Annotated in this window: 54 protein-coding genes and 1 pseudogene (1 of these 55 running past the window's edge); 21 read left to right on the forward strand and 34 right to left on the reverse strand. The window is 49.1% G+C overall.

Annotation, left to right across the window (positions count from 1 at the left end; genetic code table 11):
* Nucleotides 1-94: 94 nt before the first annotated feature.
* Nucleotides 95-970 carry a sporulation peptidase YabG gene (yabG, locus tag GT1_RS14895; RefSeq protein WP_188399409.1) on the reverse strand — a complete coding sequence of 292 codons (876 nt, stop codon included), beginning with the start codon at nucleotides 968-970 and terminating at the stop codon, nucleotides 95-97.
* A gap of 479 nt (nucleotides 971-1,449) precedes the next feature.
* Here yabG and GT1_RS14900 point away from each other — a divergent pair, with 479 nt between their 5' ends.
* Nucleotides 1,450-2,250: a glycosyltransferase gene (locus GT1_RS14900; RefSeq protein WP_075752338.1), complete on the forward strand. Its 801-nt coding sequence runs from the start codon at nucleotides 1,450-1,452 to the stop codon at nucleotides 2,248-2,250.
* A 158-nt stretch (nucleotides 2,251-2,408) separates the two neighbouring features.
* Here the strand turns inward: GT1_RS14900 and rsmA are convergent, their stop codons facing one another.
* The 6 genes from rsmA to metG all read right to left on the reverse strand — a co-directional run bounded on the left by rsmA (nucleotide 2,409) and on the right by metG (nucleotide 9,980).
* Nucleotides 2,409-3,278, reverse strand: coding sequence for a 16S rRNA (adenine(1518)-N(6)/adenine(1519)-N(6))-dimethyltransferase RsmA (gene rsmA, locus GT1_RS14905; protein ID WP_075752336.1), 870 nt, complete (start codon nucleotides 3,276-3,278; stop codon nucleotides 2,409-2,411).
* Nucleotides 3,268-3,849, reverse strand: a complete 582-nt coding sequence (gene rnmV, locus GT1_RS14910) for a ribonuclease M5 (protein ID WP_188399410.1) — start codon at nucleotides 3,847-3,849, stop codon at nucleotides 3,268-3,270. Before rnmV ends, rsmA begins: the two co-directional genes overlap by 11 nt.
* Nucleotides 3,850-4,072: 223 nt before the next feature.
* Nucleotides 4,073-5,800 (reverse strand): ABC transporter ATP-binding protein/permease, encoded by a 1,728-nt coding sequence (locus tag GT1_RS14915; RefSeq protein WP_188399411.1) that lies wholly within the window; start codon nucleotides 5,798-5,800, stop codon nucleotides 4,073-4,075.
* A 266-nt stretch (nucleotides 5,801-6,066) separates the two neighbouring features.
* On the reverse strand, nucleotides 6,067-7,056 hold the full coding sequence (locus tag GT1_RS14920) for a 3D domain-containing protein (protein ID WP_188399412.1): 990 nt from the start codon (nucleotides 7,054-7,056) through the stop codon (nucleotides 6,067-6,069).
* 223 nt (nucleotides 7,057-7,279) lie between these two features.
* Nucleotides 7,280-8,047 (reverse strand): TatD family hydrolase, encoded by a 768-nt coding sequence (locus GT1_RS14925; RefSeq protein ID WP_075752328.1) that lies wholly within the window; start codon nucleotides 8,045-8,047, stop codon nucleotides 7,280-7,282.
* A 1-nt stretch (nucleotide 8,048) separates the two neighbouring features.
* Nucleotides 8,049-9,980: a methionine--tRNA ligase gene (gene metG, locus GT1_RS14930; protein ID WP_188399413.1), complete on the reverse strand. Its 1,932-nt coding sequence runs from the start codon at nucleotides 9,978-9,980 to the stop codon at nucleotides 8,049-8,051.
* Nucleotides 9,981-10,284: 304 nt separating this feature from the next.
* Here metG and GT1_RS14935 point away from each other — a divergent pair, with 304 nt between their 5' ends.
* The gene (locus GT1_RS14935) at nucleotides 10,285-10,533 is read left to right on the forward strand and encodes an AbrB/MazE/SpoVT family DNA-binding domain-containing protein (protein WP_075752324.1); all 249 of its coding nucleotides are present in this window, start codon (nucleotides 10,285-10,287) and stop codon (nucleotides 10,531-10,533) included.
* 7 nt (nucleotides 10,534-10,540) lie between these two features.
* Here GT1_RS14935 and rsmI read toward each other — a convergent pair whose 3' ends face one another.
* The 14 genes from rsmI to GT1_RS15005 all read right to left on the reverse strand — a co-directional run bounded on the left by rsmI (nucleotide 10,541) and on the right by GT1_RS15005 (nucleotide 24,812).
* Entirely contained in the window at nucleotides 10,541-11,341 is an 801-nt protein-coding gene (rsmI, locus tag GT1_RS14940; RefSeq protein WP_083945492.1) for a 16S rRNA (cytidine(1402)-2'-O)-methyltransferase, read from the reverse strand.
* 62 nt (nucleotides 11,342-11,403) lie between these two features.
* On the reverse strand, nucleotides 11,404-12,156 hold the full coding sequence (locus GT1_RS14945) for a tRNA1(Val) (adenine(37)-N6)-methyltransferase (RefSeq protein ID WP_075752320.1): 753 nt from the start codon (nucleotides 12,154-12,156) through the stop codon (nucleotides 11,404-11,406).
* Complete coding sequence (locus tag GT1_RS14950; protein ID WP_075752318.1) at nucleotides 12,156-12,965, reverse strand: stage 0 sporulation family protein; 810 nt, start codon at nucleotides 12,963-12,965, stop codon at nucleotides 12,156-12,158. The genes GT1_RS14945 and GT1_RS14950 overlap by 1 nt, the downstream gene beginning before the upstream one ends.
* A complete protein-coding gene (gene holB / locus GT1_RS14955; RefSeq protein WP_188399414.1) occupies nucleotides 12,937-13,959 on the reverse strand; it encodes a DNA polymerase III subunit delta' in 1,023 nt (340 codons plus the stop codon). Before holB ends, GT1_RS14950 begins: the two co-directional genes overlap by 29 nt.
* Nucleotides 13,960-13,964: 5 nt before the next feature.
* Complete coding sequence (locus GT1_RS14960; RefSeq protein ID WP_083945491.1) at nucleotides 13,965-14,411, reverse strand: YaaR family protein; 447 nt, start codon at nucleotides 14,409-14,411, stop codon at nucleotides 13,965-13,967.
* 135 nt (nucleotides 14,412-14,546) lie between these two features.
* Nucleotides 14,547-15,224: a thymidylate kinase gene (locus GT1_RS14965; protein WP_188399415.1), complete on the reverse strand. Its 678-nt coding sequence runs from the start codon at nucleotides 15,222-15,224 to the stop codon at nucleotides 14,547-14,549.
* 10 nt (nucleotides 15,225-15,234) lie between these two features.
* Nucleotides 15,235-16,668, reverse strand: a complete 1,434-nt coding sequence (locus tag GT1_RS14970) for an aminotransferase class I/II-fold pyridoxal phosphate-dependent enzyme (protein WP_188399462.1) — start codon at nucleotides 16,666-16,668, stop codon at nucleotides 15,235-15,237.
* A gap of 234 nt (nucleotides 16,669-16,902) precedes the next feature.
* A complete protein-coding gene (locus tag GT1_RS14975) occupies nucleotides 16,903-18,090 on the reverse strand; it encodes an anaerobic nitric oxide reductase flavorubredoxin (protein ID WP_188399416.1) in 1,188 nt (395 codons plus the stop codon).
* A 295-nt stretch (nucleotides 18,091-18,385) separates the two neighbouring features.
* Complete coding sequence (locus GT1_RS14980) at nucleotides 18,386-18,856, reverse strand: universal stress protein (RefSeq protein ID WP_075752309.1); 471 nt, start codon at nucleotides 18,854-18,856, stop codon at nucleotides 18,386-18,388.
* A 112-nt stretch (nucleotides 18,857-18,968) separates the two neighbouring features.
* A complete protein-coding gene (locus GT1_RS14985; RefSeq protein WP_075752307.1) occupies nucleotides 18,969-20,102 on the reverse strand; it encodes a sensor histidine kinase in 1,134 nt (377 codons plus the stop codon).
* Between the two features lie 289 nt (nucleotides 20,103-20,391).
* A complete protein-coding gene (gene corA, locus GT1_RS14990; RefSeq protein ID WP_188399417.1) occupies nucleotides 20,392-21,462 on the reverse strand; it encodes a magnesium/cobalt transporter CorA in 1,071 nt (356 codons plus the stop codon).
* Between the two features lie 189 nt (nucleotides 21,463-21,651).
* Nucleotides 21,652-23,418 carry a sigma-54-dependent Fis family transcriptional regulator gene (locus tag GT1_RS14995; RefSeq protein WP_188399418.1) on the reverse strand — a complete coding sequence of 589 codons (1,767 nt, stop codon included), beginning with the start codon at nucleotides 23,416-23,418 and terminating at the stop codon, nucleotides 21,652-21,654.
* 356 nt (nucleotides 23,419-23,774) lie between these two features.
* Nucleotides 23,775-24,515, reverse strand: coding sequence for a beta-ketoacyl-ACP reductase (locus GT1_RS15000; protein WP_075752303.1), 741 nt, complete (start codon nucleotides 24,513-24,515; stop codon nucleotides 23,775-23,777).
* 90 nt (nucleotides 24,516-24,605) lie between these two features.
* Nucleotides 24,606-24,812, reverse strand: a complete 207-nt coding sequence (locus GT1_RS15005) for a hypothetical protein (protein WP_188399419.1) — start codon at nucleotides 24,810-24,812, stop codon at nucleotides 24,606-24,608.
* Nucleotides 24,813-25,025: 213 nt separating this feature from the next.
* Between GT1_RS15005 and GT1_RS15010 the strand changes: the two genes are divergently transcribed.
* The 9 genes from GT1_RS15010 to GT1_RS15050 all read left to right on the forward strand — a co-directional run bounded on the left by GT1_RS15010 (nucleotide 25,026) and on the right by GT1_RS15050 (nucleotide 35,200).
* On the forward strand, nucleotides 25,026-26,426 hold the full coding sequence (locus GT1_RS15010) for a GntP family permease (RefSeq protein WP_075752299.1): 1,401 nt from the start codon (nucleotides 25,026-25,028) through the stop codon (nucleotides 26,424-26,426).
* Nucleotides 26,427-26,550: 124 nt separating this feature from the next.
* On the forward strand, nucleotides 26,551-27,384 hold the full coding sequence (locus GT1_RS15015) for a methyl-accepting chemotaxis protein (RefSeq protein ID WP_188399420.1): 834 nt from the start codon (nucleotides 26,551-26,553) through the stop codon (nucleotides 27,382-27,384).
* Nucleotides 27,385-27,582: 198 nt separating this feature from the next.
* On the forward strand, nucleotides 27,583-29,133 hold the full coding sequence (locus tag GT1_RS15020) for an acyl CoA:acetate/3-ketoacid CoA transferase (protein ID WP_188399421.1): 1,551 nt from the start codon (nucleotides 27,583-27,585) through the stop codon (nucleotides 29,131-29,133).
* 36 nt (nucleotides 29,134-29,169) lie between these two features.
* On the forward strand, nucleotides 29,170-30,351 hold the full coding sequence (locus GT1_RS15025; RefSeq protein ID WP_188399422.1) for an acetyl-CoA C-acetyltransferase: 1,182 nt from the start codon (nucleotides 29,170-29,172) through the stop codon (nucleotides 30,349-30,351).
* A 174-nt stretch (nucleotides 30,352-30,525) separates the two neighbouring features.
* On the forward strand, nucleotides 30,526-31,665 hold the full coding sequence (locus GT1_RS15030) for an acyl-CoA dehydrogenase (RefSeq protein ID WP_188399423.1): 1,140 nt from the start codon (nucleotides 30,526-30,528) through the stop codon (nucleotides 31,663-31,665).
* A gap of 115 nt (nucleotides 31,666-31,780) precedes the next feature.
* Nucleotides 31,781-32,566, forward strand: coding sequence for an electron transfer flavoprotein subunit beta/FixA family protein (locus GT1_RS15035; protein ID WP_075752289.1), 786 nt, complete (start codon nucleotides 31,781-31,783; stop codon nucleotides 32,564-32,566).
* Nucleotides 32,567-32,579: 13 nt separating this feature from the next.
* On the forward strand, nucleotides 32,580-33,779 hold the full coding sequence (locus tag GT1_RS15040) for an electron transfer flavoprotein subunit alpha (RefSeq protein WP_075752287.1): 1,200 nt from the start codon (nucleotides 32,580-32,582) through the stop codon (nucleotides 33,777-33,779).
* Between the two features lie 63 nt (nucleotides 33,780-33,842).
* Nucleotides 33,843-34,262 carry a MaoC family dehydratase gene (locus tag GT1_RS15045; protein WP_075752285.1) on the forward strand — a complete coding sequence of 140 codons (420 nt, stop codon included), beginning with the start codon at nucleotides 33,843-33,845 and terminating at the stop codon, nucleotides 34,260-34,262.
* Between the two features lie 80 nt (nucleotides 34,263-34,342).
* On the forward strand, nucleotides 34,343-35,200 hold the full coding sequence (locus GT1_RS15050; RefSeq protein ID WP_075752283.1) for a 3-hydroxybutyryl-CoA dehydrogenase: 858 nt from the start codon (nucleotides 34,343-34,345) through the stop codon (nucleotides 35,198-35,200).
* 136 nt (nucleotides 35,201-35,336) lie between these two features.
* Here GT1_RS15050 and GT1_RS15055 read toward each other — a convergent pair whose 3' ends face one another.
* The gene (locus GT1_RS15055) at nucleotides 35,337-36,500 is read right to left on the reverse strand and encodes a type III PLP-dependent enzyme (RefSeq protein ID WP_188399424.1); all 1,164 of its coding nucleotides are present in this window, start codon (nucleotides 36,498-36,500) and stop codon (nucleotides 35,337-35,339) included.
* Between the two features lie 152 nt (nucleotides 36,501-36,652).
* The gene (locus tag GT1_RS15060) at nucleotides 36,653-37,294 is read right to left on the reverse strand and encodes a DUF3793 family protein (RefSeq protein ID WP_188399425.1); all 642 of its coding nucleotides are present in this window, start codon (nucleotides 37,292-37,294) and stop codon (nucleotides 36,653-36,655) included.
* A 224-nt stretch (nucleotides 37,295-37,518) separates the two neighbouring features.
* Here GT1_RS15060 and larA point away from each other — a divergent pair, with 224 nt between their 5' ends.
* Both larA and GT1_RS15070 read left to right on the forward strand, forming a co-directional pair.
* Nucleotides 37,519-38,778: a nickel-dependent lactate racemase gene (gene larA, locus GT1_RS15065; protein WP_188399426.1), complete on the forward strand. Its 1,260-nt coding sequence runs from the start codon at nucleotides 37,519-37,521 to the stop codon at nucleotides 38,776-38,778.
* Nucleotides 38,779-38,837: 59 nt separating this feature from the next.
* The gene (locus tag GT1_RS15070; protein WP_188399427.1) at nucleotides 38,838-39,338 is read left to right on the forward strand and encodes a flavin reductase family protein; all 501 of its coding nucleotides are present in this window, start codon (nucleotides 38,838-38,840) and stop codon (nucleotides 39,336-39,338) included.
* 157 nt (nucleotides 39,339-39,495) lie between these two features.
* Here the strand turns inward: GT1_RS15070 and GT1_RS15075 are convergent, their stop codons facing one another.
* Nucleotides 39,496-42,828 (reverse strand): hypothetical protein, encoded by a 3,333-nt coding sequence (locus GT1_RS15075; RefSeq protein ID WP_188399428.1) that lies wholly within the window; start codon nucleotides 42,826-42,828, stop codon nucleotides 39,496-39,498.
* A gap of 257 nt (nucleotides 42,829-43,085) precedes the next feature.
* Between GT1_RS15075 and GT1_RS15080 the strand changes: the two genes are divergently transcribed.
* From GT1_RS15080 to GT1_RS15110, 7 genes are all read left to right on the forward strand, one after another.
* Entirely contained in the window at nucleotides 43,086-43,406 is a 321-nt protein-coding gene (locus GT1_RS15080) for a helix-turn-helix domain-containing protein (protein ID WP_188399429.1), read from the forward strand.
* Nucleotides 43,407-43,440: 34 nt separating this feature from the next.
* Complete coding sequence (locus GT1_RS15085) at nucleotides 43,441-44,274, forward strand: PhzF family phenazine biosynthesis protein (protein ID WP_188399430.1); 834 nt, start codon at nucleotides 43,441-43,443, stop codon at nucleotides 44,272-44,274.
* Nucleotides 44,275-44,364: 90 nt separating this feature from the next.
* Nucleotides 44,365-44,952, forward strand: coding sequence for a GNAT family N-acetyltransferase (locus GT1_RS15090; RefSeq protein WP_223226286.1), 588 nt, complete (start codon nucleotides 44,365-44,367; stop codon nucleotides 44,950-44,952).
* Nucleotides 44,953-45,035: 83 nt separating this feature from the next.
* Nucleotides 45,036-45,230: an H-type small acid-soluble spore protein gene (locus GT1_RS15095; protein ID WP_075752262.1), complete on the forward strand. Its 195-nt coding sequence runs from the start codon at nucleotides 45,036-45,038 to the stop codon at nucleotides 45,228-45,230.
* Nucleotides 45,231-45,408: 178 nt separating this feature from the next.
* Nucleotides 45,409-47,211 carry a thiol reductant ABC exporter subunit CydD gene (gene cydD / locus GT1_RS15100; protein ID WP_223226287.1) on the forward strand — a complete coding sequence of 601 codons (1,803 nt, stop codon included), beginning with the start codon at nucleotides 45,409-45,411 and terminating at the stop codon, nucleotides 47,209-47,211.
* The gene (cydC, locus tag GT1_RS15105) at nucleotides 47,201-48,931 is read left to right on the forward strand and encodes a thiol reductant ABC exporter subunit CydC (RefSeq protein WP_188399432.1); all 1,731 of its coding nucleotides are present in this window, start codon (nucleotides 47,201-47,203) and stop codon (nucleotides 48,929-48,931) included. The genes cydD and cydC overlap by 11 nt, the downstream gene beginning before the upstream one ends.
* Nucleotides 48,932-48,975: 44 nt before the next feature.
* Nucleotides 48,976-49,674, forward strand: coding sequence for a DUF2225 domain-containing protein (locus tag GT1_RS15110; RefSeq protein WP_075752256.1), 699 nt, complete (start codon nucleotides 48,976-48,978; stop codon nucleotides 49,672-49,674).
* 63 nt (nucleotides 49,675-49,737) lie between these two features.
* Here GT1_RS15110 and GT1_RS15115 read toward each other — a convergent pair whose 3' ends face one another.
* Complete coding sequence (locus GT1_RS15115) at nucleotides 49,738-50,925, reverse strand: MFS transporter (RefSeq protein ID WP_223226288.1); 1,188 nt, start codon at nucleotides 50,923-50,925, stop codon at nucleotides 49,738-49,740.
* Between the two features lie 165 nt (nucleotides 50,926-51,090).
* Between GT1_RS15115 and GT1_RS15120 the strand changes: the two genes are divergently transcribed.
* Nucleotides 51,091-51,963, forward strand: coding sequence for an AraC family transcriptional regulator (locus GT1_RS15120; protein WP_188399434.1), 873 nt, complete (start codon nucleotides 51,091-51,093; stop codon nucleotides 51,961-51,963).
* Between the two features lie 161 nt (nucleotides 51,964-52,124).
* Here the strand turns inward: GT1_RS15120 and yaaA are convergent, their stop codons facing one another.
* The 9 genes and pseudogenes from yaaA to GT1_RS15165 form a co-directional block, all read right to left on the reverse strand.
* On the reverse strand, nucleotides 52,125-52,877 hold the full coding sequence (yaaA, locus tag GT1_RS15125) for a peroxide stress protein YaaA (RefSeq protein ID WP_250729205.1): 753 nt from the start codon (nucleotides 52,875-52,877) through the stop codon (nucleotides 52,125-52,127).
* A 111-nt stretch (nucleotides 52,878-52,988) separates the two neighbouring features.
* Nucleotides 52,989-53,357: a type II toxin-antitoxin system RelE/ParE family toxin gene (locus GT1_RS22775; RefSeq protein ID WP_188399436.1), complete on the reverse strand. Its 369-nt coding sequence runs from the start codon at nucleotides 53,355-53,357 to the stop codon at nucleotides 52,989-52,991.
* The gene (locus GT1_RS15135) at nucleotides 53,320-53,649 is read right to left on the reverse strand and encodes a hypothetical protein (RefSeq protein WP_075752249.1); all 330 of its coding nucleotides are present in this window, start codon (nucleotides 53,647-53,649) and stop codon (nucleotides 53,320-53,322) included. Before GT1_RS15135 ends, GT1_RS22775 begins: the two co-directional genes overlap by 38 nt.
* Nucleotides 53,650-53,709: 60 nt before the next feature.
* Nucleotides 53,710-54,075, reverse strand: a complete 366-nt coding sequence (locus GT1_RS15140) for a 5'-methylthioadenosine/S-adenosylhomocysteine nucleosidase (protein WP_223226289.1) — start codon at nucleotides 54,073-54,075, stop codon at nucleotides 53,710-53,712.
* Nucleotides 54,076-54,088: 13 nt separating this feature from the next.
* Nucleotides 54,089-54,897, reverse strand: a pseudogene (gene pgeF, locus GT1_RS22780) (peptidoglycan editing factor PgeF).
* A gap of 50 nt (nucleotides 54,898-54,947) precedes the next feature.
* On the reverse strand, nucleotides 54,948-56,000 hold the full coding sequence (locus GT1_RS15150; protein WP_373325899.1) for a PocR ligand-binding domain-containing protein: 1,053 nt from the start codon (nucleotides 55,998-56,000) through the stop codon (nucleotides 54,948-54,950).
* A 327-nt stretch (nucleotides 56,001-56,327) separates the two neighbouring features.
* The gene (locus GT1_RS15155) at nucleotides 56,328-56,909 is read right to left on the reverse strand and encodes a 4Fe-4S single cluster domain-containing protein (RefSeq protein ID WP_188399439.1); all 582 of its coding nucleotides are present in this window, start codon (nucleotides 56,907-56,909) and stop codon (nucleotides 56,328-56,330) included.
* Nucleotides 56,906-57,106 carry a DUF2997 domain-containing protein gene (locus GT1_RS15160; protein WP_188399440.1) on the reverse strand — a complete coding sequence of 67 codons (201 nt, stop codon included), beginning with the start codon at nucleotides 57,104-57,106 and terminating at the stop codon, nucleotides 56,906-56,908. Before GT1_RS15160 ends, GT1_RS15155 begins: the two co-directional genes overlap by 4 nt.
* Before the next feature lie 31 nt (nucleotides 57,107-57,137).
* Nucleotides 57,138-57,671: the 3' portion of an AAA family ATPase gene (locus GT1_RS15165; RefSeq protein ID WP_188399441.1), read on the reverse strand. It continues 1,014 nt past the right edge of the window; the window shows 534 of its 1,548 coding nt (coding positions 1,015-1,548); its start codon lies beyond the right edge, outside the window — the gene reads right to left on this strand; the stop codon is at nucleotides 57,138-57,140.

The following is a 57,671-nucleotide window of genomic DNA, read 5'->3' on the forward strand; positions in this document are numbered from 1 at the left end:
CTCCAGGTGACAAGGTCTAGTCCCATTATATCAAATGGGGCTTTTTTTACTTTGTCTACCTAAAGGGGATAATACCAGCCATAGGGCGTTTTCTTTATTTTATAGGAGTCTTAGGCATACCCAGCCGGAATTTACCTCTGGTCTCAAGACCGCCCACGCCATCCACGCCGGTCACCGAAGCCGTAATGGCATCACTCACGTCGACGGTTTTATTAATCGGAGTAAAGGCTACCTTTTCGGCAATGAATACCGGATCATAAGCATGAATGAAAATCCGATTAGGCGAGCTGGCAAAATTTGCACCGGAGGATAAAATAGCCTCAAAATGCGACTGGCAAGCCCCGGCAAATATCACTAAATCATCGCGGGAGGGTTCAAATATCCGGGCCTTTTTTACTGCTGCGACAAAATGCTTGGAATTTCGGTAATTATTAATATCGCTTATATCTTTTTTACCATTCCCGGCTAAGGCATCATGTCCGGTAAGTACAAGAATATCAGGCCGGACTTCCGCTAACAAATCAATGACGGTATCCGCCTGTTTGGTTTCCTCCACCCAGTGTCCCACAGCCTGGATGTTAAGCTGGCTGTATGTTTTTAAACACATCTTGAGATACTCTTCATCACCGTCAAGATGCAGAACTCGTCCGGGTAAATCAAAAAAACTAAACTTTTTGGTAGCCTCCGAACGCCGTAGATCAGCCTGTTCCCGTTCCCGGCTGCGGCGTACCATAACCCGCCGCAATGTATCATTATGCATACTTTCCATACGAACAATTTCATTACGCAAATGCTCAGCTTCAATGCGCTGCAAGTCATCTATCGGCGAGTCAGCCATTAACCTGAGGTGCAGGCCTTTTAGAACACAGTGAGTTTGCGCAGCATCGTCAACAAACATATCTGCGACCTTGAAGACAATGTCGCCGCCATGAGACTTCCTGACAACTAGGTCGCCTACTTGAATGTCCACTCACATTCCCTCCCTTAGCTGGTAGCCCGCCAAGCCCAAATCCACAGTGTTCTTGCTGCGATATTTCCCGCCCAGCTTCGTTGGCCCGCGCGGGCATAAGGGCAACATCGGTTTCTGCTGTCGCTATCGCTCGGCACAAACCGTGTTTACTTTATCGTCGCCTTACATATGTCCGATATGCGCGGCTCCTCCGCCTTGCTGGACGAAAAATCTCGCGCAATTCATCCTATGGCTTTAGACTTGCGGGCTACTTACCTATTCCATCTTATGTATGGCTTAGCTAAAGTGCCACAAAAATACCGGCTGAGGCGGGTGGCAAACGCCTTATCCCCACTATATACTATAGTGAGCCCCATGAGGCCGCTTTCTCTGCAGACCAGTCATACTAAGACTCCAAATTCCGCAGGAGTTTTGGCACGACTAAATCTTTCTTTATCTTCATACCAGCTTACACGCATTCTTACTCCGAGGTGATGGATGTGATTTGCGTGGTCGTTCCGGCCAAAAATGAGGGGGGGCGCATTACTACTGTATTGCAAAATTTGGGAACATTGCCGATTGATCATATCATTCTAGTGGCTAACGGTTCCAAGGACAGCACAATGCGCGAGGCCTTAGCCATGCGTCTCCCCAAACTGCAAATTATCTATTTTCATGAATGTCTGGGAATTGACACTCCCCGCGCCATTGGCGCTAAAGTGGCTTTGTCACTGGGCAGCGACGTCGTCGCTTTTGTTGACGGCGACATGGTAGGCACTTTTAACGAGAATTTGATGGAGCTGATCGACGGTGTATTGCTTAAACACTTAGACATGGCACTCACTAATTGTTATCCTTCCCCGCCGCGTCATATTGAGCGACATAACCCGACTTTTCAGTGGCGGCTTAATCTTAATAAAGAATTAGGGCTTGATAAAAAAATCAACCTGGCCAGCCCGGCCCATGGTCCGCATGCGGTATCCCGCCGCCTGCTGGAAACCATTCCGTTGCGCGAGCTGGCTATTCCTCCAGTTACTATGGCTCTTGCCCGCACGCATAAACTGAAAATAGATGTGGCTACCACCATTCCCCACTACCGTCTGGGTTCATCGGTGAAAAATCAAATTCATACCAACAAAATCATTGATACCATTGTCGGCGACTGCCTTGAAGCCATTGCTGCATTCCATGACCAAAACCGCAACCGCCAATGGCAAACCAAAACCTACTTGGGTTATCATGTTGACCGGCGTTTTGATTTGCTGGACCTGTTTTTGAACGAAAAGCCCTGCTCAAAATGAGCAGGGCTTTCTCTATAACCGACAGAATATATAGTTTCACACGCCGCAAGGCCCGGCGGATACAGCCGTCATACAACACTGCGCCGCTGGCGCTATCTAATCCAAATAGTTAGGTGACGCAAGGTACTGGTATAACGACCGCCCCCGCCTCAGAGCACCTATATTGCCTGAGCCTCCAACAGGCCTGTCCAGGCATTGGCGATAGCTGCAAATTCGTCAAGCGACAGCTGCTCCCCGCGCCGCGTACCGTCAATACCAGCCTGAGCAAGCACCTTTTCCACCGCTGCTTTATCCAGCCCGTTAGCCTTCAGCCCGTTGGCCAGCGTTTTCCGGCGCTGGGCAAAGGCAGCCTTAACTACCCGGAAAAACATCTTCTCACTGGCAACCTGCACCGGCGGCACGGTGCGCACAGTGCACCGGATAACGGCTGATTCCACTGCCGGAGCCGGAATAAAGGCTTTTGGCGGCACAATAAACATAATTTCCGGTTCGGTATAGTACTGAACAGCAACCGACAACGCTCCGTAGTCCTTACCACCAGGCTTGGCCACCATGCGCTGCGCCACTTCTTTTTGCACCATGGTTACCAGCAATTCGACAGGTAACCGTTCCTCCAAAAATTTCATAATAATAGGGGTCGTAATATAATATGGCAGATTGGCGACAAGCTTGTACTTTTCTTTGTTTATTTCCCGGGAAATGTCAATTTTTAAAATATCACCATGGATGACTTTGACATTATCATACCCCTCCAGGGTCTTGGCAAGCACATCCAGCAAACGCCGGTCCAGTTCCACCGCGGTTACCTCGGCTCCTGCTTCGGCTAACCCCTGGGTTAGGGTGCCAATTCCCGGACCAACTTCCAGCACGGTATCACCGGCTTTAACCTGGGCGGCCGCTACAATGCCGTCAACAACATTCCCGTCAATGAGGAAATTCTGTCCGAGTTTTTTAGACATATGAATGCCAAAAGTCTTCACGATATGTAAGGTTACTTCTTTTTGGGCAATACGCGGCTTAATTGCCATAGTTAGGTTCCTCCACAGCACTGTCTTGCCAAGTCTTTGCAGCCAAGGAGTTCAGTGCTTCATTAAATTCGCTGCGGGTAACGCCATAGTGATTTAAGCGGTATAAAAAGCCTTTGGCATTGGCATACCCGATGCCCAGCTTTTCCCCCGCAACCGCCCGGCGAACGGCAGCATCAGGCACCCCGCTTAAGCCGGCAGTCATAATATCCTGCCAGCTAAATTCATTTGAGGGCTGCCATTCATGCAGCCGTACCTTGCCCAGCGCATCCCGGATAGCTGCCGGCGATGCCTGTTCAATACCAATATCATTGTTGGCATCAGCCTGCTCCCGTGGCACAAAAGCATGCCTGGCTTCGGGAAACCGTTCGGCCAGATATTTTCGAATCCGTTCGCCGGCACTGTCCGGATCAGTCAAAATGATAATTCCCCGCTTTTTATAAGCATCATCAATCCGGCTAATAGTGCGTGGCAACAGGTTAAAGCCCTCGGTAGCAATGCATTCAGCATCAACAGCCCGCTTAACAGCGGCAATATCCTGTTTACCTTCCACCACAATTACTTCTTTAATCATCTCGCACTCCATTTTTCCTGTAAATAACAATATGAATATATTACCACAGTTTGCGTCTTTTTATCTATAAACAACCTGCCAAAGTTTTGCCCGCATACCCCTGCCAGCATTTATAATCAAAATATTATAACGTGAAGCGTAAATCAAACGCCAGTGGTGGAGCGTTGTCAATGCACCACCCGCCTGCGCCTGCCAGCTTCTGTAACGAGGAATACATAGGCCGTTATAAATTGAGCACACTCCAGTGTCCGGCACCATCGAGAGTTAATTTCTTTTTATGGTAGCTGTTAAGCGTTCCCCGGTGGCCGACACTGATCATCGCCGTACCCTGCAAGCGTTCCTTAAGCAGAGTATATAATGCCCGTTCGGTGGGCTCGTCAAGAGCCGAGGTCGCCTCATCCATAAACAGCCACTTCGGCTTATGAATCAGTGCCCGCACAAAGGCAATCCGCTGCTGTTCACCCAAGGACAATACATGCGACCAGTCTTCCACCCTGTCCAGCTGCTCTTTCAAAAAGTCCAGCTTACACAGTGACATGGCAGCACAAATATTTTCATCAGTAACCGGCTCTTTAGGCCCAGGGTAAAGTAATACTTCCCGCAGTGTACCAAGCGGCAGGTAGGATTTTTGCGGTAAAAACAGAAAATCTTTTGTTGCCGGCAAAGTGATATTCCCCTTTGCATAGGGCCATAAGCCGGATAATGTCCTGAGCAGCGTGCTTTTACCGCTGCCGGAAGGGCCGGCTACCAATAACGAATCCCCGGCTGACAGTGACAGCTTGAGTCCGGACAGAATTCGCCGCCCATCAGGCAGGTCAATCTGCAGCTCACTCACATCCAGTCCCGGTGCAGATCCTATCCGGATAAAATCGTTGCCATGAGACAAACCACTCACTTCACGCATATTGCCAACAAAACCGGTAAGCCGGTCAACCACGGCCTTCCACTCGGCCATAGTGGCATAACTTGTAACTAAAAAGGATAAAGAATCATGCACTTTGTCAAAAGCCTGCGCGGTCTGCAGTAAACCGCCAAGCGAAATTTCTTTGGCAAAGTAACGTGGCAAAGCCGCCACCAGGGGAAAGATAATGGCAATTTGTCCATAACCGGAGGCAAACCAGGTTAAACTCTTCTGTCGCTGCATAATCTGCCAGTAATTACTAAACACCTTGCTAAATCTTGCAATAAATCCCTGTTCTTCACGCCTTTCACCGCCATAGAAGGCAATGCTTTCACTATTTTCCCTCAGCCGTACCAAACTAAAGCGGAAGTCAGCCTCATAGCGCTGCTGATCAAAATTAAGCCCGATCAGCGGCTTGCCGATTTTATGGGACAGCCAAGTACCTATTACCGCATATACAAGAGCCACCCACACCATATAGCCATAAACAGTAATTGGATGATTGCCAATCGGAATGACCATTGTACCGGACAGTTGCCAAAGAATAGCGATAAAGGCTGCCAGGGTTGCAACCGCATTGAGCAGACCCACCGATAACTGCAGGGTATAACTAGTAAAAAGCCTTAAGTCTTCACTAATACGCTGGTCCGGATTGTCGGTGTAATTGTCAGTCAGTTGCAGCCGGTAATACATCTGGTCTTTAAGCCAGGCAGTAAGGTATTTCTGCGTCAGCCAGCGCCGCCATTTGATCTCAAGCATCTGCCTAAGATAAAGCTTATAGACGGCTACAATAATGTAAAATGCAGCCAACAGGCAAAACTCGCCCATAGCACTAAAAACTTCTGTTTTATCATAATTCTGCAGTGCGCTGTAAAACCGGTTAAACCACTTATTAATCAGCACTAAAATATAAACAAAGGCCAGGTTAAGGGTCACAATTACGGCAAGCAGCCCCCGCGCCTGCCACTTTTCCTCCGAATGCCAGTAGTCCCGGGTCAAATTCCAGATATCTTGCAGAAATTTACGGTTTACGCCAGGCAAGCGCCTCATTCCCTTCGTCCATTGGATTTTGGTCTTCTAAGAATTCGCTGCACCATAGCCCCACTCCTGCCTGCATCCCCGTCACTCTGAACAAACGTAAAGCAATCTCTCGGTACCAGACAGCCCCACCCCGCCCTGCAGGCAGAATTACAGGGATTTTTTTAGCCGCAAAGGACACAACGAAAACAAAGGGTTAATAAAAACTAACCCCCTGTCCCCTTTGCCTTGTTCTCTTTCTATACTTACAGCAAAACAGGGCGCAAGGCCCTGTTTTGTTACTCAGCTAAAATATAGACTTTGACTACCCGGCGGCCAAACTGCCAGGCCTCACTGGAACTTTCCATACATAAGTCGATTTTGTCACCCACGATGGCACCGCCGACATCGGCCGCCAGTCCCATGCCATAGCCGGGAACATATACGCGGGTCCCCAGCGGAATAACATCCGGGTCAACAGCAACAATGCCGCGCCGGGCAGCAATCCCGGTGGCGGTCAACCCCTGGGGCGAACCGTCGGTCGGCAGATAGGCGGTGGCTTCCATATGGCGGACATTCCGGAAATGCATAGTGCCGCGGGAAGTGTCTACCGTATCGCGAGTACCTACCCGGATAATTTGCGGTTTTGAACTTACAGCCACAATCTCTGACAGCACATCGGCGGAAACCTTGGCGCCATCTTCAAACCTGACGCGTACAGTGGCTTTCTTGATGCCATTCTCACCAGGCTGTGCAATTTCCTCCACACCCTTTTCCAGTGTGGGGTCAGGCTGACGGACAACCTGATACAGGTCAGGAACATCCTGTTCTTCGATTTTCTCAGTTAGGACAACCGCCCGGATGTTCATGCCGGCAACCGGCCTGGCATCCTCCCCGGGGGTTAACTTGATTTTGTCCTCAGGTACTCCCACCTGGCTGGCAACCTCACGCACAGTGGGCTTACCGGTAAGTAAAGTAAAGGTTTTTCCCTGAAAGTTAACGGTTACCGGTACTGCACGAAAGACCTCAATTACAGTTCCTGTTTCTACGCCGGTGGTTGAGAGACGGATTTCGTCCTCAGGACCAAGCGCAATTCCAGCTTTCTGTAGAATTTTATGCGGATTTTTGTACATAGTTTTTACAGTATAAAATTGACCATCTGCAAGAATCTGGACTTTTTTTTGTGCCCAAACAAATCCGGTTGCCAGCAATGATGCCAGTAGCAATGCGACAATCAATGCTACTTTTTTCTGTCCGTACTTTGCCAGTACGGCCTTTTCATCACGCATGAATACCCCCCTTTCAATGAGCTCAATAATTATACCACAACATGGTTATTTAGTCAAATTCTTCTTTGCGCTAACCATAATTATCTATTCATTATTGGGAGTATTACCATTTATTGTAAATTTTATACAGAACTAAATAAAATACGGCAAATATTATTTATTGTAAAATATTCGCCGTATTTCCAATTTATTCCTGCTCGTATTATTTTTTTATTTCACCATGTTATGCATCAATCCCAAACAAGCGCTTGGTGTTGGCTGTCGCCGCCGCTGCCAATGCTGCCGGTTCCATCCCCCGGACCTGCGCCACCTCTGCCGCCGTAAAGCGGACATGTGCCGGCTCATTGCGGCGGCCGCGGTACGGCTGGGGCGTCAGATAAGGGCAGTCGGTTTCCACCAGCAGCCGTTCCAGCGGAATCCTGGCTGCGACTTCTTTGAGTTTGCCGTCTTTGGCATAGGTTACCGGCCCGGCAAAGGAAACATAAAAACCCAGCTTGATCACTTCTGTCGCCATTTCCAGGCTGCCGGAAAAGCAGTGCAGTACGCCACTCATTCCTTTGGCCTCTTTTTTAATCATTGCCAGCACATCGCCATGCGCATCCCGGTCATGAATGATGATAGGCTTTTTAAGCTGGCGGGCCACATCAATCTGGCGGCGGAAAACCTGCTGCTGAACCTCGCGCGGCGATAAGTCATAATAATAGTCAAGGCCAATCTCACCAATGGCCACTACTTTAGGTGCAAGGCACCAGTCGGCCAGTTGTTCATAGTCACCGGCTTTAGCCTCTTTGGCATCATGGGGGTGGATGCCGACAGCGGCATAAACCAGTTCATGTTTCCCGGCAAGGGCGACTGAGCGGGCCGAAGACTCCATACAGGCACCGGCGTTCAGGATACCGACAAGTCCGGCTGCCGCCGCCCGCTGAATCACTTGCTCACGGTCATCGTCAAACCGTTTATCATCAAGATGGGCATGTGAGTCAAACAACATCTTACTTCACCTTGCTGCCTGGCGGCATGTCGGCGGTAACCAGTTGCAGCTTCTCGTCACAGGATGCCGCGAGCACCATGCCGCGGGATTCTATCCCCCGGATTTTGGCAGGTTTTAGGTTAACTACCATAACAACATTTTGCCCCACCAGCTGCTCGGGTTCATAATGCTTGGCAATACCGGAGATAATAGTACGCTGCTCGGTTCCCAGATCCACTGTCAGCAGCAGCAGCTTATCGGCCTTCTTCACCTTCTCGGCAGCCAATACTTTGGCTACTCTTAAATCCACTTTAGCAAATTCATCAATGGTAATCTCCGGCGTACCCGGCTCGGCTGCCGCTTGCGGCGCAGGCACAGCTGCCGTTTCGGCCGGCTGGCCCGCAGCCTGAACTGCCGGCTGCTCTTCAATCCGCGGAAAGATCGGCTCAGGCTTGGCAACAACGGTGCCCAGCGGCAAACGTCCCCAGCTTTTAGCATCTCCTAAGGTTACGCCGGCAAAATCGCTGGTTAGGCCAAGCTGCCGCCAAATTTTCGGAGCAGTAAGCGGCATAAACGGCGAAATTAAAATAGCAACAATTCTCAGCACCTCTGCCAGATTGTACAGCACGGTATTCAGCCGGCCTTTTTTGGCCGGATCTTTGGCCAAAGCCCACGGCCCGGTTTCATCAATATATTTATTGGTACGCCCAATGAGCGCCCACACTTCCTTCAGTGCGGCATTAATATCCTGTTGTTCCATATGTTTTTCATACTGAGCGGCAGTAGCCCGGGCCAGCGCAATAAGCTCCTGGTCAATAGCCGCCTCTTCTCCCGGCGCTTCCATGATACCGCCGTTAAAGCGGCCGATCATGCTCAGACTGCGGTGCAGGAGATTGCCCAAATCATTGGCTAAATCCGCGTTAATCCGGTTGATCAGCGCATCGCGCGAGAAATTGCCGTCAAGCCCCAGTGTAATTTCACGCAAAAGGAAATAACGGATGGTATCGGCGCCAAATTCATCAATCAAAGCAAGCGGATCAATTACATTGCCCTTGGACTTCGACATTTTATCCCCTTCTACCACCAGCCAGCCATGGCCATACACCATTTTCGGCAGGGGAGCACCCATGGCCATGAGAATAATCGGCCAGATGATGCTGTGGAACCGGACAATTTCCTTTCCTACCAGATGGATATCGGCAGGCCAGTATTTATCGAACTTTTCCCGGTCATTGAGATAACCGGCGGCAGTTATGTAATTGGTCAGTGCGTCAAACCACACATAGACGACATGCTTGGTATCAAAGGGAACAGGAATGCCCCAGTCAAAGGTTGTCCGGGAAACACACAAGTCTTCCAAACCGCCTTTGATGAAGTTAATCATCTCATTGCGGCGGGAGGTCGGCTGAATAAACTCCGGGTTTTCTTCAATATATTGCAGCAGACGTTCCTGATATTTCGCCATCCGGAAAAAATAACTTTCCTCTTTTACAATTTCGACAGCACGGCCACAGTCGGGGCATTTGCCGTCACTGAGCTGGCGTTCCATCCAGAAAGTCTCACAAGGCGTGCAATACCAGCCTTCATATTCGGCTTTATAAATATCGCCCTGGTCATAAATCTTTTGAAAAACAGCCTGTACCAACTCGTGATGACGACGCTCGGTGGTGCGAATAAAATCGTCATGAGAAATGTTTAATTTCTCCCACAAATGCTGGAAAGAAGCTACAATATTGTCGACATAAGCCTGGGGTGTAGTATTATTTTCCTCAGCCTTCCGCTGAATCTTCTGGCCATGTTCGTCCGAACCTGTCAGAAAAAATACGTCGAAACCTGCCAACCTTTTGTACCGGGCGATGGCATCAGCAACCGTCGTACAGTAAGCATGGCCAATATGCAGCCGGTCACTGGGGTAATATATGGGAGTGGTAATATAAAAGGGTTTTTTCGACATAATGTCCTCCTTCAGACAACGCGTTTGTTGTATTTTACCAATTATAGATAGTAAGAATATAATTGTCAATAGTTGTATTTTTCGACATAAAGTAGTATTATATGACAGGGATAACAATTATATACAAAGTTAGTGTGATATTTTTTCAAAAATTTTATCATTTGTAAAAATTTGGGTTGACATGCTTTGTAATATTTGGTATTATTTAGTTAAGCGGGTTTTGTCGAATCTTGTTGACGGTTTCCAATTGAGTAGCGATTGTTTTAAAGACAAAATATTGTAATTTGAAGGGAGAAAATGCAAAATGAAATCAACTGGTATTGTACGTAAAGTGGACGAGCTGGGTAGGGTGGTTATTCCTATCGAATTGCGCCGCACTCTTGATATCGAAGAAAAAGACGCTCTCGAAATTTATGTTGACAGCGACCGTATCATTCTCCGGAAATATGAACCGGCGTGCGTATTCTGCGGCAACGCTGCCGATGTAACCAATTTCAAAAACAAAAATGTCTGCAAAGACTGCCTGGATGCCATGGGCCAGCGGGCTGTATAACAGTCTCCTATAATACATCACTGTCCAGAACAGCCTGGTATACCTGACGTTTCGGTAAGCCTTTTTGCGACGCCACCTCACGGATGGCGTCTTTTTTATTTATCCCCCGTTCAATTAGCATCTGTACGGCTTGTATCACATCAAGACCAGCAAAGCTATCCGCCTCTGCCGCCACCACCTCATCGTCAGAAATCCCCGCCACAATCAATGTAAATTCCCCGCGTGGCTGATGTTCATTAAAATGTAAGCTAATGCTCCCCAGAGTACCCCGGACGAATTCTTCGAATTTCTTAGTCAGTTCTCTGGCGGCAACCGCCTGGCGATCGCCTAAGGCGGACTTAATTTCTTCTAGTGTGGCCTTCAGCCGGTGCGGCGATTCATAAAACACCAAAGTATACGGATGCCTGGCCAGCTTAGCAAGCAGTTCCCGCCGGTGCTTATTGGTCTTAGGCAAAAAGCCGACAAAGGTAAACAACGTAGTATCAAGCCCTGAGGCGATAAGAGCCGTTAACGCCGCGTTGGGCCCGGGCAGCGGTACAACCGGGATATTCTGCTCAATCGCCAAACGCACCAGATCAACGCCGGGATCAGAGATACCCGGCATACCGGCATCGCTGACCAGGGCAATGGTTTCTCCCTGCAGCAGGCGCCTCACAATCTCCGGTCCGCGTTCGGCCTTATTGTGTTCATGATAACTAATGAGCGGCACATGGATATCAAAATGGTTGAGCAGCTTGATCGTGTGCCTGGTATCTTCGGCGGCAACGGCTGCGGCTTCTTTTAATACCCGAACGGCCCGGAAGCTCATATCTTCCAGATTGCCGAGCGGTGTCGGGCATAGGTATAATGTACCTGGCTGATTCACAGCATTCACCTGTCCTGCCTGTTAAAATAGAGCTTCATAATATCTTCACTATAGTTCCCGTCAGCAGCATATACAATCAACGGCGGCAATACATCCAGCCCGGGCTTGGCGCCACGCACACCCTCGATCAGTACCATATTGGGCTTTTTATCCATTGCCGGATATACAAGCTGCAAGCGTTTGGGCTCAATACCGGCCTGGCACATCGCCAGCGAAATCTCGGCCAGCCGCTCAGGCAGATGCACCATGGCAAACCGTCCGCGGTACTTTACAAGATATTTGGCGGCAGCAACTACCTCGGCCAGATTTGCCGTCACTTCATGACGGGCCATGGCTACCCGGTCATTGGGACTTATGTAACCGCCCCCTACAGGACGGTAGGGAGGATTGGAAACAACCAGTTCACAGCCGCCACCGGGAAAAAAGTCCTTAATCCGGCGCAAGTCCCCCTGGATAATAGACAGCCTGTCCTCAAGCTGATTGAGACAGGCTGACCTTTGCGCCATATCGGCCATAACCGGATTTAGTTCCAGGCCGGTAACGGCTGCCGCCCCTCGCGCCAAGAGCAGCAAACCAATAACCCCTGTTCCTGCCCCCAGATCAACCGCCGTCCCGCCAGAGCGCAAGCTGGCAAAATGAGCCAGCAGTACAGCATCCAGGGAAAAACAGAACTGGTCAGGATGTTGAATCAATTTTAGATCATTAATAATAAGCTCATCCACCCGTTCACCGGGTTTCAGTTCAACCTCACTGGCCATTACTCTTTTTCCACTACCTCATCCCAGGGGATGATCAGGGTTTTACCTTCTGCCAGGCTAATCGTTGCTGTCCGTTTTTGTTGATTAATAGTAATTACCTTGCCTTCGCCCTCAACAGTAATCACCTCTTTGCCGACTGTCGGCGGCACAACCTTTTTGACGCAGCAGCCGGTATAGCAGTCATTCTCGTACTTCAGGCAGCACATCAACCGGCCGCAGATACCGGAAATCTTGGTGGGATTGAGCGATAAGTTCTGGTCTTTGGCCATGCGAATGGACACAGGCTCAAAATCTCCCAGAAAAGTGGCGCAGCACAACGAGCGGCCGCAGCAGCCAATACCATTCATTAACTTGGCTTCATCTCTTACGCCGATTTGCCGCAGTTCAATCCGGGTCCTGAACACACTGGCCAAATCCTTTACCAGCTCGCGAAAGTCGATACGCCCTTCAGCGGTAAAATAGAAAATAATCTTATTTACATCAAAAGTGTATTCTACATCAACCAGGTTCATGGGCAACCCATGGGCCTGAATTTTTTGTTCACAAATTTTAAAGGCTTCTTTTTCCTTTTTCCGGTTATCCTTAACCTTTTCCTGATCCTCAGGCGTAGCCTTGCGCAGCACCGGTTTCAGCGGAGCAACAATTTGATCGTCTGCCACTTCACGCGCGCCGATAACCACATCACCAAATTCAAGACCTCTTGCGGTTTCGACAATGGCATGCTCGCCGGCATGAATGTCAATACCGCCCGGATCAAAATAGTATATTTTACCCGCCTTTTTAAAGCGGACCCCAACTACTGTCAACATGATTTTCTCCTTTTTCCGGTAAATCTTTTAATTTTATGAGTAATTCTTCTAATGCCAGGCGGGTATTCGCATTGCTCCCAATGGCACGGATTGTATTCTTAACTACGGTCATAGCCGCTACGCATCGCCCTTCAGGCCAAGCCGCTGCCCAGCCGTCCAGTTGAGGTCTAAGGTCAATATTATACAGCAGCCGCGCGTTATGCCCACCGGCCACCAGCAGTACATCCCGGAGCAGATATAGAAAATATTCCAGTACAGTTATAATAGCCTTTGTTTCCAGACTGTCAAGCTTGGCCGTCTGCTCCCAGACAGCCATCATATCACGACTTTCGAGGCTGGCAAACAGGCCTGCCGCCATATCCCGCTGTGCCAAGCCGTCCGGAGCCAGCAGAGTGAGTGCTTTCCCCATCCGCCCGCCGCTCAGCCGGGCCGCTACCGCAGCCGCCTCCAGGCTGTAACCCTGGTGCACCAGAGCTTGCTCAAGGAGTGCTGCAGGCAATGGATAAAACTTAAGGTTGCGGCAACGGGACAGAATGGTCGGCAAAAGCGGTTTCGCCGTGCCTGCCACCAGGATAAAAACAAAGCCGGCCGGCGGCTCCTCCAGCAGCTTGAGCAAACTATTGGCGGCCTGAACTGTCATAAACTCGGCATCCTCGATCAGACAGAGCCTGCCCGGACTGACAGCCGGAGCCAGGGACGCAAAATGCTGCAATGCCCGGATCTGGTCAATCTTAATTGTCGCCCCCTCAGGCGCAACCAGGGTAAAGTCAGGATGCGCCTCTCTGCCGTACAGCACACAGGAGGAACAGTGCCCACACGGTTTTGTGCCGCCGGCATTGCATAAAATTCCGGCAGCCATTATGCGGGCGGTCAACCCCTTACCGATACCTGACGGCCCGGTAAATAGCAAGGCATGCGGTATCGCACCGCTGACCAGCATGGCTTTGAGTACCTGTACAGCGTCCTGGTGGCCAATGACTGCATCCCAATGCATAACCATCAGGTATACAGGTCAACCAACATACCGCGCACTGCGTCATGCTTGGCCATGATTGATAACTGCCGGTCCTGGCCTGCGCGTACGTCTTCTGCCATTTCCGCCAATTTTTCATCAATCTGCCTGATGGTTGTAAACATCTTCTGGCGGCCATGACGATCCCAGCCGGTACGGGATTCCAGACTGTACATCCGGGCTACGGCTTCACCGATAAACTTTCGCACATTTTCCCGGTATGACTTAAGTTCACTATATGTTGGCATCTGTGATAACCGGCTGCCGCTTTCATCAATATCGGCCAGTAATGCTTGCAGACGCTCGGTTGACTGCTTTTCCTGCGTTTTTCGCAGGTCGGAGGCAAAATAGCCGCCTGCTTTTTCCGACTTGACATTCTGCTCGCGGTCGCTCAACACCGGTTGGTTGCTCACACCAAAGGTATTTACTTTCATACTCATCTAATTTAATCCTCCTGCCCCGAAACTATACGGCAGATTACCTTCTTCTTATCCCTTAAATTATATATGGTTTCAATAAAATAATCAAATATTTGCCAAATATCCACCAAAAACAAAAGCAGGGCCTGATTAAGCCCTGCCGATCATCCTGTGAAGTTCCTGATAAATTTCCTCATGAATCTGTTCAATAGTTTTTATTTGGCCGCTATCGGTACAGTCCACCCTGTGCCAGCCAAAGGTTGCGGCAATGTCACAGGCATTGGCAAAACAATAGGACAAGTAGTCACTGTCTTGTTCATGAATATCTTTGACATTGCCTGCTTTATTTTCCCGTCCGCGCATAAGTTCCCGGCTGACCGCCGGCGGCATTGCCAGAAAAAAAACCTTATCAGGAACCGGCAAACCGCATTTGGTAAATTCAAAATCCCCTAACCATTCCAGATAACGTTCTTTCTCAGCCTTGTCTTTGATTTTGGCTGCCTGATGAATCATATTGGAAGTAGTATAACGGTCGGCAATAACGATCCCGCCGTTTAGATAAAACTCCTCCCATTCCTTTTTATAAGACGCAATCCGGTCAACCGCGTAAAAGGCCGAGGCCGCATAGGCATTGACATCCTCAGGCCGCTCTCCGAATTCCCCATTCAAATACATTTTGACCAGAGCCGACGACTGGCTTTGGTAATTGGGATAGTCCACCTTACGCACAGTAAAGCCTTCTGCCGCAAGACGGGCAGCCAGCTTCCCGGACTGAGTGGCCTTGCCGCTGCCGTCAGTGCCTTCAATAACAATTAATTTGCCGCGCATAGTTCCTCCGTCAATCCACCACTTTAATGGTTTTAAGTAAATAGTCTTCCGGCCCTGAGATATGCAGCCCGGCCTGCTGCAGCACATGACAGTAATCAATAATCTCCTGGCTAATCTTTTCCCCCGGACAAAGCAAGGGGATTCCCGGGGGGTAGAAGGTGACTATTTCGGCACAGGTCATGCCTGCCGCATCCCGGAACGGCACCATGCAGGTATTGCCAAACAGCGCATCCCGGGGTGAGATGACTTGTTCCGGTGACGCCGGATGCTTACCTGCGGCATAAATGGAATTAATGGCCGAAAAATCGCGTGTCCCATGGTGAGTAGCCGCCATATCCCGGAGGGCAGCCACCAGTGCCTCCACTTCGCGTTCGGTATCGCCAAGCGTAATGAGGAACAAAATGTTATATACATCAGATAACTCTACCTGAACTTTATATTTATGGCGCAAAATCCGCTCGGCTTCCGCCCCTTTTAAGCCCAGGCCTTTGACGGTGACAGTAACCTTAGTCCAATCCATGCTGTACACACCGGGATTGCCCAGTTTTTCCTCACCAAAGCAATACAGTCCGGGAATTTTGTTTATCTCCTGCCGGGCCTGGTTAGCCAAATCGACAGCCCGTTCAATCAGTTCACGCCCTTGTGTGGCCATCTGCATTCTGGCGACATCCAGGGAAGCCAGCAGAATATAATTAGGACTGGTTGACTGAACTAACTGCAGCATGGCCTTAAGGCGCGGCACCCTGATCCGGCCTTCGCGGCAATGCACTAAGGAGCATTGGGTCAGGGCCCCGATAATTTTATGAGTGCTTTGGGCCACAATATCGGCACCGGCATCAAGGGCCTGAACCGGCAGCCTGTCCGAAAACTTAAGATGCGGTCCATGCGCCTCGTCAACAACCACCGGAATACCATGGCCATGCACAATATCAACTATTTTTTTCAGATCGGTAGCCACACCGTAATAGGTGGGATTAATAATAAGCACACCCTTGGCGTCAGGATGCTCTGCCAATGCCTGAGATACCGCCTCCGGGGTAACCCCCATAGCCAGCCCCAGCTCGTTATCCACCTCAGGCTGCATGAATACCGGAATAGCACCACTTAAAATAATGCCGCCAATGATGGAGCGATGGGAATTGCGCGGCACAATAATCTTGTCACCAGGTCCGGCAATGGTAAGAATCATCGCATAAATCCCGCCGGTAGTGCCATTAACCACAAAGAAGCTATGATCTGCCCCGTAAAGGTCGGCTGCCAAATCCTGTGCCGCCTTGATGGGACCATGCGGCTCATGTAAATCATCAAGTTCAGTCATAAGCGCTAAATCAAGAGCCAGGGTTTTCTGCGGCACCAGGTCAGCCAAAGCCTGATGCATGCCTTTGCCCATTTTGTGTCCTGGTGTATGAAAAGGAATTACTTCATCATTTACATAAGTATTCATAGCTGCCAGCAAAGGCACTTTCCGTTGGTCAAGCACACCGCCACCGCCTTTTCTTTCTTCCTCTATTATACCCTTGCAGGTTGTAAATATTTTAGCATACACCCCTTACCCGGTACAAGCTGCCAAGACAAAGCAGCAATCAAGGCAGAAAAAATTGCCGGGTGCAAACAGGGAAAGCAAAAGCCGCCGGTCAATTGCCGGCGGCCTTGTAACACTAATTAAAGCTATATCTCATTAATACAGCTTAGCAAATTCCTTGCCGAACTGTATAGCGCCCTCGGTAGTTTGCGCATCCGGATTCCACAAGCCTTTGAAACCGTCATTTACAACCGCAAACCCAGCCGAAGCCAGCATCTCATTAATAATCTTAACCGATTCGCCGCTCCAGCCATAGGCGCCAAAAGCAGCGGCTTTCTTATTTTTGAAGGCCAAGCCTTTAATTTCTTCCATAATCCCGGCAATGGAAGACAGAACGCCTTTGTTGACAGTGGGCGACCCTACCAGAATGGCTTTGGATTTGAATACTTCGGTAATGATGTCATTCTTATCCCGGCGGGCGGTATTAAACAGCTTGATGTTTACTGACGGATCGCCGGCTTTTATGCCTGCGGCAATAGCCTCAGCCATTTTGCGGGTACCGTCCCACATGGTATCGTACAGAATAGTGATCTGATTTTCTTGATAATCTTTAGCCCATTCGGTATACTTGGTAACAATTTGCAGCGGATTATCGCGCCAAAGCACGCCATGACTTGGACAAATCATAGCCACCGGCAGATTAAAACCGACAACCTCCTGAATTTTGCGGTCAACTAAGCGGCTAAAGGGCGTAAGAATATTGGCATAGTATTTGATACACTCTTTATACAGTTCATCCTGGTCAACAAGGTCGTTAAACATATATTCAGAAGCATAATGCTGACCAAAGGCATCGTTACTGAATAAAATATTGTCGCCTGTAAGATAGCACATCATCGTGTCCGGCCAATGCAGCATCGGCGCTTCGACAAAGATAAATTCCTTGGAACCGATATTGAGCTTGTCCCCGGTTTTGACCACCTGAAAATTCCAATCCTGGTGATACTGGCCTTTTAACGACTTAACTGCATTGGCAGTACAATAAATCGGGGTATTGGGAATCAATTTCATTAACTGGGGTAATGCGCCGCTATGGTCAACCTCACCATGGTTTACAATAATGTAATCAATTTTATCCAGGTCTATTTCCTGCTGAAGATTTGCCACAAATTCCTGGGCAAAAGGCAGCCATACCGTATCAATGAGGACATTTTTTTCATCGCGAATCAAATAAGAATTATAGGTAGAACCCTTGTGCGTAGAGTATTCCTCGCCATGGAATTTTTTCAATTCCCAATCTACCTTACCAACCCAGGTTACATTATCTGTAATTTTAAAACGCATAGTTACTACCTCCCCTAATATTCTGTGATAATAATATTATACCACTTTTCTCCATAACTGCCGTGACGATAATCACAAAAACGCAATTTTCCGCTTAACCGTCATAACCCACAAATGGCTGAGATGCCTTGTTATAATTGCCCAAGATAAAATAAATATTCCCCAAACCTTCGACAAATACGCCCCCCTAGCCTGCTACAATTCCAAAACAAAGTAAAGAAAAGAAGCACTGCCTTGTTAGCTACAAAGACATGCTTCTTTTTCTTATCAGGCAGGTTATACAGACTTGCTCAAATTATTCTGCACAAGAGAAGGGAACGATGGTAACAGGGCAAGGCGCGGCATTGACCACACCATAGCTGACACTGCCAAGCACTCCGCCAACCAGAGGATTCATTCCCCGTGAACCCATGATGATCATCCGCACACCGGTAAGTGCGCATCCCGGTTCACCACTGGTATCCGGCAAGGCTTCCAGACAAATCTGCTCTTTAGCATCGCCAACTCTTAACTTTAATTCATATTCTACCTGAGCAGCTTCTAATATTTCTTTTGCCGCAGGCACGACCTCCGCAAAAAGCTGCTCCTGATATTCACGAATAGTGTTATTAGAAAAAAACATTTTGGAATGGACGGTCCGAAACGTCGGTTGAACATTTAATACTACAATTTTTTCCTGCAGCAGTTTTCCCAAACTAATCGCCAGTCGCAATGCTTCGATTGAATTCTTTGATCCATCAAACGGAACTAGAATATTTTTTTTCATGGCCATCCCCCTTATGATCGTTTCTAAAGATAATTAATTCGCCATAAATTTTTTATGTCCTCTATTTTCGTGTCCATAAAATCCAATAAAGCTTTGCTTTAAACCGTCCCGGTTAAGGGCCGAGCGGTACGGTAACAAAAACCCGGGTGCCTTTGCCAACCTCTGATTTTATGGTAAGTTCACCACGCAACAGGTTAATACGCTCCCGCATACCCATCAGACCAAAGCTTTCATTGCCCACCGATTCGACGGTATCAAAGCCCCTACCGTCATCTTCGACAACCGCCGAAACCACACTTGGCCGAAAATCAATACGAACCCAGATGTTGGAGGCTTTCGCATGTTTTTCGACATTACTAAGTGCCTCCTGGATAATCCGAAATAAACCTATCTCAATATGAGGTTCCAGTCTTTTCTCAGTGCCAAGCACCTTCACCTCGGAAAAAACAGCACTTCGCTCTTTAATGGTTTCCAACACCTTCCGGATAGTAGGAACCAGTCCCAAATCATCCAGTGTCATGGGCCTAAGGTCAAAAATTATTTTTCTCGTCTCTTTCAAGGCTATCCGCACCTGCTCGCGCAAATCCCCTAATTCATGTTTGGCTCTGGCAACATCGGACTCCATGAGACGTTCACATACCTCGGCCCGGAAGACGATATTGGCCATAGCCTGCGCCGGACCGTCATGAATTTCCCGGGATACGCGCCGCCGTTCTTCTTCCTGGGCTTTAATAATTTTGGCGCCGAAATTCTGTCTGGCCTGCAACGATTCAATCTGGGTTACAACATCACCCATCTGGCTGCCCCAATACCCCAATACGGCTCCCACCTGCGAGGCTAATTCCTCGGCTTTTTCCACCGTGCTCTTCAAGGTCTTCAGCCTAAGCTCCAGCTCATCCCGCTGGCGTCGCAGATTTTGCTCCTGCAGCCTGGCCATAGCCAGTTCAAGCTGAACATTGCTGGTATCCTCATAGGCAGCCTTGATATCGTCTTCCGTGTATTGGCGGAAATTCCGGCTGACCTCCATCAGCCGGTAGCGTGACCTGCGTTCTTTCTTTTCCAGTTCATCCACTCTAAAGATTATGTCTGCCGTTTCCTGTTTAACACGTTCGACATCCAGACGAACCTTTTCCATCTCGACCCGGGCAGCGTCATATATGTCAAATATCTGTGCCTTGCTTCTTTCTACTGCAGCGATGGTGTTTTTTACAATTTTATCAAGGGCCTTTGCGTCAATATTTATCATTCTGTCACCACTCTTGCTTTACAAATACTAGGGTCAAATTCACCATACTCAGTACAATCCCTACTGAAGCAACATACACCAAAAAAGAGGGCGAAGCTTCCCCCCTCTTTTATTTACTGTATTTGGTCACTATATATGCCTGATAACCTTGTCTGCCATGGTAAACAATCACAGGATTTCTATAATATAATTTTACATTTTTTGCAGCAGGTAAGTCAAGAGTGACTGCCGGCAGCATGATCGCCAGGCCGAAGCGCCGCCGGTACCACGATTTTACCCCCCGCCCCGCTCACAACCAGCGCTTTTTGCGGAAAAAGCAAACCATCAGCAAGCCCATTGCCAGCATAACCGATAGAATCAGGAAATAACCGTATTCCCACCGGAGTTCGGGCATATATTCAAAATTCATGCCATATACTCCGGCAATAAAGGTAAGCGGAATGAAAATGGTCGAGATAATTGTCAGCATTTTCATGACCTCACTCATTCTGTTGCTAATGGTTGATAAATAAATATCCAGCATGCCTGATAACATATCCCGGTAAATCTCAACCGTCTCAATTACCTGAATTACATGGTCATAGACATCCCGCAAATAAATAAAGGTTGCTTCCTGAATGTGGGAAGCCCGCCCCCGCTCCAGGGCGCTGACTAATTCCCGCACAGGCCATACCGCTTTGCGCATAAACAGCAGGTCATGTTTAAGCGCATGCAGTTCATGTAATAACTCAGGCCGCGGCTGAACGGCAATTTCATCTTCGAGAATTTCAATTTTTTCTCCTAAATGTTCAAGCAGCAAAAAGTAATGATCAACCACACAGTCAAGCAAAGCATAGAACAAATAATCTGCTCCCAGCCGGCAAATCTTACCCCGCTGGTTCTTAATCCGCTCATAGACGTTTGATAACACATCCTTATCGCCAGGCAGACTTTCCATGAAAGAAATTACATAATTAGGCCCTAAAATAAAACTGACCTGCTCATCCTTATAATCTGCTTCCCAGGCTGTTATTGCCAGCGATTTCACGATTACACACAAATACTCGCCATAATCGCCAAGCTTAGGGCGTTGATTGGTATGCAAAATATCCTCCAGCACCAGCGGATGAATGGCAAACTGGCGGCCAATGCCCTCGACGGCATGAGAGGTAAGACCCTGTACATGGATCCAGGTTACACCGGGCCTTTCCACCAGTTGCGCCAAATCAGCTATCGCAACATCATTTATTTCGGTAACCGCATCACTGTTATAATTCAGCACAGTAATATGCGCTTTATCGGTACGGGTATCACCAAAATACAGTAAGGTCCCTGGCGGTAAGCCAACCTTGGAAGCCAAATTTTTCGCTAGTCTCGCCATAATCCACCCCATACAAAAAAAAATACGGCTTGCGCCGAGCCTTTGGCGACGGCAAAAGTCGCTGCTGGCCCGGTTCTTTAAGAAGATTATACTTTCTATTGGTACAAAAATAAGCCAGAAAACATATTCATCTTCTCTGACTTATTCACTCTTGCTAGCTACAGCCCTGCTGGTAACTATATATATTTTTTATTTTAAGAGATTATACTTCTGCAATTTTTGATAAAACCCTGATCTATGAATGCCAAGCAGCCTTGCCGCCTTACTCTTATTCCCCTCCGCTGCAGTCAGCGCCCTCATTATTGCCTGTTTTTCGGCATCATCTTTTATGTCGGCTAACTCATGGGCCCCATCTCCATCCTCGTCTTTGGCCGTAGTTCTGTTTAGCTTCTTAAGCATAGACGGCAGATGTTCAGGCGCAATCATGGTCTCATCATCCATCAAATTAATGACCCGCTCAAGCACATTTTCCAATTCGCGGACATTTCCCGGCCAGTTATACTGCATTAATAAAGCCATGGCCTCCGGGGTTACGCCTTCCACCCAATGCTCAATCTGGTTGCGAATTTTCTTAAGCAGCATCTGACACAATAAGGGAATATCCTCAGTTCGTTCTCTAAGGGGCGGAATTTGAAGGGTAAATATATTCAAACGGTAATACAGATCCTGACGGAATTGGTTCTGCTCGATCATTGCTTCCAGATCACGGTTGGTGGCAGCAATAACACGAATATCCAATTTTATCGTCTTGGTTGCGCCCAAACGTTCCAATTCCCGTTCCTGCAGCACCCGCAGGAGTTTGACCTGCATAGCCAGCGGCATTTCACCAATTTCGTCCAGGAAGATTGTCCCGCCGTTAGCCAGTTCGAATTTGCCGGGTTTTCCGCCTTTACGCGCACCGGTAAAGGCACCTTCTTCATAGCCGAATAATTCGGCCTCCAATAGATTTTCCGGCAAAGCTGCACAATTGACCTTAATAAACGGCCCTTGCCGCCGCCGGCTCGCGTTATGTACTGCATGAGCAAACAATTCCTTGCCTGTACCGCTTTCTCCTAAGATCAGGACAGTGGATGTACCTTTAGCAGCTTTGCCGGCCACATCCCGCAGCCACTCTATCTGCTGGCTGTTGCCAATGATACTCTCAAACGTAAACTTGCCGCCATACGCCTTAAACAACTCTTCTTTATAATACTCCAGCTCAGATTCCAGTTTATGGAGCTTCCCGGCCAAAGATTTCAGCTCTCTTATATCTTTAAATACCACATTGCCGACAGCACCGATAATTTCGCCATCTTTAACAATGGGAATTCTGGTAACAATACAAGTATTATCTTTAATTTTCTGGATATCTGTAACTTCGGCTTTACCTTCCTGAGCCACAAGATGCATTCTGGTATTTTCAATAACATCAGCCACATGCTTGCCCACCACCGCTTTAGGGTCAACAGCCAGAAATTCGCTATAGGCTTTATTCAGCATGGTAATATGACCCGTCTTATCGACAACCACAATACCTTCATGCATACTTTCCATAATGGATTCCAGAGTACTCTTAAGCCTTTTTATATCTTCAAGCTGAGTCACTACTTCGTTGAATTCGGTAATATCCTGAAAAATCCCAACCGCACCGACAAGCATGCCATCTTTAATAATCGGGGTACGGTTGGTCAGCACCTCACATTTTCCAATAAATTGACGTTGATTGACCTCTGGCAGACCAGTTTCCATGACACGGATGAGACCTGTATTAGGAATTACGTCATCTACCATTTGACCAATGACATTTTTGGCTTCCAGCCCGCTAATCGTCTCGGCGGCAGTATTAAAAAATGTCACAATACCATGGTGATTAACTACGACTACCCCATTGCAGACAGAATCAAGCACAGCCTGCATCTCCGCCATATCGGTCGACAAGAATGCTTTCGGCCGACGACCCTCTTCCTGTTTTTGCATTCCGAGACCTCCTGTTTCTACAATGTGTCTATCAAGGACAATTATAGAGCGCTATCCTGTTAGTGTCTATAGCAAAGTCTCCTCAGCAAGGATTTTGTCAGAAACTAAAGCAGACTTAGCTTCAGGTGTGGTTTTAATCCCAGCTGAAGGTTAGTCGCCCAACTTCCAGGGACTTGGCCGCTCGCCTGTGCCCGCAGGGCATAACTCCCGCTTGCAGAAGCCGGGAGCCTTAGAGCAGGTTAGCCTCAGGATAAATTATGCAAAAGTGATAACGAAGAATGCAGACATTCCTCGTTATCACCTGTTGGGGACAATAGCGGTTGATCACGTGCTACAGCTATCTCACAGTACTGCTGTTATAGGGTACAAGCTCCGTCGACACTCAGTACTGTTCCATTGATAAATTTGGCATCATCTGAGGCTAAAAAGGCAAAAGCGGCGGCAATTTCCTCCGGTTCACCCAAGCGTCCGGCAGGCACCTTTACTAATATTTTGTCCTGCAGCACCTGCTCCGGAATCTTCTTGACCATGTCGGTGCCAATAAATCCTGGTGCCACACAATTAAAACGCAGGCCGTTTTTCGCCATTTCTTTTGCCCACGATTTAGTCATGCCAATAACGCCCCATTTGGTGGCCGCATAGTTCGTTTGGCCCAGGTTACCATATATACCTACAACCGAAGAAGCAGTAAGCACCACTCCCGCTTGCCGCTCAAGCATATATGGCAGTACTGCCGAAGTGCAATTGAACACACCTGTCAAATTTACATCTATTACAGCATCCCATACTTCTTTGGTCATCTTTTTCATCATTGCGTCTTTAGTAATGCCCGCATTGTTAATCAGTATGTCTATTTTACCAAATGCCTCTATGGTTTTGGCTGTCATAGTCCTGACACTTTCCGGATCAGTAACATTAACCTGAACATAGATGGCTTGCGCACCCTTTTCAGTCACTTCTTTAACCGTAGCTGTGCCGTCGGCAAAATCGGCGACAACAACATTTGCACCCTCTTCGGCAAACCGCAGTGCGGTCGCTTTGCCAATCCCGCTGGCAGCTCCGGTAATAATTACAACTTTGTCTTCTAAACCTCTCATTAGAAATACCTCCTTCTAAAAATAGACCCTCCAGGACACAATAGTGTTCGAGCTTCCAGCTACATTGTATTGCATAAAACATGCCAACACTCAGAAGCAGGAAAGCAGAACGAAACCAATCGGCCTGAGCAGCTGTATCAATTCCTCCCACAGCCCAATCTTTTGGTTGAAAATAATTATAGTGGGAATAACTATACTCATGCTTGACAAGTCACTGCCGGCAAACGACGACGGCACAAAACTGCGCACTGCCTGTCTTACTTCATATACACATTGTCTATTATTATAAACACCCACTCCTCCCTCCAAATAGACACGAACTCCCCCTTACCCTGCTAATTTATACAGAAAATACTTACTTTACTCTTAATTTCAACATTTCTTCCTATTGGCACAATACTTGCTTATAAAATAATCGAACACATATCACCAGGAGAGGAGGCTCGCTCGCAGCTTCAACAGCATGAGCATAGAGACAACACATTCTAAATTTTTTAGGAGGTTAATTAAATGGAAGTAATAGGCATTCTCCTCAGTTTATTTCTCCTTATGTTCTTTGCATACCGTGGGTTTTCCGTAATCTTGTTTGCACCGGTTTTTGCATTACTGGCAGCTTCACTGTCAGGCCTGGCCCTTATGCCGGCCTATACTGAACTATTTATGGCCAAAGCAGTTACCTACATTAAATCGTTTTTCCCGGTCTTCTTACTTGGGGCCGTTTTTGGGAAACTGATGGAAGACACCGGTTTAGCCAAAGGCATTGCCCACGCTATTATTAAAAGTCTGGGTAAAGAACGCGCCATTCTTTCCATTGTTTTGGCAGGCTGCGTGCTTACCTATGGCGGTGTAAGCCTGTTTGTTGTCGTATTTGCTATCTATCCTTTTGCATCAGCCTTATTTAAGGAAGCCGATATCCCCAAAAGATTGCTGCCTGCCACAATAGCCCTCGGTGCCTTTACTGCAACTATGGACAGTATTCCCGGCACACCCCAAATCCAGAATCTTATTCCTACCAACTTTTTCGGCACCAATATTTATGCCGCTCCCATTCTTGGTCTTATCGGCGGTGTAGCCATCTTAGGGTTTGGTATTGCCTGGCTGGAGTATCGCCGTAAAAAAGCCGCTGCCGCAGGTGAAGGCTACGGCAATCATACCCTGAATGAACCGGAAATTAAAGAAGATACCAAGCTTCCTTCCTGGCAGCTGGCTGTTCTGCCACTGTTAACCGTACTTGTAGTTAACTTTATTATGACCAATATGTTCACCTGGAATCCAGCCATGCTTGAGCCTTTTAAAGCTATGAATCTGCCAATGACTGCTCCTGCTGTTAAAAATGTTATCAGCATCTGGTCTCTAATTATCGCCCTGGTTTCCGGTATTGGCTTGACCATTGTCTTAGGCTACAGAAACCTCGGTTCAAGCAGCATGCTGGCAAAATCGCTCAACGCCGGTGCCATCGGCTCGCTCCTGGCCATCATGAATACAGCTTCTGAAGTAGGCTATGGCAATGTTATTGCCTCGCTCTCAGGCTTCAAATCCATCTCCAGTGCATTGATGAGCATTAAAGTGGGCGGTTCGCCGCTGGTATCGGAAGCCGTGACAGTAAATGTCCTCGCCGGCGTTACCGGCTCTGCCTCTGGTGGTATGTCTATCGCTTTAGACTTAATGGCCAAAGACTGGCTGGCATGGGCAAATTCCATCGGTATGTCACCGGAAATACTGCACCGGGTTGCCTCTATGGCTTCAGGCGGTATGGATACTCTGCCCCATAACGGTGCTGTAATTACCCTGCTTGCCGTATGCGGTCTGACTCATAAGGATTCTTACGGTGATATCTTTGTCCTGACCTGTCTCAAAACCCTGATGGTGTTTGTTGTCATTATGCTGCACTCCATGACCGGACTGCTGTAAGTTTTCCTGCGTTAAACTAAAAACCTGTGTTGTTTCGCAACACAGGTTTTTAATTGACCAGGGCATGTCCCCCTGTTTGCACCACAGCCAACCGGCATCAGAAACAACGAGAGAGGAACCGCTTATGGAAGTTTCAATTATTGAGCAATTTATTAAGCTAACTCCGTATTTGGCGGATTTAGCCACAGGTGATATCGGCATAAGTCTGACCAGCAAAGACAGGTATCTGTTTTATCAGCCTGGTAAAACATTGGATTTGCAAGTGGAAGTCGGCTCAGAGCTAAAGCCGGGCAGTGCGGTGTACCGTGCGGTACATGAACGCCGGCGTGTCATGATCAAGGGTGATAAAGCGTTATTCGGCCAGCCCTATATTGCGATTGCTGTCCCGCTGTTCAATGATAAGCATGAAGTGATTGGCGCCGCCTGCTTCCAGGAAACAGTAGTCCGGCAGGAATCGTTAAAAGAAATGGCAGCCCAGCTAGCAACAGCCATCAGCGTTCTTGCCACAACAACCCAGAATATTTCAGCCCAAACGCAGGAACTGTCAGCCGTAAGCCAGACACTGACAAAAGTCTCACTGGAGTCTGCCGCCAGAACAAACGAAAGCGACCAGGTATTGCGCTTAATCCACAACATCGCGGCACAAACAAATTTACTTGGCTTAAATGCGGCGATCGAGGCTGCACGGGTGGGAGAGCAGGGACGGGGCTTCGGAGTTGTGGCTGAGGAAATTCGCAAACTGGCTGCCGGCAGTGCTGATTCTATCAAGAAAATTGATACCATCATAAAAACCATTCAGACAGACAGTCATAATTCCAACTCACAAATTGAACAGATGCACCAGGTATTATTACAGGTAGCTGAAGCTACCACCAGCATCGCCAGCACAGCGCAGCAGCTCAGCAGCATGGCACAGCAACTAGATAACATCGCAGACAGCCTGTTCCTGGACAAATAGCGACCATCCGGACGTAATAGACTGACGTACAGAAAACTAGACATGTGTTTATGCTTGTAAACACATAACTCTGTCGCCGATCTTCCCTTTACCCCGGAAAAGGCATGCCAGTATAAGCTTTATTTAGCTTTAAAGATAAATGGCACGGTTTTTGCATTAATCATAATTGACATACTTTTTAAGAAGGAGAGTGGCATAATGGCCAAAGTAATTAGCGCCCAAGCAGCCGCAAAATTGGTAAAGGACGGAGTTACCGTAGCTACTACCGGTTTTGTCGGCAATGCTCACGCAGAAGCATTGACCGGCGCTCTGGAAGAACGCTTCGTCGAAGAAGGTGCCCCGAAAGCTCTGACACTGATTTACTGCGCCGGACAAGGCGACGGCAAAGACCGTGGATTGAATCACTTCGGCAGGGAAGGTATGGTGAAACGGGCTGTCGGCGGACACTGGAACCTTGCACCCAAACTGGGTAAGCTTGCTGTCGAAAATAAAATAGAAGCCTATAACCTGCCACAAGGCACTCTGACCCATTGGTTCCGCAGCATAGCAGGGCGCAAGCCTGGCGTAATAACCAAGGTGGGCCTAAATACCTTTGTCGACCCCAGGGTTGAAGGCGGCAAGATCAATGATGTTACCACCGAAGACATAGTGGAAGTCATTGAACTTGGCGGCGAAGAATGGCTTTGGTATAAGCCCTTCCCGGTTGATGTTGCCTTAATCCGGGGTACAAGTGCCGATGAACGCGGCAATATTTCCCTTGAGCGCGAAGCCGGCGTTTCGGAGGCATTGGCTGTTGCCCAGGCAACCAAAAGCTCCGGCGGTATTGTTATCGCCCAGGTAGAACGACTTGTAGCCAACGGCAGCATTCCTCCCATGCAGGTAAAAATACCGGGAATCAGTGTTGACTATATTGTTGTCACCGATAACCTCTCGCAGCATATGCAAACCTTTGCCGAGCAGTATAATCCCGCCTATTCCGGCGAAATCCGCGTGCCGCTGTCAGCCATTGCGCCCCTGCCGCTGAATGAACGCAAGATCATTTCCCGCCGTGCCGCTATGGAGCTAATTCCTGATGCCAAGGTAAACCTCGGTATCGGCATCCCTGAAGGAGTAGCCGTAGTGGCTAATGAGGAAGGTATCGGCGATACCCTGACACTAACGGTAGAAGCAGGTCCGGTAGGCGGCGTTCCGGCCGGCGGGCTGAGCTTTGGCGCCGCCATCAATGCCGAAGCCATTATAAGCCAGCCTGAGCAGTTTGACTTCTACGACGGCGGCGGCCTGGACCTTGCATTTTTAGGGCTGGCCGAAACCGACAAGCACGGCAATATCAATGTCAGCAAATTCAAAGGCCGCGTGGCCGGCTGCGGTGGCTTCATTAATATTACCCAAAATGCCAAACGTGTTTTCTTCTGTGGCACCTTTACCGCCGGCGGCCTGAAAATCGAGGTGGCTGACGGCAAACTTGTCATCCGCAATGAAGGCAGCGCCAAAAAATTCCTGGAGCAGGTTGAGCAGATTACCTTCAGCGGCCATTATGCCCAGAAAGTAAAGCAACCGGTCATGTTCATCACCGAACGGGCTGTATTTGAACTGACCGCCGCTGGAATGATGCTTACCGAAATTGCCCCCGGCGTAGATTTAGAAAAAGACATTCTTGCCCACATGGACTTCAAGCCCATTATCTCTCCTGAATTAAAGACTATGGATGAGCGCATCTTCCGCGCCGAACCCATGGGCCTAAGCAAGTAGTAATTCATACAAACAAAGCATAAGGATGGTGCAATTATGAAAGAAGTAGTTATCGTCAGTGCAGTGCGTACTGCCATAGGTAATTTCAACGGTTCGCTGGCCTCAGTTGCCGCAACAGACCTCGGGGCCCTAACCATTAAAGCGGCTGTCGAAAAAGCCGGTATCAATAAAGAAACCATTGACGAAGTCATTTTTGGCAATGTACTGCAGGCAGGCCTGGGACAAAATCCAGCCCGGCAGGCAGCCATAAAAGCCGGCCTTCCTTATGAAACCCCGTCCTACACCATCAACAAAGTCTGCGGCTCCGGGCTAAAAACCGTGAACCTGGCAGCCCAGGCCATTATGACCGATGATGCCGATATTGTTGTGGCCGGCGGTATGGAAAATATGACCCAGGCTCCTTATCTCTTAGACAACAAGGCCCGCTGGGGACTTAGAATGGGAAATGGCAAACTCACCGATGTTATGATTCATGACGGCCTCTGGTGCGCTTTTAATGATTACCATATGGGAATCACTGCCGAAAATGTTGCCGCCAAATTTAACATTACCCGTGAAGACCAGGACCAGTTAGCCTTTGAATCCCAGGCAAAGGCTTTGAAAGCCATCGAAGCAGGCGCTTTTAAAGAAGAAATTTTCCCGGTTGTCATCAAGAGCAAAAAAGGTGATACCACCTTTGATACCGACGAATATCCCAAAGCCGGCACAACCGCGCAGTCGTTATGCGGCTTAAAACCTGCTTTTAAAAAAGACGGCACGATTACTGCAGGCAATGCTTCAGGCATTAATGACGGCGCTGCCGCGCTTGTCATGATGTCTGCTGACAAGGCTAAAGAGCTTGGCCTCAAGCCGCTGGCCCGCATCCGTTCCTTTGCTTCAGGCGGTGTTGATCCTGCCATCATGGGTATGGGCCCGGTACCGGCAGCACGCAAAGCACTGCAAAAAGCCGGCCTGACGATTGCCGACATTGATTTAATTGAAGCCAATGAGGCGTTTGCCGCCCAGTTCCTGGCAGTCGGCAAAGAGCTCGGCTTTGACAAAGAAAAAGTCAATGTCAACGGCGGCGCAATTGCCCTCGGACATCCGATCGGTGCCAGCGGCGCCCGCATCCTGGTTACCTTATTGCATTCCATGCAAGCCAGAAAAGCCAATCTGGGTCTGGCCACCCTGTGCATTGGCGGCGGTCAGGGCGTTGCTACCATTGTAGAACGCCTGTAATAAAGAAAACACGGCTTGCGCCGAGCCTTTGGCGACAGCAAAAGCCGATGTTGCCTTGCCCTAACAGAAAGCTATACTTTCTGTTAGAATTAAAATAGGTTAGCTGCCACCTCCCATTCCACCAGAACGGGAGGTGGTATATTACATATTCTTTAAAAATAAGGAGGTCTAATTATGTTATTTGAACTTACCGAAGACCAGAAAATGACACAAAAACTTGTGCGTGAATTTGCCGAGAAGCAGGTAGCGCCCAGTGTTGCCGAACGGGATGAGCACAGTGAATTTTCCCGCGAGCTGTTTGACGCCATGGGTGAAATGGGTCTCACGGGAATTTGCTTTCCGGAGCAATACGGCGGCGCTGACGGCGATGTATTGAGTTACATCCTGGCGGTAGAAGAACTGTCCAAAGTAGATGACGGCATTGGCATCACCTTATCGGCAACCGTTTCCCTGTGCGCCTGGCCGATTTTTGCCTTTGGCACCGAGGAGCAAAAACAAAAGTACCTTACTCCGCTGCTCGAAGGTTCAAAAATGGGAGCCTTTGGCTTGACTGAACCCAACGCCGGTACTGACGCGGCTTCCCAGCAGACAGTTGCCGTCCTGGAAGGCGACCATTATGTCATTAATGGCAGCAAAATATTTATCACCAATGCCGGTGAAGCCGAAACCTATGTTATCTTTGCCATGACAGACAAAAGCAAAGGGGTAAAAGGCATCTCTGCCTTCATTATCGAAAAAGACATGCCTGGTTTTACCTTTGGTAAAAAAGAGCACAAAATGGGCATCAATACTTCCATTACCATGGAACTGGTATTCCAGGAGCTTAAAGTGCCTAAAGAAAACCTGTTAGGTAAAGAAGGCGACGGCTTCAAAATTGCGATGGCCACCCTTGACGGCGGCCGTATCGGGGTAGCAGCCCAAGCTCTTGGTATTGCACAAGCGGCTCTTGACCATGCAGTGAAATATTCCAAAGAACGGGTGCAGTTCGGCAAGCCAATTGCCAGCAATCAGGCCATTGCCTTTATGCTGGCCGACATGGCTACCAAAGTGGATGCAGCCCGTCTGTTGGTATACCGTGCCGCCTATTTGAAAGATAAGGGCCTGCCGTATTCCAAAGAAGCTGCCATGGCCAAACTCTATGCCTCCGATGCCGCAATGGCCGTTACCACCGATGCCGTGCAAATTTTCGGCGGCTATGGCTACAGCCGCGAATATCCTGTTGAGCGCCTCATGCGCAATGCCAAGATTACCCAAATATACGAAGGAACAAACCAGGTACAACGCATGGTTATCTCCGGAGCCCTTTTACGCTAAAGATACCTTGAGCGGTATAAATAAGACACGGCTTGTGCCAACATAACGGGCAGCACAAGCCGCTGCCCTTATATACCTGGAATAGCATGTTCATAAAACAGGAGGCAATTTAGTTATGGAAATAGTAGTTTGTGTCAAGCAGGTGCCTGACACTACCGAAGTAAAAATCGACCCTGTGACCAATACCCTGATCCGTCAAGGAGTTCCCAGCATTGTCAATCCTTTTGACAAAAACGCCGTAGAAGCAGCCTTACAGCTTAAAGATACACATGGCGGCAAGGTAACTGTCATTTCCATGGGGCCGCCCCAGGCCAAGGACGCGCTGAAAGAATGTCTGGCCATGGGAGCTGATGAAGCCATTCTCTTAAGCGACCGGGCTTTCGGCGGTGCCGATACCCTGGCTACCAGCCACACCCTGGCTGCCGGCATTAAAAAGCTGGGCAAGGTGGACATTATTCTCTGCGGCAAACAGGCCATCGACGGAGATACCGCGCAGGTTGGCCCGGAAATTGCCGAACACCTTGATATCCCGCAGGTAACCTATGTCTCTAAAATCGAGGCCGAGGGCGGCAAGCTCAAAGTAGAGCGGGAACAGGAAGAAGGTTATGAAATCATTGAGGTCTCTACCCCGGTTATGCTGACTGTGGTAAAATCTATAAACATTCCCCGGAACCCGACAGTCAAAGGCACCATGAAAGCCAACCGCAAAGAGATTCCTGTCTGGACGGTAAACGAGGTTACAGTCGAAGCCGAAAAAATCGGTCTCAAAGGCTCACCTACACAAGTGCGCCGGATCTTTACCCCCACGCAGCGTACCCAGGGTGAGATTATTCAGGCAGACACAGCCCGCGAAGCGGCTGCACTGCTGCTACAAAAATTATCTGATGCCAAGATTGTCTAGGGGGTAGTAAATAATGGCTGTAAAAGTAATTGCTGAACAATGCATCGGCTGCAGTGCCTGTGTGGGTACCTGCCCGTTCGGTGCAATCATAATGGAAAACGACAAGGCGGTAATCACCGAAGCTTGTACTGCCTGCGGCGCCTGCGTGGACGTATGTCCGGTGGGAGCCATTGTACGGGAAGTTGAAGAAAAGACGGTTGCCATTGATAAAAGTAAGTACAAAGGGGTTTGGGTATATATCGAGCAAGTCGACGGACGTATCCGTAACGTAAGTCACGAGCTCTTAGGCGAAGGCCGCAAGCTGGCTAACGCCATGAACCAGGAATTAGCGGCTGTATTGATCGGCCAGGACGTAGCCGGCTTAACCAAAGAAGTCATTGCCAGCGGCGCTGATAAAGTCTATTTGGTGGAAGCACCTGAGCTTAAACATTATTCTACCGATGGCTACACCATCACCCTGACTGATTTAATTAATACCTATCGTCCTTCTGTAATTCTCATGGGTGCAACCAATGACGGCCGTGATCTTGGCCCCCGGGTTGCCTGCCGCGTCGGTACCGGGCTTACGGCAGACTGCACCAATTTGGACATTGACGAAGCCACAGGCTTGGTTGCCTGGACGCGCCCGGCATTTGGCGGTAATATCATGGCCACCATTCTGTGCCCTGACCACCGCCCGCAAATGGGCACTGTCCGCCCCAAAGTCTTTAAACGTCCGGAACAAGACTTTGCCCGCTCCGGAGAAATTATTAAGGTGGCCAGCAAGGTAAAACCGGAAGACATTCGCACCAAGCTGCTTGACGTAGTGCCAGTGGGTACCGCGTGCTGTAATCTGGAAGAAGCTGAATTCATTGTTTCGGGCGGCCGCGGCATGTGCAAACCCGAAAACTTCTCGCTCATCGAAGAACTGGCCAGTGCCCTGGGCGGCGCAGTGGGTGCTTCCCGGGCGGCTGTTGACGCCGGCTGGATACCGGCGCTAAACCAGGTTGGCCAGACAGGCAAAACCGTTGGTCCGAAAGTCTATATTGCCTGCGGCATTTCCGGCGCAATCCAGCATTTAGCAGGTATGTCCTCCTCCGATATCGTAATTGCTATCAACAAAGACCCTGACGCTCCCATCTTCAAAATGGCCGACTATGGTATTGTCGGTGATGTCCTGGAGGTAATTCCGGCACTGATTGCGGAAATTAAAAAGAGCAGAGGCGCGAACTAATAGCGGTCAAAAGTAAACCTTCACCGGAAACAAGTCTTATTTTAACAAAAAGGAGTGTTTTTTATGGTGCAAGACGTAAAATTTGCCGACATCCAGGTCGGTGACAAGGCCAGTATGGCCAAGACAGTCTCTGAGTATGACGTATATACCTTTGCCGGTCTCAGCGGCGACTTTAACCCTGTACACATCAACGCTGAATTTGCTAAAAACACAATGTTCAAAGGACGTATCGCTCACGGCATGTTATCGGCCGGCTTTATCTCGGCCCTGCTTGGCACAACCCTGCCTGGCGCCAATACCATTTACCTTGCCCAGGAACTGGCCTTCAAAGCCCCGGTAAAAATTGGTGATACCGTTACCGCCACAGTAGAGGTTATTGAAAAAATCGAAGCCAAGAACCGGTTAATCTTCAAAACCACAGTCATCAATCAGGAAGGCACTTTAGTTATCGACGGCAAAGCCACCGTAATGAAAAAAGGCTAATTAGCCGGGAATAGGCGTTGTGCATCGACAACGCCTATTCTTATAAGCAGTTAGCAAGAAAAATGGGAGGGTTATATCTCATGGAAATTAATAAAGTATTAATTATCGGTGCCGGTCAAATGGGCAGCGGCATTGCGCAAGTTATGGCCCAGGGCGGTCTTACTGTTATTTTGCAGGATATCAAACCGGAGTTTGTGCAAAAAGGCCTGCAAAGCATTGAAAAAAACCTCACAAAGGCTGTTGAAAAAGGCAAACTTGACGCTGACAGCAAAACAGCCATTATGAGTAGAATTTCCGGTGCAACCCAGCTTGACGCCACAACCTGCCAAGTGGATTTGGTGGTCGAAGCTGCCGTGGAAAATATGAATATCAAGCGGGAGATTTTTCAGACACTGGATACCCTGTGCCCTGCCCATACCATCCTGGCCTCCAACACCTCTTCCCTCCCGCTTACCGAAGTAGCTGCCACCACCAAACGGGCCGACCGGGTAATCGGTATGCACTTTTTTAATCCGGCACCTGTTATGAAGCTGGTAGAGGTAATCCGCGGCCTGGCAACAAGCCAGGAAACCTTTAAGCGTATTGAGGCGCTGAGCGTCAGACTGGGTAAAACGCCGGTCAATGTCGCTGATTTCCCTGGTTTTGTCGGCAACCGGATTATGATTCCGATGATCAATGAAGCCATTTATACCCTGATGGAAGGCGTGGCCAGTGCGGAGGATATTGACACAGTGGCCAAATTAGGCTTCAATCACCCCATGGGGCCGCTGGCGCTGTCTGATCTGATTGGTAATGACACCGTACTATATATCATGCAAGTCTTGTATGACGGCTATGGCGATCCCAAATATCGCCCTTGCCCACTGCTGAAGAAGATGGTTCAAGCCGGGTATCTTGGCCGTAAAAGCGGCAAAGGGTTCTTTGACTATACAAAATAATAACAGAAAAATACCGGACAAGCCCTGCTCTGTCCGGTATTTTGGCGCAACGATTGTGATATGGTAAGACAAAAAGAGGCTATGGACACCTTTGCCAAGGTAATCCACAGCCTCTTTGTTTTAGTGCAAACACTACTTACACGGCAGCCGCCAGTTCAAGCTTGGCTTTAATCTCTTCATAGACTTCTTCCCACACAACAATTTGCGTTTTGGCAAAGCCGTTAAAGACGGTCGCCGATGCCGAAGTATACGCGCCGCAGTTAGGCACCAGAATTAAGTCGCCAATTTCCAGCGGCACAGTGGGTTTGTCCCTAAACATAATGTCCAGGGAATCGCAGCTTGGCCCGGCAAAGGTTGCCGGAATTTTTTTGCCGGTCTTAAAGGTTTCAAGCTCAAAATCCCAGTGGTCAAAAATAACGCCGGAAAAGGTGCCGTACAAACCGTCATCCAGAAAATACCACTGTTGGTTGTTGCGTTCCTTGGTGCCGATAACCTGCGTAATAAGATTAACCGCAGTACCGCAAATATAGCGGCCAGGTTCGGACCAAATTTCAGTGTCAGGAAAATACTGTCTGACAACTTTATAAATTTCCGCAGCCATGACGGCAACATCCGGTTCCTCGGTCAAGGTCGGGATAGGAAAACCGCCGCCAATATCAAGAATTCTAAGGTTCATACCCCGCTCGGCAGCAGCGCTAAACAGCTCCCGGCAAGATTTGAGCGCCTCAAGGTATGCCGCATTATCTGTTGACTGGCTGCCAACATGAAAGCATAAACCGGCAACATCCAGTCCGGCAGCCTGGGCCTTGGTCAAAAGCGCCAGCGCTTCATCAGCATGGGCGCCAAACTTTTTGTTAAGGTCAACAAGCGCATGCGGATTGTCCACCCGTATCCGCAGCAGCACCGTAGCTCCCGGTTCGGCGGCCGCCATCTTGCCAATTTCACTTTCACAATCAAAGGTAAATTTATTCACCCCGACAGCATGCGCTACCTTCAGGCCGCTTGCCGTTTTCATAGGATTGGCATACACCATACGCGCCGAATCAATGCCCATACGATTGAGCATTTGCATTTCGCCGTCGGAGGCGACATCAAAATAACCGCCAAGCTCATGAATCTTCCGGACAATACGCTCATCCGGATTGGCTTTGACAGCGTAATATATTTTAACACCCGGCATATTCTCTGCCAACAGATTGTAATTAAGTTCAATTTGTTCTAGGGACAGCACCAAAAGCGGTGTGCTGTAGGTATCGGCCAGCGCCTTCACAGCATTCTGGGATAACCTAAAATATTTCACTTATCATCGCTCCTTCATGACCAAAAATTTTTGAAAATTACTATATGATTGTAACATAACTGACCCAAAGTGCAAGTACATTTTCTAAAAAAAATAAAACCCGCATACCTCTATAGGATATGCGGAAAATTACATAGTAAGCCTGGGATTTATTATGCAGTTTTGCGCCATTTTTCCAGCAGGATATTGCGTGGACTTACACCACTGTTTAATAGCCTGGCAGCATAGGTTTTACCCTTGTTTATCTTTTCCATAACCGCGAGTGACGACCTGGGGTCGCCATAGATGCACCACATGCCCCGGCAGCTCAAACATTCCTGTCCTTTACCCATAAAACCCAGTACATCCTTGAGCGGTATACCCAGCAGGAGTCCGATCTCATGCGGACACCCGCCCTGATACCGTTGCTTTAAGCATTCTATGTTTTCATATAGGGGACAATCGGCTTTGTAGCCAAACTCCTCCAGAAACTGGCAATGTTCAGTTTGTTTTAAACACCCTTCCAAACTTTCCGGGTGATAAAACAATACCGTAAGGCTGTTGCCCTTCTCCCTGACAATCGTCCAGTCGATAGTAGCCTCACGCAGGAAGGCGGCGCCAAATTTACGCCAAAAGGTTTGCCGGGAAAATCTGCGGCAGTCGGCAAAGGTAAGCAGTGTCGCCGGTTTTTCCCCTAAAATAGTGGGTGCTAATTCAATAATCAACCATCGGAAAAAGTCAGCAGGAGTATTTTTGTTGTCTAGCTTTATAAAAGTCTTACCTGTTTTCATCCACATCATCGCTGCCCCTTCCATGTATCGTTTTCCCCTATAGTATTCAGTGCACGTCTAATTTAAGTATATTGATTATCATTATCATTTGCATTGTTAGTATACCCTTTTTTTCCCTTGCTGTCAATTGCCATTCCTCAACCTTTGCAGGCAAAAAGGAAAAAAGTATTGAGCTTATGGTAAATGCAGGATAGAATATACTTATACTGCCAAGCTAACACTAACATATGAAAGGAAGTGTAACCTGTATGAAACCAGTATCACTGGCTTATGGAAAAAACGGCTTGAAAATTATGGTACCCGACCGCGCAGTAATAATCGAACCCCGCCATTTACCTGGACTTGCTGATGAAAGGACAGCCGTACAAGAGGCTCTCCGCAAGCCGCTGGGGACACCGCCTCTCAAAGATATGGTTACCGCGAAAGATACTGTTGCCATTGTTATTTCTGATATGACCCGCCCTACCCCGAATGACAAGCTGGTTCCCTGGCTTCTGGACGAACTCGCCCATGTGCCTAAAGAAAACTTTGTCATTATTAACGGTCTTGGCAGCCATCGGGCCAACACGGAAGCAGAGCTTATTCAAATGCTGGGCCAGGAAGTGGTTGATACCGTACGAATTATCAACCATAATGCTTTTGACCCTGAAGAACTTGTACTGGCAGGTAAAAACAGCTATGGCTCTGATGTTTATCTCAACAAAGTCTATGTAAACTCTACCTTTAAAATTGTAACCGGTTTTATTGAGCCGCATTTCTTTGCCGGATTTTCCGGCGGCCCCAAAGGCATTAACCCCGGGATTGCCGGTATTACAACAATTCAAGGCTTCCATAACGCCCAAATGATCGGCAACCCGCAAAGCACCTGGGGCGTAATTGAAGGCAATGTGGTCCAGGATGCAGCCACCCAAAACTGCCTGATGGCTAAACCGGACTTCATGCTGAATGTTACTCTCAACGGCAACAAAGAAATTACCAGCGCCTTTGCCGGTGATGTAATTACAGCCCATCGTGCCGGCTGCGCCTTTGTCAAGGAACACGCCATGTACCCGGTTGATCAGCCGTTTGACCTGGTTATTACCACCAACTCAGGCTATCCGCTGGACCAAAATCTGTACCAAACAGTCAAAGGTATGAGCGCAGCCGCCCAGATTGTCAAACAAGGCGGAGCTATCCTTTCCTGCTCCGAATGCTCAGACGGCGTACCTGACCATGGTAACTTTGCTAAAATCCTTAAATCAAAAGCTACTCCTGAGGAACTGTTGGCGATGATTAATGACCCCAGCTACTCCGTATTTGACCAATGGCAGGTGCAGGTGCTGGCGATGATTCTCCTGAAAGCCGAATGCTACCTGTACTCAGGACTTGATGAACAAACAGTGCGTGATGCTAAAATCATTCCGGTAGCCAAACCCTGTGATGCCATCACGACAGTGTTAAATAATAAACCCGGTGCCAGTGTTGCCGTATTGCCACTGGGGCCGCTGACCATCCCGTATGTGAAATAGCCGGCTATCCCGGGCCGCAAACCAATTTATTGCCCGGGATACCGTGAGGAGGAAATATTATGACAAACCTTACCTACGAGCAATTCTCAGGCCAAGCCGCCGAGCTTATTCCCAAGAACGCCTTTATGACCACCGCCCATGGCGGCAAAACCAATACTATGACCATCGGCTGGGGCAGTGTCGGCATCATGTGGAGAAAACCGGTATTTACCGCCCTGGTACGCCAATCCCGCTTTACCAAAGAGCTTGTTGAGCAAAGCGGTGAGTTTACCATTACCCTGCCGCTGAGCGAAATGAAAGAAGCCCTGGCACTATGCGGCACCAAATCCGGCCGCGATATGGATAAAATTGCGGCTGCCAAGCTTACTCTGGCTGACAGCCAGGCCATCACCACCCCTATCATTGCCACTCCCGGCTTGCAGCTGGAGTGCAAAGTAGTCTTCAAACAGACTATGCAGCCGGAAAATCTCGCTGCTGCCGAGCAGGCCTCGTGCTATGCCGATGGCGATTACCATACCCTGTACTTTGCTGAAATAGTGGCGGCTTACAGAACCGAGTAAAAACTTGTTTTTTCAGTCTTTTCTTAGCTATGTTTAAACGACAGGATTTTGGCCACACATTTTTACAGACAAAAAGGAGGTCGCAGGCTGTACAGCCTGCGGCCTCCTTTTTTCCTCGCTTCCATGAAAAGGGCCGCTGTAAAAACGGCCCGAACAATTAAAATACCCGCTTAAGCTGCACCGTCCCGGTTACACCTTCCCGTTTCCCGGCATATCCCTGAAGACCGAGTTCAAGGGTGTTGCTGCTCGCCGGGCGGCTTTTGAAGCTCATGCCAAGCTCAACAATACCTGTGCCGCCCTTCAAGCTTGGCGCTTCCAGGTCTAAACCATAGACGCTGCCTTTAGCCTTGCCGTCAAATTCGTATTCATACGCCAGTCCCACATAGCTGGCTCTTTTGCCGTCAGGCTTTTCCTGGCTCAGCCGCACCCCACCCCGCAGACGACTTGAGTCAACACCGGCGAAGCTGAACGGTTCGCCTGCCACTCTTACATCGCTGCCGTTTTGGTGTGTCCAGAAATATTTAGCGTAGTAATCAAGCGTCTTGTTACCCTCGGTTTTAAGCTTCCCGATGCCGATGTGTGCGCCATAATAGCCGGAGTTAGTGGTGTAGGAAGCATTATTTAAGTCGCCGCTGTCAAAGGTCGTCCGGCTTTTTCCGCCCCGCACCGAGCCTTCCAGGTAGCGTCCGTCCGGCGCGTCATGCCGGAGGAGCGCTCCTAAGCCATAGTAGCTGGTGTCGCCGTCGCCACGGACGCTGGGCATATTGGCAAAGCTGTTGTAGGTATCATAATTGCCCCAGCCTGCTTCCAGAAAAAGTCCTCTGACCAACGAACCGTTCTCTATATCACGTTTGGTGACAAAGCCAGTCATGAGGGAGGTGCCGTCCACATCGGCATGCGAACCTGTTTTATAGCGGGATGAACCGCTGGAGACCGCGCCGAAAGAGGCAATATTTCCATTGGCCGCTTTGGCTTTTGCCATAGCGTCAGCCATTCCCGTTCCGCCGGCAAGGTCAGCGCCCTGGTTCACAAACGCCATGTTGGCGGCATATCCTTCGGCTAATGCTTTGGTCTGGGGGTTCACGCCGGCGGATTTTACGGTTGCGGTCAGAGCTGTACCCCCAGCCTCAAGGCTGAAGTCATAGAGTATCGAAATACCTGACCGGACATTTGTCGCACTATAGCTGTCAGGAGCATTTTGCGTAGAACTGATCAGAGTGACGGTGTTGCCGGGAGCCAGGAGAGTGCCGCCCTCCATACCGGTAATGGCGACATGAGTGCCCGCAAGGTCTGTTTGGTTGTTGGTAACGGTAAGCACGGTGCCGCCATTCTGGAGGGAAGCAGGGAGGAAGAAATTGTAGTTTTGGAATTTGTTAACATCATTTAGTGTTCCCTGAAAAGCGTTAACATTCAGGGTATTGCCAGCAGATGTTCCACTGCTGGCAGGATTTATCCAGCCACCATAAACAGAAGAGGTGTTTGCCAAATGCGCGTCGCGGCCAAGGGTTACGATATTGCCATTGGCTGAACCGGTGTCGCTGAAGCCGCCAAACACATCACCCGTAACCAGGCCGCCTTCAAGCAGTACACTGTTGCCTGTAGCATCGCCCGTATTGCCCGCGTAGCCGCCATGAACAAAGCCCACCTCAGCCGTGCCGGAGATAACCACCCGGTTGCCCTCAACGTTGCCGGTACCCCAAGCTTCACCGCCGGTGATCGTATTCATTATTCCGCCGGTAACCGTGACACTGTTGCGCAGACTGTTGCCACTATTGCCAGCAGCCGCGCCCACAATAAAATTGCCGCTGCTGAAAGAGCCGCCCGAAATTACAACCGTGTTGTCAGTGGCATCTGCTGATTCGGATATACCTCCGAATACATTTTTATTAACCGTGCCGCCCGTCATAGTGACACCGTTGCCTATGGCATTACCCGTATCCGTCCAGGCGCCCCGCACATGACCGTCAATTTGCGTACTGCCGGAAATAACAACCCTGTTATTTTCCACAGTGCTGCTGGTAGCTTCACCACCTGTGACATTTTTGCCCACATGCCCGCCGGACAGTTCCACCGTGTTGTCAACACTGGCACCGTCAGTATTGAGACCGCCGACAACATGCTCGTTAATGCTGGCGCTGCCGGATACCGCCACCCGGTTACCCTGGGTAATTCCGCTGCCGCTATTGACCCGGCCGCTGAACACACTGTTAGTGACCGTGCCGCCGGATACCTCCACAACGTTGCCGGAAGCCGAGCCTGCATCACTAAGGCCGCCGATAATGAAAGTCCCCACCATGCCGCCGGCGAGGGTTACCCGGTTATCATTCGCCTCGTTCCCTGTCCCCAGGCTTTGTCCACCCACCAGTTGCCCCCCAGCCGAACCTGAAGTCATATTGATGGTATTGCCGCTGGTAAGCCCGTTGAAGGCGCTGCCGCCAAGAACGGAGCCGGTCACAGCCGCACCGGCAAGCGTGACCTGGTTGTTCAAGGCGCTGCCGCTGCCCATAATTCCCCAGTCATAGCCGCCGTAGACGTTGCGGGTGACAGTGCCGCCGGTCAGGGTGACTGAATTAGCTATGGCGCCGCCGCTGCCGTCAGTAGTATTGCTGTCACTGGCTCCGCCAAAGACATCATTGCCTGCCGTGCCACCGGACATAGTGACGCTGTTGCCGCTGGCGCTGCCATTTTCATACGACACGCCGCCGTAGACATCGTTGCCAATTTGGGCAGTGCCGCTGATGGTGACACGGTTATTCTCGGCGTTGCCTTGATTGCTGTTGCCGCCAAAGAGCTGCCTATCTACCGTACCACCCGTCATGGTGACGCTGTTGCCGCTAACGATGCCGGTGAGGCTGTTGCCGGCGTAGATGTATTCTGCTGTGCCACCAGACATGGTCACGCTATTGCCGCTAACGGCACCGGCGCCGGCGCTGGTGCCGCCGAAAAGGTAGCCGGTCACCGTACCGCCGGTCATGGTGAGGCTGTTGCCGCTGACTCCCCCGCTCAGGCTCATGCCGCTGATGGCATTGCCGCCGATCGAGCCGCCGGCAATAGTCACGGTATTGCCCACGGCACCCGCGCCATTAGCCGCAGCCGCATCATAACCACCGTACAGGTTACTGATCACAGCACCGTTCAAAAAGTTTACCCTGTTGCCTGTTACCGCCGCGCTGTCGTTCAGCCCGCCGAAGATCCTGTACGGATCTATAGTACCGCCTCCGGGTATGTAGTTCACAGTGATATTGTTGCCGGACACACCGGGTGGGATCAGGCTTGGCGGATTTGGCAAATCTGCACCGCCAATGGATGCATTTTGTAACTCCGCCCCGGCGCCGGTGTACGTGATGTCGGCTGCGCCGGCGGTTGCCGGTGCAGTGCACACACATAAGCAAGCCACAAGCACGGCGGTGTTTTTAATGAACATGCGCTGTAAAACAGCCCGGTACTTGGATACTAACATGCTTATCGCATTATCTGACAGTTTTAACAAAATAATTACCCCCTTTATTTACCTAACTATATACCAGGTAAAACTAACAAAAATAGACCCGAAAAGTATCCTATTACTTACATCAGCGTTTTGTACCCGGCAACACCTCCCTGATTTTAGTATAGTGTTTTGCTCTTACCAAACTCTTTCCCTTAATCGCGACTTTCTGAAAGGCCAATACTTCTTTACAGATTATCTTGAACTTTTTATTGATTTTTGAGAAATCCGCTATATAATCAAAACTGGAGGTGCTTTGCGTGAAATATGAAATCGGCCCAAGAATCCGCAAGTATAGAGAAGCCCAAAACCTGAACCAAAAAGAGCTGGCCAAGCTGATTGGCGTCAGCAACAGCAGGATATCAAATTGGGAACAGGGCATTAATCGCCCTGATGTGGACATACTTGCGTCCATATGTGAAGCGTTGAAGGTTTCTCCATCCGAATTGCTTGATATTCGTCTAAATCCGGAAGATATGAATGAGCATGAAAGGAAAGTCATCATGGCGTATCGCACCAAGCTTAATCTGCGGCAAGCGGTTGATATTCTGCTTGGTATTGATAACGATGGCGTCAACTGACAATACCCGTGCATTACGTTGGGGAGGATTAAGAATGAAAGTAATACCCATATATTATGTAGATGCGTTTACCAAGGAATGTTTTACAGGAAATCCGGCGGCAGTATGTGTCTTAACAGAGAGCATTGAAGATAAATACATGCAGCTAATTGCCAAAGAAACAAATTTATCCGAAACAGCTTTTGTTCAACCGCTTGAAGGCCAGGCGGTACATCAGGCAAACAGGTATTCATTGCGGTGGTTTACGCCAAAATGTGAAGTTGATCTATGCGGCCATGCAACCATTGCAACATCAGAAATACTGTTTAACCGCCTAGGGATTAACGGGGAACAAATTATTTATGAAACCAAAAGCGGCAGACTCACTGCGCGTAAGACCGATCAGGGAATCAGCCTGGATTTTCCCATAGATGAATTTTCTCCAGTTGCTTTACCGGCAGCTATTATCGAGGCAATGGGTATCGAAAGCTATGAAAATGCCATAATCGGCAAAAACACTAAGAAGCTTGTTATCTGTTTAAAGACGAAAAGTGATGTACTAAAACTGACGCCAGACTTTGAAAAAATGAAGAACATAGAATTTGCCATGACGGTAAAAGGGGTTGGTGTTACCTGCAGCGGCGATGAAGATTATGATTGTATCTCCAGATACTTTAATCCCTGGGCAGGAATTAATGAAGACCCGGTTACAGGTTCGGTTCATACGGTGCTGGCAGCCTACTGGAGTAAGCTGCTGAATAAAAGTGAGCTCAGGGCCTACCAGGCTTCCGACAGAGGCGGCGAGATGATACTCAGAATATTGACAGGAAACAGAGTGGAGCTAATTGGCCAGGCAGTAGTTGTATTAAAGGGTGAATTGTATATATAAAGAAGTCCGGCCATTTTACCCCTAACCCGTATCAGGGTTTACTTTTTCATGATAATATTAGATAATGAGGAATACTAAAATATAAATGATATGAATACATATAAAGCAATGAAGAAAGGCGTGGATTGTGTGGGATGTGGCTGTGTGCTTCAGGGGAATAAAGTGTGTCTCAGGACAGTATGGGAATCAGACCTGGAGTTAATTTATCGATTAATGACCGATGTATCGGAAAAAGGTGAATACTGGCTGATGGATATTCCGGCTGAACCGGCTTTTCGCCGGGGTTTTGTGGAACGCGGCTTTTGGCATGATAGTTTTGGCCGGATGGTCATTCAAAATAACGCAGGTAATATGGTCGGTGAAATTATTTATTTTAGAAATGCCGATTACCGGGCCGGTTATGAACTCGGTTATCAAATCTTTAAGCGTGAAGACCGGGGCAAAGGGTATATGTCAGAAGCCTTGGCACTGTTCTCGGCTTTCTTGTTTGAATCAAAGCCCATTCCCCGTCTTCAAGTGACTGTGGTGGCCGGCAATGAAGCCAGCCGCAGTGTAGCCGAACGTTGTGGCTACCGTTATGAAGGAACACTGCGCCAGGCAGCTTTTTTGGCAGGTAAGTATGTTGATCTGGAAATCCTGGGACTGCTCAGGGAGGATTGCCCGCCCCTGTCGGTGTAGCCGCATACCCGGACGGCAGATAAAGAGCTGACCGAATAAAATTGCCGCCAGGTGAAATACTACCCGTAAAAGGGGTGGTTTGCATGAATGCGTCACGCGCCGAACAGATTCTCAAGTCGCCGGATACGATTGGCGTAAAGTACCGGAATAACTATGTCTGGATCGAAAATGTTGATAAAGGCCGGAATACGGCTTACGTAACTTATCTTGAGAAACACAATACCGTGCATGTGGATATTGACCAGTTGGAAGAAACCGGACCGATGCCCCAGCACTAAGCAATGCAACAGCAAAAGCGGGATTGCCATACCGGCGTTTCGCAATAACCCCGGAAGGGAATTAGAGACCTTCCTGGGGTTATTGCAAGCGCAGCGGGCGGCAATCCTGTTTTATTTTGCACTTTAAAAAACAAGCCCTGTATAATTAGCAGGATTATACAGGGTGTTGTAGTATATATTGCTCAGGACTATAGCGCGGGAAACCCGCATATGGGCGGATTTTCGCTTTAAAGGCAGGCGAGCTATTTTGATCGACAGGCAGTTAGGCCGGGAAGCAGGTAAAAAGCGCCGCCTGTTAGCTGCAGTGATTGGTTTGGGTGCCGGCGGCGGGCTGCTGGCAATTACCCAGGCCTATTATCTCACCCAGGTGATTGACAGGCTGTTTCTGGGTAAACAGGAACTGGCGTCCGTAGCCGGTCTGTTATGGCTTTTAACCGCCATAATATTGGTGCGCGCCATTGTTACGTATCTGGAAGGTGTGTTGTCCTTTAAGCTGGCGGCAGCCATCAAGACCGGCCTGCGGCAGCGGCTGGTGAGCCATTTGCTGGGCCTTGGGCCGGTGACGCTGGCACAGCAGCCGGCCGGCGAACTTATTAATATTGCCGGCGAAGGCGTAGAACAGCTGGAAGCCTATTTTGCCAAGTATTTGCCCCAGTTGGTTAAAGCCGCGTGTATTCCGGTGTGTATCCTGCTGGTGGTGTGGCCGCTGGATCTGACCTCAGCCCTGCTTTTGCTAGTGACAGCACCCATGATACCTGTATTTATGCTGCTTATTGGCAAACTGGCAGAAAAGCAGAATCGCAGACAGTGGGAGACATTAAACAGTTTAAGCGCTCATTTCCTGGATGTTCTGTCTGGGCTGATGACACTCAAGCTGTTTGGCCGCAGCATTGAACAGGCAACCATCATTGCCCGGGTGAGTAAAGAGTTTCGCGACGCTACCCTGAATGTGCTTAAAGTGGCGTTTTTGTCAGCGCTGGCACTGGAACTGGTGGCTACTATCAGTACGGCACTGGTGGCGGTAACGGTGGGGCTCCGGCTGCTCTACGGCGAGATCGAATTCTCCCAGGCTTTCTTTGTACTGCTGTTAGCACCTGAATATTATCTGCCGCTCCGGCTGCTGGGAACTCAGTTTCACGCCGGAATGGCGGGAAAGGCAGCGGCAGCAGATATTTTCCGGCTGCTGCAATTAAGCGGCAGCCAGGCGGCAGGCGGGTCGGCTCCTTTGCCAAGACAGCAGCAGATTGCGCTTGCCTTCCGGGATGTATATGCCGAGTATCAACCGGGCGGGCGGCAGGCTTTGCGCGGGATATCGTTTACCCTGGACGCCGGACAGCATTTGGCGATAGTCGGCCCGAGCGGTGCCGGGAAAAGTACGGTGGCTGCCCTGCTGCTTAACTTTATCACTCCTGCCGCGGGAGACATCGTGGTAAATGGGAAGTTGCTCCGGGGGCTCAGTTCAGACGATTGGCTGCGCCAGGTTGCTTTTGTGCCGCAGCGTCCGCACTTATTTCAGGGGTCTGTTGCCGATAATATCCGCCTTGCGCAGCCTGACGCAGCGCTTGCTGAGATTATCAGGGCGGCCAAAGCAGCCGGCGCACATGATTTTATTGAGCGGCTGCCTGCCGGGTATGACACGTTGATCGGCGAAGGCGGTCAAGGCCTCAGCGGCGGCGAGTGTCAGCGGCTGGCTATTGCCAGAGCCTTATTGCAGGACGCACCGCTGGTTATTTTGGATGAGGCGGCGCGCGGGCTGGATGTTCACTCACAGGCGGTGCTGGATAAGGCCCTGGCAAGGCTGCTGACAGGACGCACCGCCATAATTATTGCCCACCGGCTAAGTACGGTGCGCCAAGCCGACAAAGTTATTGTGCTGGCAGACGGCCAAATCAGCGAGGCCGGTACCCATGCCGAGCTATTAGCCCGACCGGGACTATACCGGCAGCTGGTAGGGGCTTCTAAGGGAGGGTATGATGTATAAAATCTTAGCCGGCAGTCATCGTACCTTGTTACTGGCTGCTGCGGCCTGCCTGATCGGCAGTTTTACGGTATATGCCAATGTCGGCTTGCTGGCGGCCTCGGCTTGGCTGATTTCGGCGGCCGCCCTTCACCCGTCGGTGGCAGAATTATCGGTGGCGATTGTCGGGGTGCGCTTTTTTGGCCTGGCCAGAGCCATATGCCGGTATGGGGAACGGTATACCAGCCACGACGCTACCTTTCGTCTGCTGGCCGACATCCGGGTGTGGCTCTACACCAGGCTGGAACCGCTGGCACCGGCTAATTTGCCCGGGGTTGCCAAAGGTGATCTTTTTAGCCGCCTGGTAGCCGATGTTGAGACTTTGCAGTTTTTCTATTTGCGGGCGGCATTTCCGGTGGCCATTGCCGTGGTGGTGGCCGTCACGACAGTGGGGTTGTTGGCGTGGCTGGCTCCCTGGCTGGCTTGGCCGGTAGCCGGGGCATTTTTGCTGACAGGCTGTGTTTTGCCAATAGGCATTAGCCGGCTGGGACGTGAGGCCGGCCAAGGGGTTGTAGCGGCCAGAGCCAAACTGAATGGCAGTCTGGCTGACAGCCTGGAAGGACTTACTGAATTAGCGGCTTTGGGCCGGACGGAGAAACAGGCCGCCTGCATTGCTGCAGCCAATGCGGAGCTGACGGCCTGCCAGGAGCGGGCCAATGTAGTGGCTTCCCTGAGCGATGCCTTAGGAACCCTGGGAATGAACCTGACCGTCATTGCCGTGATTATCCTGGCTGGGCCGCTGGTAGCTGCCGGCCAGTTGGAGGGAGTCTATCTGGCAGTGGTGGCACTGGCAGTACAGGCCAGTTTTGAGGCAATTTTACCCTTGCCGGCGGTTGCCTACTATTTGCAGGAAAGCAACGCGGCTTTTGCCCGGATTGCCGCCATCACCGGCCAACAACCGGCTGTTAACGCTGCGGGAATACCGGCTGTACCTTCAGGACCGCTGGAGTTTTCGGTGAATCGGCTGTCTTTTTCCTACTCGCCTGATTCACCGCCGGTGTTATCCAATATAACCTTCAGCCTGCCTCCGGGTAAACGCCTGGCAATTGTAGGCGCAAGCGGTGCCGGCAAAAGTACGCTGGCCGGACTGCTATTACGGTTCTGGGACTATGATCGGGGAGTCCTGCTGCTAAACGGCAGAGATATTAGGGTCTATGAACCGGCAGCCATACGCCGGGCGGTGAGTGTTGTCAGTCAGGATACCTATTTGTTTAACGCTACCATCAGAGATAATATTCTAATAGCCAAACCGGATGCCGCACCGGCCGAATTAAACCAGGCGGTAGCAGGTGCCATGCTGACAGATTTTATTGAACGGCTGCCGCGGGGGCTGGACACCCTGACAGGCCAAAACGGACTGGCGGTCTCCGGCGGGGAACGCCAGCGCATTGCCTTGGCCCGGGCACTGTTAAAACCTGCTCCGGTATGGCTGCTCGATGAACCGACAGCCGGGCTGGACGCCCAGGCCGAAGCGGTTGTCATGAGCCATATTTTGCGCTCTGCAGGCACTCGCTCCCTGGTATTGATAACCCACCGGCTGGTAGGGCTGGAAACCATGGATGAAATCCTGGTCTTAGCTGACGGACAAATTGCGGAACAAGGAGCTTTTGCCGATTTGTTGAAAAAGAAGGGGCTGTTTTACCAGATGTGGGCCCTGCAGGGAGATTTATTAAATATTTCTTGAGAGCCTGGCCCTATTATGGTAAGGTATATATTGGAGGCGATGATATGGCAGAGCCGACCTATTCGGTAGAAAAAAAGTGTCCTGTTTGTGAACAAACATTCAGTGTTACCCGGACGCGCGGCCGGCAGGTAATGGACAAGCAGGATAGTGATTTTTGCGCGCATTTTAAAGATATAAATCCTTATTATTATACGATTTGGGTATGCTCTAACTGCGGCTATGCAGCTGCCGACAGTTACTTTGAGGATTTATTTGTGGCAGCCAAAGACAAGATTGCTAAGTTTTTGGCAACACGCAAAGTCAATGTAAACTATAGCGGGGAACGCACGCGTGACCAGGCGATAGCAACCTATAAGCTGGCGATTTTTTTCGCCGACATGATCGCAGCTCCGGCGAGCCGGCTGGCAGAATTATATCTTCGGCTTGCCTGGTTGTATCGTGAGGGCGAAAACCAGGAAGAAGAAAAAACCGCCCTGCTTAAGGCCTGTGAATATTATGAGCAGGCTTTGATGCGGGAGCGGCTGCCGATCGGCTCCCTGAGCGAGGCGGCGGTTTCCTATTTGATTGGTGAGCTGGCCCGGCGGAGCGGGCAAAATGAAAAGGCACTATTATATCTGAGTAAGGTTGTTGGCAATCCTGCAACGAAACTGGAACCGCGGGTTTTAAGCCTGGCCAGAGACGCCTGGCATGAGGCCAGAGACGCCCGGGACCAGGCGGCAGCAGCCGTCACTGATGGCGATTAGCGCCACAGTTTGTTCTAGCAGTAAAAAGGCGTGTCGCTTTTGCGACACGCCTTTTACTGTTCCTCAGCTTTCGGCCACAGGCTGCTTTGCCAGAACAGCAGCAGGTTCCTGAATAAACATGGTAAGGATAAAGCCGGCTATGGGCAGAACCGCCAGCAGATTAAATACCCACGGCAATCCCAAGGTATCGGCAACATGACCAAGCGCCAGAACACCCATAGCCCCTAACCCGATACTGAATCCCAGTGTCAGACCGGAAGCCATAGCAATATTATTGGGCATCATTTTCTGCGCCAGTACCAGACTGCTGGTAAAAGTCATGGCCAGCAAAATACTGACAAGGGCCAGAATAATAAACGCCCCAAAGCCATCCACTACTTTAAAAAGATACAAAAGCGGAGCAACCGGCAAAATAGAATATAGCATAACCCTTTTACTGCCGCAACGGTCACTCAACGGCCCGCCTATTAACGTACCCGCCGCGCCGGCAGCCAGATAAACCGTCAATAAGGATGCGGCATAAGCAGGACTGCCATGCAGGAAGGTGGTGTAATACAATGGTACAAAAGCGCTGAGCCCGGAATTTACAGTGGCCCGCATAAGCACCGTCCCGAGCAGTGCCACCAGCGGCAAATTCATACTGATTGCAATTTTAGCCTTACCAGAGCCGCTCTGTTTACGCTGCGGCAAACTGGCGAACACTTTCATGTTCCAAAGCAGCAAGGCGGCAATTATAATGTTGGGCACCGCGAAAATATAAAGAATATCAGGGCTGCCGACTAGCAAGGTTCCCAAAAATAACGAGCCAAGCGCAAAACCGGCATTGCCACCGACTGAAAATAAACTGGCACCCTTGCCCTTAGCTTCGCCACTCAGCAAATTGATTACTTTTGCTCCGTCCGGATGAAAAATTGCGGCACCTAATCCACTGATGGCTGTACACAACAGGACCAGTGAATAAGTGGGAACCAGTAAAGAAAACAACATCCCGACTCCACTTATAAAACACCCCAAAGGCATCCACCACGGCCGTGATTTTCGATCACTGAAATAACCGAATATCGGCTGGCTGACAGATGATGTCAGGTTTTGCAGTAACACAATGGCTGTTAATTCAGCGTAGCTTAGGCCAAATTTCACTTTAAAATAAGGCAAGGCTACAAACAAGGCGCCTGCCGCCAAGTCAGTCACGGCGTGGGCGCACGTAATCAGCCACAGGGAAGATGGAATACTTTTTACAGACCGCAGCAATATATCACTCCTCATATACTATTTGACAAACTGGATTTACCAGGATAATATTGATTGAACACCTCTTATTTGTTCATATTATAGTAGATAATCCGGAACATTTCATGGATAATATTAAGCAACTTTAGCACGATATTGATATTATTAGTAAAGGGAGGAATCTTGATGATTATTGCCGGCAACGGTCAGATGATCCATCATAATATAAAAAGCGACTTCCCGATTAACATCGGACGGAGAGAGTCTGTTGAGCCAGGTCCTATGTTAAAAAAGCATTGGCATGAAGAATTAATGATCTTTTATATAGAAAAGGGAACTGCCGTTATTCACTGCAATTCTGAACCTATCCCTGTAAGTGAGGGAAACCTTGTCATTATCAATTGTAATGACATCCATTATGTAGAAAACTGCTGTGACCATCTTGTCGAAACCTATATTCTCATCGATTTTAACTTCCTCCGCAGTCAGCAGGAGGATATCTGCCAAACCGCATACCTCACCCCATTGATACAAAACCGCATTCGTTTCCAGAATAAAATTGAAAATGACGGCGAGCTGCTCAGCCAGTTCCTTGATGTAATTAACGAATATGACCAGAAACAACCCGGTTATGAGCTATGGATTAAATCCTGCCTTTACCGTATTCTCGCTTTGCTGCTGCGGCGCTATACTATACCGGTTACTGATGAAATCAAAAACCGGCAGCACCACCAGTTACTGCCGGTAATAAAATATGTCGATAAGCATTTTAACCAAAAAATCACCCTTAAGAGTCTTGCCGCTATGGCTAATATTTGCCCCCATCACCTATGCCGTCTGTTTAAAAGCATTACCGGCATGCCGCCCATTGCCTATGTTAATTATTTACGTATCAACGCAGCTATGAAATTACTGCAGCAACAGGATTTACCTGTCGGAGAAGTTGCCCTGACCGTCGGCTTTAGTGACAGCAACTATTTCAGCCGCCTGTTCAAAAAATATAAAAATATCTCACCCGCAAAGGTGCCAAAAGAACCGGCCGGCACAAAAACCGGCTGATTGTGAGCACATCATCCTGGATCATGCTATCTGTCTCCTTTTATAAAGCAGACTTAGCTTCAGGTGGGGTTTTAACCCCATCTGAAGGTTAGTCGCCCTTATCCAGGGACTTAGTCGCTCTTACTCCCACCTGGAGAGGTGGGAGTCTTAGAGCGAGTTAGTCATCGGATAAATACAAAATGATCCGGCTTTGAATATTCGTCAGAATATGCATAGCCCTGCCGGTCAAAGTCTTTGATCTCCTCAGATTCTGTAATCTGACGCTCTGCCAGAAAACGCACCATCTCTCCCCTTGCCATTTTGCACAGGGTACCCTTTTCGATCAACCTTTCCTCTTTCCATTCGGCAAAGCTGCAGGTCAGAAAGTGAACTTTTTCCGGCAGATAGGAAGAAATAATTTTGCTGTACTCTTTGGAAGCCAGATTAATCAGCAAATCGGTTTCGCCGGCGAGCTGCCGGGCAAGCTTGTCCCCCCAGAACTCATACAGATTGCGGTAACCGTCACCCGCAAGTCCGGACTGCATTTCCAGGCGGTAAGGCGTCACACCGTCAAAAGGCAGCAGCAATCCATAAAAGCCGGAAAGAATGCGCAAATGCGCCTTAATATAGTCCAAATGCTGGTACTCAAAAATACCGGGAGCCATGTACCGGTACTGGATGCCCTCGTAAGCAAGAAGCGCCGGCGTAAGGCTTTGCCGCAAATCCATGCACTGCAGCCGCTCAAAATTCAGTCTGGCAAGAGAATCACTGCATCCCCAGAGTTTCTTCAACTGCTCATAGGCCATACTCTTCAGACACTTTAGCAGCAGCTCAGCCTCATCAAGAAATTGCGGCAGGCTTTCGTGCGGCAGACTGTCGGTTTCCATATTCATCTTTTTTGCCGGAGATATAATAATTCGCATGTTTTTATCCATTTCAAGCTATTTCATTTGGATTATCATTAGCTTATTAGATATTCCTTATTGTCCAATTCCCAAACCCAAACTGGTACTGAATAAATGCATGAATGATTGAGACCCTCCGAATTATTCGGAGGGTTCTATTTCTTCCATGCCTTCAGGGCCACTTATGATCAGCGCCCAGTTTCTCTTATTGTGTAAAATACGATGGATCTCAATAATCGACCCGCGCCAGACCCATAGGGCTGAATAGTTTGCGTGCACGGAAAACCGTAAGTATCCTTGCTCAGCTAAAAAAGGGTACGCTCTAGGCGGCAAACAGATATTGGGACTATTCGCTAAAACATTGTTTATCCTGGCCTTTACGTCTGCGACAAATTTTCTGGCATTCACAGAACTGTCTTGCGCTATATACATAGCTGCATCCCGAAGGTCTTTCCGAGCCGTAGGCACGATTTTAACCTGATACTTTCCGCTCTGTTTGCCTGTCGTCATCTTCCCGCTCCCTTAATTCAGCGTCTAATTCGTCCAAGACATCATTAACATCCCGACTTTCGCCTCTGCGGCTCTCGCCTGCCGCTTGAATAAGAGATTTATATAATTCATTTTCTTCTTTAATTTTTTCGAGTTCAGACATTAGAATTTCATAGTTTGTGTGACCAAGGACAACCAGCCTGCCAGTGCCTTTTTTCGTGATATATACCGGTAAGCTTTCGGTAATACAAAAATGTTCAATTTCGTCCATCTTCTTTGCCAAATCCGTCATAGGACGAATGATAGCTTTCATATTGTTTCACCTCTTTATGTTAGAACTCTACTTATATCATACCCAAACATCAATATAAAATCAATTTATAATCATTCTATAATCATTAAACTTTGCAAAAACCGATGTGTTTTTGATAGTATCAAAATATCGGTTATAGTGGGCACTGAATCGGAAGTCAGTGTCTCCCGGCTTTATATCAGGGTTTAGGCTGCCAGCTATACCAATATTAATAACAACATCTGGCGCATACTTCATTAGCATTGACTGGGTACAAATAGCAGCATGTACTTTTCCGACACCACATTTTCCCACTACAATATCGTAGCCATCCAATTTACCTCTATGAAAGGCAGCACCGCTGGTGACCGTATTATTCACTTCCGTCACATTTTTGGTTAGTTCAACAATTTCAACTTCCATCGCGCCGATAACTCCGATTAACATAGCTTCTTCTTTTTTAACAGGTAATTATCACAGCCACAAGTACCCCTGTTTTGCCATGTTCGGCCCGGTAAGAATAAAATAGCGGTGTATTGCAGGCTGTACAAACATTACTTAACACAATATTTTGTTTATCTACCCCAATATCCTCAAGCTGCCGGCAGTTGGCCTGCCCCAGGTCAAGCCGCCAATTACTGCCGTACGGGATTGCGATATCCTCCCACCAGCTAAACGCTTCCCGGTAACAGGCAATGACAGGCTCATCGACCTCATAGCAGCATTGGCCGATTGACGGGCCTATGCCGACAAGGCAATCGCCCGGTTCTGTACCAAAATGCTGTTGCATTGCCAGTACGGTCTTGGCGGCAAGACTTGCCGCCGTTCCCCGCCAACCGGCGTGACAAGCCCCGATGGCCCGGCGCTTCGGATCAACAAATAATAGCGGCACACAGTCGGCGAAAAAACCATTAAGGCAACACCCGCTGTATTGGTAACCAGTGCGTCTGTGCCTGGTAAACCGTCACAGTTCAATGCGCCTCTGCCCATAGCCTTTGCAGTAACCACAGCCACAGTATCACCATGTATTTGCTGATCACTTACAACAGTATCGGCAGCTATTCCCAGCGCCTGGAAGAACAGTTCACGATTGGCTGCAACTTTCTTAACATCATCGCCGGATCGCAAGCCCATATTTAAAGAATAAAAAGGGGCTTCACTAAGCCCCCCGATTCTGGTTGCCAACCCATGGCAGATTCCAATATTGTTAAAGTGGGCAAAAGTACCATACCATACGTTATTTGCTGCACATTGTATGGAAAAACTCATTTTCAATCTCCTATATCACTTGGTTTTCTAAAAATACATTTACCTCACAACTATATTTCATTGGCCATGGCATGCAATTGCTCAACCATGCTCGTTACTTCCTGAACGCTGGCGGTAACTTCCTCGATGGCGGCTGCCTGCTGTTCAACAGTAACCGAAGTGGCTTGTCCCATGGTTACCGTTTTATTAACTGATTCCTGGATGATGGTGGTAAATTCCTTTATTCTTCCTACAGTTTCTTTAGAATCACCGGAAAGCTTCCTGATTTCTTGCGCCACGACGCCAAAACCAAGGCCGGCCGTTCCTGCCCGTGCCGCTTCAATGGCTGCGTTCAGGCCCAATAAACGGGTTTCATCAGCTATATCTTTGATAAAGTCCATGACTTCATTGATTTTTCCTGATACAACATTTACATTTTGGATTTCGTCGTTAAGGATATTTTGGTTGGTGCTAACATCACCGGCAGACGCTGCTAATTCTTCCATGGTTGCCGATATTTGCAGCACACTGTCATTAATTAATTCGGCCATATGCTTTAGCCGGTTTTGCTGATACCAGGTTTTAGAAAGCGTATTGGCAACCAGGTACAAAACATTTGCTGCCGCCTCTATGTTTTTTCGGGGCACCTGCTTAATCTCCCGAAGTGCGGCCAGGTATTGATCCGGGTCGACGCCAATTTCCTGGGCCACTTTGCGATAATAGGCTTCATCCGGCGCTGCAATCAATACCTGCCCACCGAGAATGGAACCGATTTGCTGTCCTCCCAGCATAATCGGTACGCCAAAATCAACCAGCCCGGCGTGACAGTCATAGATAGCCGGTTTCCCGGTTCGGGCTGACTCCTCACCGCCTTTGCGGTCGCATTCCATACAGCGGGCAAGCCCGGTTTTGGAACCCCGGGTATATTCCATGCAAAATTTGGTAAAACGGCTGGGCTGAGTAACCGGATTTCCGTCCCTGTCCACGGTAATACTGGCGACTCCTATGGCTTCGGCAAAAGCATCCTGAAATTTTTGCAAAAAATCAACATCAATTATATCCCGTAATTGAACGGCGCTCATATCTGCTACTTCCCGAACCTGACTTGCTGCTCTCGGCTTCATAGTTATCCCTACCTTTCTCTTCATTCCAAGTACAAAACGAAATGCTTTTTGTACTTATGCGGGGATACCGGCACTACAAATCATGCTATGTTCTTCAAGCACGATAATCCAGAGCTCCACCTTTTCTGAATATTTATATTATTATTGTTTTACCCAATAAAACCTGTGTAAAATCTAATGAACATATGTGACTTTCTTGCGTATTTGCTCAGGTAATTTGTCTATTGCGCGCCCATCACAGCTAAATTAACACTCATTTGCCCTGACATGCCATTGTTCAACCATGCTTGTTATGTCCTGAGCCTGGCTGCTTGCGGCTTCATAGCATTATTTAAAGCCTGTAGTTACTATATTGCCGGCCAAATCAACAGTAAATTCCAGAGTATGCCCCAGAGAGCTATGCCTGTCAGGGTGATTTTTCAGTCTGTCAGTAAGATATATCAGTTCCTGGTTGGCAGAACCTAACAGATAGTCTTGTGAAGGCAGATCTTTCTTATACGGCCCTGCCACCAGTACATCGGCAGCCGCCAGCAGGCGGTTCCAGTCAGGGTTATTGGCTGCCGTAAGGTCGGCATAGGTATAGCCGGTAAAGATAACAACCGTGAGCCCCGCTGCCTGCAATTGTTCGGCCAGTCCCGCCAAAGCCGCGGCTTGCGCGAAAGGCTCGCCGCCAGAAAAGGTAACGCCGTCTATTTCCCTGACAGCAAGAATACGGGCAGCCAATTCCGCCGCCGGCAGCCATTCATTGTCCCGGAACTCCAGCATGTCCTGATTGAAGCAGTCTTCGCAGCGGCGGGGACAGCCCTGCACCCAGACTACCGCACGCAGGCCGGGACCATTGGCGCGTGATTTCGCCAAAAAGGCGGCCATATTAATCAGGCCGCCATCTTCTTGCCTTTGGCTGTTCATCGCTGGTTATTCCTTACCTTGGAGGTATCTGCCGGCTGCTCATAATACTCGGAGTTCATCTCACGCACCTTGACTTCTCCCAAGGCATCCTCAATGGGTTTAGTGATATCCAGGCATTTACCGCCTTTGGCCCCGGCTACCTTGATATTGACTTTGCCGTTGGCGTCAATAGTGATTTCCAGTTCTTCCTTTTCCATAGAAACTCCTTCCTTTCCCTTAGTGCTGGCCTTAGTCCTGGTCTTCTATTTCCAAAAGCACCTGAGCGGAACCTGTTTCCCCGGCAACCTCGCCCGGATAGGAGGCCGACTGGGCGCGTCCCTCGTGCAGCCATTGCCTGAGGTACTGGATATTTTCCCGTTGGGAAACCGACAGCGGCACTTGGCGTTTTAGCGAAATAACCACATCCTCGGTGGTGATTTCGCGCATATTATCGCTGAAAGCTAAGTACATGGCATCAATAATGGCCTGTTCAATCTCGGCGCCAACATAGCCGTCCGATTCTTTCACCAGGCGTTTGAGGTCAAAATCACGCGGATTACGATTACGCCGTTTAAGATGGGTGGCAAAAATCTCGCGGCGTTCGGCCATATGCGGCAAATCGAGGAAGAATATCTCATCAAACCGGCCTTTGCGCATTAACTCAGGGGGTAATGCCGCAATGTTATTGGCAGTAGCCACTACAAAGCAAGGCGCTTTTTTATCCTGCATCCAGGTTAACAGGGTGGCAAATACCCGCTGGCTGGTACCGGCGTCACCGGCGCC

It is taken from the genome of Sporomusa sp. GT1 (assembly GCF_014634905.1).
In the GTDB taxonomy this organism is placed as follows: domain Bacteria; phylum Bacillota; class Negativicutes; order Sporomusales; family Sporomusaceae; genus Sporomusa; species Sporomusa sphaeroides.

Bases quoted from the DNA above. Each gene is read 5' to 3' on its own strand.
- rsmA (WP_075752336.1), bottom strand. From the start codon at position 3,278: ATGGCAATTAAGCCGCGTATTGCCCAAAAAGAAGTAACCTTACATATC.
- rnmV (WP_188399410.1), bottom strand. From the start codon at position 3,849: ATGATTAAAGAAGTAATTGTGGTGGAAGGTAAACAGGATATTGCCGCT.
- GT1_RS14915 (WP_188399411.1), bottom strand. From the start codon at position 5,800: ATGAGGCGCTTGCCTGGCGTAAACCGTAAATTTCTGCAAGATATCTGG.
- GT1_RS14920 (WP_188399412.1), bottom strand. From the start codon at position 7,056: ATGCGTGATGAAAAGGCCGTACTGGCAAAGTACGGACAGAAAAAAGTA.
- GT1_RS14925 (WP_075752328.1), bottom strand. From the start codon at position 8,047: ATGTTGTTTGACTCACATGCCCATCTTGATGATAAACGGTTTGACGAT.
- metG (WP_188399413.1), bottom strand. From the start codon at position 9,980: ATGTCGAAAAAACCCTTTTATATTACCACTCCCATATATTACCCCAGT.
- GT1_RS14935 (WP_075752324.1), top strand. From the start codon at position 10,285: ATGAAATCAACTGGTATTGTACGTAAAGTGGACGAGCTGGGTAGGGTG.
- rsmI (WP_083945492.1), bottom strand. From the start codon at position 11,341: ATGAGCTTCCGGGCCGTTCGGGTATTAAAAGAAGCCGCAGCCGTTGCC.
- GT1_RS14945 (WP_075752320.1), bottom strand. From the start codon at position 12,156: ATGGCCAGTGAGGTTGAACTGAAACCCGGTGAACGGGTGGATGAGCTT.
- GT1_RS14950 (WP_075752318.1), bottom strand. From the start codon at position 12,965: ATGTTGACAGTAGTTGGGGTCCGCTTTAAAAAGGCGGGTAAAATATAC.
- holB (WP_188399414.1), bottom strand. From the start codon at position 13,959: ATGCATTGGGATGCAGTCATTGGCCACCAGGACGCTGTACAGGTACTC.
- GT1_RS14960 (WP_083945491.1), bottom strand. From the start codon at position 14,411: ATGAAAGTAAATACCTTTGGTGTGAGCAACCAACCGGTGTTGAGCGAC.
- GT1_RS14965 (WP_188399415.1), bottom strand. From the start codon at position 15,224: ATGCGCGGCAAATTAATTGTTATTGAAGGCACTGACGGCAGCGGCAAG.
- GT1_RS14970 (WP_188399462.1), bottom strand. From the start codon at position 16,668: ATGAATACTTATGTAAATGATGAAGTAATTCCTTTTCATACACCAGGA.
- GT1_RS14975 (WP_188399416.1), bottom strand. From the start codon at position 18,090: ATGCGTTTTAAAATTACAGATAATGTAACCTGGGTTGGTAAGGTAGAT.
- GT1_RS14980 (WP_075752309.1), bottom strand. From the start codon at position 18,856: ATGAAAAAAAATATTCTAGTTCCGTTTGATGGATCAAAGAATTCAATC.
- GT1_RS14985 (WP_075752307.1), bottom strand. From the start codon at position 20,102: ATGATAAATATTGACGCAAAGGCCCTTGATAAAATTGTAAAAAACACC.
- corA (WP_188399417.1), bottom strand. From the start codon at position 21,462: ATGGCGAGACTAGCGAAAAATTTGGCTTCCAAGGTTGGCTTACCGCCA.
- GT1_RS14995 (WP_188399418.1), bottom strand. From the start codon at position 23,418: ATGCAAAAACAGGAAGAGGGTCGTCGGCCGAAAGCATTCTTGTCGACC.
- GT1_RS15000 (WP_075752303.1), bottom strand. From the start codon at position 24,515: ATGAGAGGTTTAGAAGACAAAGTTGTAATTATTACCGGAGCTGCCAGC.
- GT1_RS15010 (WP_075752299.1), top strand. From the start codon at position 25,026: ATGGAAGTAATAGGCATTCTCCTCAGTTTATTTCTCCTTATGTTCTTT.
- GT1_RS15015 (WP_188399420.1), top strand. From the start codon at position 26,551: ATGGAAGTTTCAATTATTGAGCAATTTATTAAGCTAACTCCGTATTTG.
- GT1_RS15020 (WP_188399421.1), top strand. From the start codon at position 27,583: ATGGCCAAAGTAATTAGCGCCCAAGCAGCCGCAAAATTGGTAAAGGAC.
- GT1_RS15025 (WP_188399422.1), top strand. From the start codon at position 29,170: ATGAAAGAAGTAGTTATCGTCAGTGCAGTGCGTACTGCCATAGGTAAT.
- GT1_RS15030 (WP_188399423.1), top strand. From the start codon at position 30,526: ATGTTATTTGAACTTACCGAAGACCAGAAAATGACACAAAAACTTGTG.
- GT1_RS15035 (WP_075752289.1), top strand. From the start codon at position 31,781: ATGGAAATAGTAGTTTGTGTCAAGCAGGTGCCTGACACTACCGAAGTA.
- GT1_RS15040 (WP_075752287.1), top strand. From the start codon at position 32,580: ATGGCTGTAAAAGTAATTGCTGAACAATGCATCGGCTGCAGTGCCTGT.
- GT1_RS15045 (WP_075752285.1), top strand. From the start codon at position 33,843: ATGGTGCAAGACGTAAAATTTGCCGACATCCAGGTCGGTGACAAGGCC.
- GT1_RS15050 (WP_075752283.1), top strand. From the start codon at position 34,343: ATGGAAATTAATAAAGTATTAATTATCGGTGCCGGTCAAATGGGCAGC.
- GT1_RS15060 (WP_188399425.1), bottom strand. From the start codon at position 37,294: ATGGAAGGGGCAGCGATGATGTGGATGAAAACAGGTAAGACTTTTATA.
- larA (WP_188399426.1), top strand. From the start codon at position 37,519: ATGAAACCAGTATCACTGGCTTATGGAAAAAACGGCTTGAAAATTATG.
- GT1_RS15070 (WP_188399427.1), top strand. From the start codon at position 38,838: ATGACAAACCTTACCTACGAGCAATTCTCAGGCCAAGCCGCCGAGCTT.
- GT1_RS15085 (WP_188399430.1), top strand. From the start codon at position 43,441: ATGAAAGTAATACCCATATATTATGTAGATGCGTTTACCAAGGAATGT.
- GT1_RS15090 (WP_223226286.1), top strand. From the start codon at position 44,365: ATGAATACATATAAAGCAATGAAGAAAGGCGTGGATTGTGTGGGATGT.
- GT1_RS15095 (WP_075752262.1), top strand. From the start codon at position 45,036: ATGAATGCGTCACGCGCCGAACAGATTCTCAAGTCGCCGGATACGATT.
- cydC (WP_188399432.1), top strand. From the start codon at position 47,201: ATGATGTATAAAATCTTAGCCGGCAGTCATCGTACCTTGTTACTGGCT.
- GT1_RS15110 (WP_075752256.1), top strand. From the start codon at position 48,976: ATGGCAGAGCCGACCTATTCGGTAGAAAAAAAGTGTCCTGTTTGTGAA.
- GT1_RS15120 (WP_188399434.1), top strand. From the start codon at position 51,091: ATGATTATTGCCGGCAACGGTCAGATGATCCATCATAATATAAAAAGC.
- yaaA (WP_250729205.1), bottom strand. From the start codon at position 52,877: ATGGATAAAAACATGCGAATTATTATATCTCCGGCAAAAAAGATGAAT.
- GT1_RS22775 (WP_188399436.1), bottom strand. From the start codon at position 53,357: ATGACGACAGGCAAACAGAGCGGAAAGTATCAGGTTAAAATCGTGCCT.
- GT1_RS15135 (WP_075752249.1), bottom strand. From the start codon at position 53,649: ATGAAAGCTATCATTCGTCCTATGACGGATTTGGCAAAGAAGATGGAC.
- GT1_RS15140 (WP_223226289.1), bottom strand. From the start codon at position 54,075: ATGTTAATCGGAGTTATCGGCGCGATGGAAGTTGAAATTGTTGAACTA.
- GT1_RS15150 (WP_373325899.1), bottom strand. From the start codon at position 56,000: ATGAAGCCGAGAGCAGCAAGTCAGGTTCGGGAAGTAGCAGATATGAGC.
- GT1_RS15155 (WP_188399439.1), bottom strand. From the start codon at position 56,909: ATGAACAGCCAAAGGCAAGAAGATGGCGGCCTGATTAATATGGCCGCC.
- GT1_RS15160 (WP_188399440.1), bottom strand. From the start codon at position 57,106: ATGGAAAAGGAAGAACTGGAAATCACTATTGACGCCAACGGCAAAGTC.